This is a genomic window from Chloroflexota bacterium (assembly GCA_038040195.1).
In the GTDB taxonomy this organism is placed as follows: Bacteria; Chloroflexota; Limnocylindria; order QHBO01; family QHBO01; genus DASTEQ01.
The window spans coordinates 57,672-114,252 of sequence record JBBPIR010000002.1; the positions used below are offsets into that span (position 1 = coordinate 57,672).

Sequence of the window (56,581 nt, forward strand, 5' to 3'; positions counted from 1 at the left end):
GAGGAGTTCGCGGCCTTCTGCCTGCGTCGCTGCCACGACATGCGGGTCGTCAACACCGTGTGCCCGGTGACTCTGACCCGCCAGGACGACTCGGTGCGCCTGGCGGCAGACGTGGACGCCATGATCGTGGTAGGCGGCAAGAACAGCTCGAACACGCGCGAGCTGGCCGTCAAATGCGCGCAGGTCCTGCCCGACACCATCCATGTCGCCGATGCCGATGAGCTGGAGGCCGATTTCGCCGGCTGGCTGGCCGGTAAGGCCCGGATCGGGATCACGGGCGGCACCTCCACCCCGGAGGATGACCTCGAGGAGGTCCGCGACCGGATCTACACCCTGACCGCCGCGTAGACTCTGGACGTGGCCACCTGCCCGTCCTGCCACCGCGAGGTCGCGGACGGGTCTGCCTTCTGCCCGCATTGTGGCGCGGCCGTCGAGGCGGCCCCGACGGCCGGCGAGGAGCGCAAGCTTGTCACCCTGTTGTTCGCGGACGTCACCGGCTCGACCGAGCTGGCCGAGGCGCTGGATGCCGAGGTCGTCCGCGATCTGATGGGGGAGTACTTCGCAGTGGCGCGGGAGGAGATCGAAGCCCGCGGCGGTACAGTCGAGAAGTTCATCGGCGATGCCGTGATGGCCGTATTCGGCGTCCCGGTTGCCCACGAGGACGACCCTGCGCGTGCCCTACACGCCGCGCTCGCGATTCGCTCCCGCCTCGCGGCGCTGAACGAGGGGCGTCGCTCCGAAGGCGGAGCTCAGCTGCAGGTTCGGATCGGGGTGAACACCGGAGAGGTGGTGGCAACCACCAGCCCGCGCCCGGGAGAAGGGATGGTGACCGGCGACGCGGTGAACATCGCGGCTCGCATCCAACAGGAAGCGGACCCGGGCCAGATCGCGGTCGGGGAGCGCACGGCCGCCGCCGCTCCAGCTTTCACGTTCCGTGACCTCGGCGCGCAACGACTGCGTGGCAAGGCGTCCCCGGTCGCCGTGCGCGAGCTGGTCGGCGAGGCCGCCGGCGCGCACGCACGAGGGGTCCATGGCCTGCGTTCACCGCTCGTCGGTCGCGATGCGGAACTTGACCTCCTCGTGTCGCTCTACGAGCGGGTCGCCGCCGAACGCCGGCCGCACCTGGTGACGCTGTACGGCGAGCCCGGTGTCGGGAAGAGCCGGCTGACGGTCGAGTTTCTGGCCGCGCTGGTGAAGCGCCCGCAGCCGCCCCGGGTCGTCCGCGGCCGCTGCCTCTCGTATGGATCGGGCGTCACGTTCTGGCCGCTGGCCGAGATCCTCAAGTCGCAAGCGGGCATTCTCGATAGCGACCCGCCGGACGACGTCGTGGGCAAGCTCACCGAATTCGGCAAGCGCGTCCTCACCGCCCTGGTCGCGCAGGATCCGCCGCGCGCGGCGGCCCTCCTCGGCTACACGGTGGGGATCGCGGTGCCCGGGTTCGAGTTCGAGCGCCTCGAGCCGGAGCAGCTGCGCGTGGAGATCCACGGCGCCTGGCGGTCGTTCTTCTCAGCCCTGGCCGCTGACGGGCCGCTGGTGGTGGTCATCGACGACATCCACTGGGCCGACGGGGCCCTACTCGACCTGGTCGAGGACGTCAGCGAGAGAGTCGAGGGAAGCGTGTATTTCCTCTGCCCGTCGCGGCCCGAGCTGACCGACCGGCGGCCGGGCTGGGGCGGCGGCCGACGCAGCTTCTCCAGCGTATTCCTGGACCCGCTGCCGCCAGCGGCCACCGCAGAGCTGGTGGATCACCTTCTCGAAGTCGCGGAGCTCCCCGCCGCATTGCGCGCACGCATCGTGGAACGCGCAGATGGCAACCCATTCTTCGTGGAGGAGATCCTCCGTCAGCTCATCGACGAGGGGCGAATCGTGCAGAGCGCGGACGGCTGGCAGGCCGACCCCGACCTCTCGACCGTCGAGATCCCGGATACTGTTCAGGCCGTCCTGGCGGCGCGGATCGACCTGCTGGGAAGCGACCAGAAGCGGACCCTGCAGGCCGCCGCGGTGGTCGGACGCATCTTCTGGCCGGCCCCGGTGGCCCGCTTCCTGAACGGATCGGCCGGCGCCCTCGATCAGCACCTCCGGGAGCTCGAGGCACGGGATCTGATCCTGTCGCGCCTGGCCTCGACCATGGCCGGCCAGCCCGAGTACATCTTCAAGCACGCCCTCGTGCGCGACGTGGCGTACGAGAGCATCCCCCGGCGGGACCGCGCCGGGGCTCACCTTAGGGTGGCCGAATGGATTGAGGAGGCGATCGGTGGGCGCCGCATCGAGGTCGTCGAGCTTCTGGCACACCACTACACCGAGGCTGAGCGTGCCACCACGTGGGCGAAGGTGGAGCCAGACCGACGCGAGGAGATCCGAGCGAGGGCGGTGGATTTACTGCTCGAGGCGGCCGAGGAAGCCGCTCGCCACCTGGCGACGGAGCGCGCTCGCGAACGCGTGCGCGTGGCACTTGAACTGGCGCAGGGACCGATCGAGCGTGCCCGGGGCCTGGAGATCTTGGTGGGCATGCAACTGTGGGCCAACGAGGGGGACAACGCCTGGCGCTCCGCCCGCGAGGCGATCGACCTCCGCATGAGCGCCGGTCCGGTCAGCACCGAGGACCGCCGAGCGGTTGCCCGCCTGGCCGGGGTCCTGCTCGCGATGCCTACCCGCTGGCCGGGGTTGATGCGCCACCTTCCAAGCCGCGAAGCGGCTGCTCCCTACCTCGAGCTGGGGCTGACCATGCTGGAAGAAGGCGACAGCGAGGAGCGACTGCGGCTCCTGATAGCTCGCGGGGCCTGGAGCTGGGGCTTCGGCGAGGCGGAGACCGACCCAGAACGCATACAGGAAGATCGAGCCACCGCCGAGGAGGCGGTGGCCATGGCCCGCCGGCTGGGAAGGGCGGACCTCCTGTCCGCCGCCCTCGACGGGCTGGGTGCGACGGGGTCCATGCTAGGCGGCTACCGACTCACGCTGGAGCCACAGGAAGAGCGACTCCGGCTGGTTCCCCAGCTGGACGACATGGTCGAGGTGGTCGACATCTATGGAACGACCGCATGGGCCCTCGCTCACATCGGCGACTTCCGGCGAGCCGCCGAGTTGGCAGCCATCGGCTGGGCGCGCGCCACCGAGATGGGTCTCGCCCACTCCGTGTCTGGCGCCTTCTACGCGGTGGCTAACTTTCGGCTGGGCCGCTGGGAGGAGTTCTGGCGAACGTACACGGCGATCGAGGCCGAGTTTGGTGGGTTGGCCGACCCCGCGACGATGCTCCGCTATCACTCCTACCGCCTGTACGGCGTTGCGGCGTACCTGAGCGAGGTCGTCGGCGATTCAGCATCTGCCGACCGAAACATCGCCCTGCTCGAGCAGTCCCAGGCCGTCCAGGGAAACGTGGGGATCTCGGGGCCACGGCTCTGGATCGTGCAGACCCTGATCAGGCGGCGCGAATTCGATGAGGCCCGCGCTCGCCTGGCCGTTCGTGACCCGGTCCGCGACATCCAGAACCGGGATCTGACCCTCGAGGGGTGGGCCGACCTGATCGCCGCCCAGGGGACGTGGGATGAGGCGCCCGCCATCGTGGCCGAGGCCCGCGAGTGGGCCGACAGGACCGGTTTGCGATTCCTCCCCGCTGTCGCAGACCGGCTGGAGGGGCAGGCGGCTCTGGCGGCTGGCGAACACGATCGGGCCGCCGACTATCTCGGGCGAGCCCGGGACACCTTCACCACGCTGGAAGTCCCCTGGGAGTGCGCGCGGACCGAGCTGTGGCTCGCACAGGCATACTTCGCCGCCGGCCGGCTGAGCGAATCGGCCACCGCCGCTCAGGCGGCGCTGGCGACGTTCCGTGAGCTGAAAGCGCCAACGGAGATCAGCGAGGCCAAGTCCCTGGTCAGCGCGGCTGCGCCAGCCAACCGCTAGGTCAGCGAGCCGATCACCTCACCTAGGGCGCGTTCGAGCCGGTCGTAGCCCAGGTGCTTGCGTCCGATCGCGAAGTTGTGCTCGGCATCGGCTGCCTGTCCGGCGGGGTCGGCGAGGATGGAACGGACCGTCCGGACCGTGTCGTCGGTGACGGCGCCGTTGACCTCCACGAACCGGAACCCGAGCGGCCGGATGTCTGCGTCAAAGACGGGGTATCGGTTGACCAGGACCGGCTTCCCGTAGAAGACCGCCTCCAGCAACGCGTTGCCGAAGCCCTCGTACAGGCTGGGGTAGCTGATGAGGTCCGCCGCCAGGTACGCGTCGGTAAGGGAGTGCGCAGGACCCAGCGGCCGGCCCTCGTGATCAGGTGCAAAGCGGTCGGCCGCGTAGCGCAGGTTGACCTTGGCCCGCTCCGCTCGCCGCTCGAGCGAGATCAGGTAATCGAGGCCCTCGTCACCCGCGGGGCTGGTGATGAGCAGGACGGCGTGCGGATCGCCCAACCGACCCACCAGGTCGATGGCCAGCTCGATACCCTTGCGCGGCACGACCCGGGTGGGTTGCACGATCAGGTATCCCTCCTCGCTCATGCCCAGCTCCGTCCGGAGCTGGCGGCGGATGTCCGGACGCGGCGGCGGGCGCGGCGTGCTGAAGTCGAACACGTTGGGGACGACGGTCGACGACAGGCCGCGCCGCGCCTGGAGGCCGGCCGCGGCCAGTGAGCTGATGCTCACGTGCCGAACCGTGGGCAGGTCGGGCGGAAAGGATGCCTCCAGGAGGTCAGGCACGACGCATCGGTTGAACCGCTCGCGCTCCCACCAGTAGTCGTGGTGGTGCCCGATGGCGGGCAGACCGGTCTGCTCGACCAGGGTGTGCAGAGCGACCCCCAGCGGCAGCTGCATCGGGATCGCCCACCCGTTTTCGATCACGAGCAGATCGAGCCGCTCGGTTTCGACCCACGCGGCGAGGACCGGCAGCAGCTGGCCGGCCAGGCGCTGGATCTCGGTGCGGACCGCCTGCGGGTCGCTGTCCGGATCAAAGGCAGCCGAGGTCACGCGCGCCGCGGGCGGGTGCCGGAAATGCATGGCCGGGACCAGCCGAGCGCTGTAGCGGAGCGCATCCACCTCCCCCGCGCACAGCCGGACCTCGTGGCCCATCCGCTCCAGGACCGCTTCCCACTTGGCGGTCTCGAACGTCACGCCGTCGACGCCGGCCAGCCGGGTGGCGACGATACCGATGCGCACGGTGGGTGATCCTAGCCGACCGGTGACGGGCCGATACACTCAGCGGCATGTCATCGCTGCCGATCGTGGCCATCGTCGGGCGCCCGAACGTCGGGAAGAGCACGCTCTTCAACCGGATGGTGGGCGAGCGGTCGGCCATCGTGGAGGACACCGCGGGCACGACCCGCGATCGGGTGTACGGCGAAACAGACTGGAATGGCCGCCGCTTCATGATGGTCGACACCGGAGGATTGGAGCTGGAGCCGGGGACCAGCATCGAGGAGCGCGTTCAGGATCAGGCGCGCGTGGCCATCGATGAAGCGGACCTGGTCCTGTTCGTGGTTGACGCCGCGGCCGGCCTGGCGCCATTGGATTACGAGGTGGCGGATCGGCTTCGCAAGGCACATCGACCCACCATCCTGGTCATCAACAAGGCCGACAACGTGCGGCGCGAGGCCGAGGGCGCCGAGTTCTACGCCCTGGGCTTCGACCCGGCCATCACCATCAGCGCGGCACATGGCCGGAACACCGGCGACCTGGCCGATCTCATCGTCGAGCATCTCCCGCCCGCGTCGGAGGCGCCCGAGGCCGAGGCGGCGCCATCGGTCATGCGTGATGAGGATGACCTCCCGACCGACGCCGAGCTGGAGGAGCTGGCCGCGGCCGATATCGGTCCACCTCGGGTGGCCATCGTGGGACGACCCAACACCGGCAAGTCGACGCTCGTCAACCGGGTGCTGGGCAAGGAGCGGATGATCGTCAGCGAAACTCCCGGCACCACCCGTGATGCGGTCGACGCCGAGGTGACGGTGGATGGCGAGCCGATGGTGTTGATCGACACGGCCGGCATCCGCCGCCGGGGCTCCATTCAGCGCGGCACCGAGCACTACAGCGTGCTCCGCAGCCTGAAGGCCATCGACCGAGCCGACGTGGCCGTGGTCCTGACCGATGCGGTCGAGGGCTTCACCGCACAGGACGCCCACGTGGTGGGCCACGTGCTGGAGGCCGGCAAGGGCCTGGTGCTGGTCATCAATAAATGGGACGCCATCGAGAAGGACGACAAGACCGCCGATGACTGGCTGCACACCCTGCGCCGGGATGCGCCGTACCTCCAATGGGCCGATATCGTGTTCGCCTCGGGACTGACCGGCCAGCGGGTGGATCGCATCCTGCGCCAGGCCCGGCGCGTGGCGGAGGAGCGCTACCGGCGCGTGCCAACCGCCGAGGTCAACCGAGTGGTGGGTGAGGCGGTGGCAGCGCACACGCCTCCGGTGGCCCGCGGCCGCCAGGCGAAGATCCTGTACGCGACCCAGGTGGCGGTGGCGCCCCCCACCTTCGTGATCTTCGTCAACGACCCGGAGCTGTTCCACTTCTCGTACCGGCGCTACCTCGAGAACCAGCTGCGCGACGCGTTCGGCTTTGCCGGAACCCCGATCCGCCTCCGCTTCCGCGCCCGCGCCGCCGGGGAGCGACCCCGCGCCCGCAGAACCCGAGCCGCCGCTCGCTAGGCCGGCGCTATCCTCGCCGCGCATGGCGGAGCGGATCGCGGTCATCGGGGCCGGGGCGTGGGGGACGACCCTGGCCCGCTTGCTGGCCGCCGCCGATCACTCCGTCACCCTGTGGGCCCACCGGCCGGAGGCCGCTGAGGAGATGGCGCGCGATCGGGAGAACCGCCGCTACCTCCCGGAGCACCCATTCCCGCCGGGCCTGCTCGTCACCGGTGACGCCGGCGAGCTGAAAACCCCGCATCGGCTCTACGTGCTCGCCGTCCCGTCGGCGCACGCGCGAGAGACCCTGCGCCGCGTTGCAGGCGAGCTCGCGCCTAGGACGCCGTTCCTGTCGGTAGTGAAGGGGATCGAGGCCGGGACCCAGGCCCGGATGAGCGAGGTCCTCGGGGAGGAGGCGCCCGGGCGGGGCGTGTCGGTGCTGTCGGGCCCGAACCTGGCCGGGGAAGTCGCGTCCGGCCTGCCCGCCGGGACGGTTGTCGCATCTTCTGATCCCGCGCTGGCGGCCGAGGTTGCCGCCCTGCTCGGGTCGGACCAGTTTCGCGTCTACACCAACCCCGACGTCGTGGGCGTGGAGCTGGGCGGGGCGCTGAAGAACGTCATTGCCCTGGCGGCGGGTATGGCCGATGGCCTGCGGATGGGGGACAGCGGCAAGGCGGCCATCGTCACCCGCGGGCTGGCCGAGATCACGCGGCTGGGCGTCGCCGCCGGCGCCGACCCACGCACCTTCGCCGGGCTGGCCGGGGTGGGCGACCTGATCGCCACCTGCATGAGCCAGCTGTCGCGCAACCGGCGGGCAGGCGAGCTGCTGGCCACGAACATGGCCTGGGCCGACATCGCGGCCGAGCTGGGCGGCGTGGCCGAGGGCGAGACCACGGTCACCGGCGCCCTGGCCTTGGCGGCCCGGCACGGGGTCGAGATGCCAATAGCCGAGCAGGTGGATGCGGTCATCCACCGCGGCCGCCCTCCGCTCGAGGCAATGGCAATGTTGATGGCCCGCGCCCAGAAGGACGAGCTGACTGGGCGAGAGGCGTAGCGCACAGAGGCGCCTTGCGGCCCATGCCCATCTTCTGGGACCATGCCGTCTCCATCACGTCGGGGCGTAGCGCAGCCTGGTAGCGCACCTGAATGGGGTTCAGGAGGTCGCTGGTTCGAATCCAGTCGCCCCGACCATCAATCTGAGCACGAAAATGCTCCTCTCGGCGACGCCGGAGGAGCCGCTCGACTTACATCGGATGCAATAGGTAACCGAGAGCGAAGGCGATGAGCCCCGCGGCGCCGACGATGCCAATGCCGCGGGAGAGGATCCTGCCCATTGTGGTACGAGTGGTCATTGCCGGTCTCTCCCTGGAACTCCCTGCTCCCCTGGAGTTCGGCGCGGTGGCTTCCACGTAGACCCTCCGGGGCTGATGCCCGCCACCCTAAACCGGAAGTACTGGACCTGCCCAGTACCTCTGGAGCGCTCTCGGTATGGTGCGGTGAGGTCCGGTCTGAACGTGGGGGTTGTGGTTGTTGCACTGTCGCACCGGAATCGCGACGACATAGAGCCAATTCAACACAGCGATACCTCGAACCCGTCCCTCAGTCGAACGCGTTTTGGGGATCTCGGGTAGACGATTTGCACCCTCAAACTGGTACCCTGAGGACGGTGGACCTGATCCACGGCCACGGCTGGCATCGGAGGTAGGGCATGGGATTCCTGATTGCGGTTCTGGTCAACGCCGTGGCCCTCTGGGCGGCCGTGCAGGTGCTCGACGGACTGGACTTCTCGGGCGATCCGATCCAGTGGCTGATCCTGGCCCTGATCTTCGGCCTGGTGAACGCGATCGTGAAACCGGTCCTCAAGATCCTCACCTTCCCGATCACTATCGTCACGCTGGGCCTGTTCCTGCTGGTCCTGAACGCGGCGATGCTGTACCTGACCAGCTGGCTGGCCGCCCAGATCGGTCTGACCTTCACGATTGCCGGGATCCTGGACGCCATCCTGGGCGCCATCGTGATCGCCATCGTCGGGATGGTCCTCAGCTACGCGCTGGGAGCGATGGGCGTCGACTGACCCGTTCGGGACCCCGGCTCTCCGCGTCGCGAGTGGCCGAGCCGCCGTGCCCGCCCCACCTCGCGTCGCGTTCCTGTTCGCCTTCTGGGTGGGGGTGCTGACCGCACTGACCGGTCCGCTGGCCCTCGTCAACCCGCTGTTCATCGGCTGGCTGCAGGACCGCCACGACGTGGCAGACAAGCTGCAGCGGTCCCAGGACGAGCTGGACCGCATCAACGGCGAGATCGTGTGGGACATCATTTCGGGAGGTGAGTTCGCCGTCGCGTTCGCGAACGGAAGGGCGGTCCTGGATGCGTCGGAGCGTTCGCACATGGACGACGTCAGCCGCCTGGTCCGGATCCTGGTCATCCTGGAACTGGTGGCAGTCGCGTTCGCGGCATGGGGCGGCCGGCTGCTCATGACCGAGGCTCGTCGCCTTGGGCGCATGCTGATCTACGGGGCGGGCGGCGTGGGGGCGGCGACCCTGGCGATCGGCGCATTCGCGGTTCTGGCTTGGGACAGCGCCTTCACGCTCTTCCACGAGCTGCTCTTCCCGCCGGGGACCTGGACCTTTCCCGCCGACTCCTCCCTGATCCAGCTCTACCCGCCCGAGTTCTGGTTCGACGCGGCCATGGCGGCTGGTGCGTTGATCCTGATCACCGCCGCCACCCTGTCCTACGCGGGCTGGCGCCGGATCCGCGAGGACGACCCCCGACCAACGTGCTGAGCGTCGAGGAGGCCCGCGAGCGGCTGTTGGGCATGGCGCCCGAGCCACGAGTTGAGACGGTTCAGCTGGCAGACGCACTCGGCCGCGCGCTCGATGTCGCGGTGATCGAGGCACTCATCGACGTCCCGCCGTTCGCGAACGCGGCCATGGACGGCTTCGCGGTGCGCGCCGCCGACCTGCCGGGTCGGCTGCCCGTGACTGGGGAGGTCGCGGCCGGAGCCCGAGAATGGCCATCCGTCCAGCCCGGGGCCGCCATTCGCATCTCGACGGGCGCACCACTTCCGCCGGGTGCGGACACGGTTGTCCCGCTCGAGCGGGCCTCGGAGGCCGACGGGGTCATCGAGGTCACCGAACCGATCCCGGCAGGCTCCGACGTTCGTGCCGCCGGCCACGACACGCGCGCCGGCGAGGCGGTTCATCTGCCGAATCCGCTCACTCCGGCGGGAATCGGGGTCCTCGCTTCGCTGGGCGTGGCCGAGGTCCTGGTTCGCGCCCGACCCCGGGTTGCCATAGTCTCGAGCGGCGAGGAACTCGTCGCGCCGGGGACGTCGCTCGAGCCCGGCCAGATCTACGACGCCAATGCGCCGTCCTTGGCCGCCGCCATCGCCGAAGCCGGGGGTGAGCCGATCCTGAGGGGCCATGTCGGTGACGACCCGGACACAGTGGCCCGAGCCCTGACCGATGCGTCTGCGGACGCAGATGTGGTCCTCACCTCGGGCGGGGTCAGCGTGGGCCGCCACGACCATGTTCGCGGCGCGATCGAGCGCCTGGGCCGTCTCGACTTCTGGCGCATCGCCATGCAACCCGGCAAGCCGCTCGCGGTGGGAGTCGTGACCGGCCGGCCCGTGATCGGGCTTCCGGGGAACCCGGTCAGCGCGCTCGTGGTCACGGAGCTCCTGGTGCGGCCCCTCATCCGGGCCGTCCTTGGCCTGACCGGGGATGGTCGTTTCCACGTCGAGGCAGTGCTGGACGAGGACCTCCGCAAGGACCCGGAGCGCACGGCCTACCTGCGCGTAAGGTTGCGCCAGACCGATGCCGGCTGGGCTGCCCGCCCAGCCGGTGGTCAGCTGTCGTCGCAGCTGCGGGCTTTGGCCGCCGCAAACGGCCTGTTGGTGGTTCCCGCGGGCGAGACCGCTGGACGAGCCGGCCAATCGTACGAGACGATCCTGCTGGGAGAACCCGACCCCGCGGAGGACCGATGAAGCCATCCCATCTGGACCCGGACGGCGCGCCACAAATGGTCGACGTGGGCGACAAGCCCGTCACCGCTCGCCGGGCGGTCGCGGAGGCAACCGTGCGGATGCGGCCCGAAGTCCTGGCCACGCTGCTCGACGCCGGAGGGCCAAAGGGGGACGCGTTGGTGGTGGCTCGTCTGGCGGGCATTGCGGCCGCCAAGCGGACTCCCGAGCTCATCCCGCTGGCCCACCCGATCCCGCTCGACGTGGTGGAGATCGAGCCGATCGCGGACCGAGACGCGGGCACCCTGACCTTCCGGGCCGAGGTCCGGGCCACGGCACGCACCGGGGTGGAGATGGAAGCGTTGACCGCGGCCGCCGTGGCCGCGCTGGCCGTGTACGACATGGCCAAGGCTCTCCAGCGCGACATCGTCATCGAGCACGTCCGTCTGCTCGAGAAGTCGGGCGGTCGCAGCGGGGACTACCGCGCCGCTGAAGCCCCAGCGCCCGCGCCGGAGCCGCCTCTGGCCGTCGCTGCCCCGCCCGAGGCGGTGGTCGTCGTTGTGAGCACCCGGGCAGCAGCCGGGACGCGCCCCGACACGGTTGGACCCCAGCTCGTGGGGCGGTTGGCGGCGGAGGGCTGGACGGTGTCGCCCGAACCGATCGTGATTGCAGACGACGAGTCAAACCTGGGCCGTCTGCTGGGGGAGCTGGCGGATAGGGGCTATCGGCTCATCCTGACCACCGGCGGGACGGGTCTCACCCCCACCGACCGCACCCCTGAGGCGACAAACCGCGCCGCGGACCGGCTCGTGCCGGGCCTGGCCGAGCTCATGCGGAGCGCCGGGCTGGCCTCCACCCCGCAGGCCGCCCTCTCGCGCGGGGTTGTGGCTGTGCGCGCCGCGACCCTGATCGTCAACCTGCCGGGATCGCCGGCCGGAGCCATGGAATCGCTGGAGGCGGTGCTGCCGGTTTTACGCCACGCCAGCGATCAGCTGAGAGGCGGCGACCACCACTGAGCGCCCGCTAGGATGGGCGGCGCATGCCGCCCAATCCGCCGGAGCTCCCGTATTACCCGCTGATCGTCGTTCCGCTGCTGGCGGCCATCTTCCTGTTCTGGCGGCGCGCCCGGCTCCACATGGCCGTTCTGCGGGCCGGGAAGCCGCTCGGACGCATGGACAAGCCCAGGGAACGCATCTGGGGCGTCCTGCGCTACGTCATTGCGCAGGAACGCCTGCTGCGCGACCCGGTCCCGGGCCTCATGCACGCCTTCGTGTTCTGGGGCTTCCTGGTCCTGCTGGTCACCACCGGCAACTACCTCCTCAACGGTCTGGTCGAGGCCATCGTGACCGCCATCCCGCTCGTCGGCGGCCTGCTGTGGGCGCTCGCCATCTTTGGCGCGAATGCGTTCATCGGGCTGGTGCTGGTCGGGATCGGCTATTCGGCATTCCGGCGCATCGTCATCCGCCCCGCGCGGTTGGCGCTCAGCAAGGACGCCTTCGTGATCCTGGGCCTCATCGGCCTGGTCGTGCTCACCGAAGCCTTCGCCGACGCCTTCGGCTATGTGCTGGAGCCGAACAACCCGACCCGCATCGTGGCCGTGATCGCCGGGCCGCTGAGCCTCCCGCTGGAGCTGTTCGGCACCAACGTCGCGGCGGTCGGCTTCGGCGTCTTCGCGTGGGCCCACGTGCTGTCCGTCATGGCCTTCGGAACCTACCTGCCGTACAGCAAGCACCTCCACATCATCAGCAGCGAGCCGAACGTCTACCTGCGCAACCTCGAGCCACTCGGCGCGCTGCGCAAGATGGACCTCGAGGCCGAGCCGCCGGCCAACGGGGGCGCCACCTTCGGGGCCGCGGCCCTGCGCGACCTGACCTGGCGCCACCTGCTCGACCCGCTGGCCTGCACCGAGTGCGGGCGCTGCATGGAGTTCTGTCCGGCTTCGATGAGCGGCAAGACGCTGTCACCCAAACACCTTATGGAGGGCCTGCGCGACCAGATCGTGGCTGCCGAGACCGCGCTCGGTGCCGCGGCCGGTGCTCAGCGTGCGGCTAAAGGCGGCGCCAACGGGGGACCGGAGGCATCGGACCACTCGCTGTCCCTGGCCCGCCAGCGCGCGCTCGACGCAATGAGCCTGCCCCTGGTCGACAACGCCATCCCGGAGGAGGCGGTTTGGCAGTGCACGACGTGCGGGTGGTGCGTCGAGGGGTGCCCGGTGCTCATCGAGCACGTCGACACCATCGTCGAGATCCGCCGCAACCTGGTTTTGGAAGAGAGCCGCTTCCCGCGCGAGCTCCAGGCCGCGTTCCGGAACATGGAGACCGCCGGCAACCCGTGGGGCCAGCCGCGGTCGGCGCGGCTGGACTGGGCCAAGGGCCTCGACGTATCGGTCCTGGGACAGCCGAACGGACAGACCGATGGAGAGGCCGTAGCCGAGTCCGAATCTGCACCCGAGGGAATCCTGTACTGGGTCGGCTGCGCCGGAGCGTTCGACGAACGGAACCGCAAGGTGGTGCGCGCCATGGCCGCTCTGCTGCGGCAGGCCGGCATCCCGTTCTCGGTGCTCGGATCAGGGGAGACGTGCAGCGGTGATCCCGCCCGTCGGGCGGGCAACGAGTACCTGTTCCAGATCCTGGCCGAGGAGAACGTGGCGACCCTCACCAACGCCCACAACGAGCATGGGATTCGGACCGTGGTCGCGTCCTGCCCGCATTGTTTCAACACCATTCGCAACGAATACCCGCAGTTCGGGCTGAGCGGGATCGAGGTCATCCACCACACCCAGCTCCTCGAAACCCTGCTCGCCGACGGGCGGCTCAAGCCGGTGTTCGGTGTCAGCCACCGGGCCATCGCCTACCACGATGCCTGCTATCTGGGTCGCTACAACGACGTGTACGAGCCGGGCCGGCGGGTGGTCGAGGGCGTGCCGGGCAACGAGGTGGTCGAGATGGACCTCCATCATCGGCGCGGAATGTGCTGCGGTGCGGGCGGGGCCCGGATGTGGATGGAGGAGCACGAGGGTCGGCGCATCAACCACGTCCGCACCGAGCAGGCGCTCGGCACCGGGGCCGCGGCCATCGCCACCGCGTGCCCGTTCTGCCTGGTCATGCTCCGCGACGGGACCAACGACCTCGGGCGCGAGGACGTGCCGGTCCGAGACGTGGCCGAGCTGCTGGCGGATGCCACCGGGGTCTGGATCCGTGACGCGGCTGCCACGGCCGAAGCCGCCCGCCTGACCTGACAGGCAAGGTATTCTCGCGCCGACCGCACGAGAAACGAACCGCATGGCACTGACCCAGACGAGCCGCATCAACCGCCAGCGCCTCGCCCAGCTGGCCGCGCGCGAGCAGGCGTCCTACCGCGAGCGGACCGCGAAGAGCCGGGCCCTACTGGAGCGGGCCAAGCAGTCGCTCCCGATGGGGGTGGCCAGCTCGTTCCAGGTCTACGACCCGTACCCGACGTTCATGAGCGAGGCCCGCGGGTCACGCATCTGGGACGCGGATGGCAACGAGTACATCGACTTCGACATGGCCTTTGGGGTCCTCGCCGCCGGCCACAGCCACCCCGAGGTCGTGGAGGCCGTCCGCGAGCGTGTCGGCCGGGGCACGATCTTCACCTTCCCGTCCGAGGAGGGGGCGGTGGCCGCCGAGGAGATCCGCCGCCGCTTCGGGATGGACCTGGTCCGCTTCGGCAACTCGGGGACCGAGGTCACGATGGATGCCCTCCGCATCGCCCGCGGGTTCACTGGCCGCGACAAGATCGTGAAGTTCGAGGGCGGATATCACGGCCATCACGATGACGTCCTGATCAGCATCCTGCCCCCGGCCGAGCTCATGGGCCCGGTCGACGCCCCGAACTCGGTGCCCGCCTCGGCCGGCATCCCCCGGTCACGCCTCGAGGACACCGTGGTCGCGCCGTTCAACAATGCCGACGCGCTGGAGGCCATCCTCGAGCGCCACCGCGGTGAGATCGCGGCCATCATCGTCGAGCCCATCCAGTACAACATCGGGGTCGTCCCGCCGCTTCCCGGGTTCCTGGAGCGCGTCCGCGAGCTGGCCACCACCCACGGGGCGGTCCTCATCTTCGACGAAGTGAAGACCGGAGTCGTGATCGCCTACGGCGGCGGCACCCAACGCTTCGGGGTCCAGCCCGACATGGTGTGCCTGGCCAAGAGCATCGGCGGCGGGCTCCCGGTGGCGGCCATCGCCGGTCGCGATGCCGTCATGCGCGTGGTGGAGAGCGGTGCCACCACGACCAGTCTTGGTGCTGCCGACCACGTGGCCCACCAGGGCACCTACAACGGCAACCCGGTGTCCATGGCGGCCACCGTGGCGACCTTGACCCGAGTCCTGATCCCGGACGTGTATCCGGAGCTGGAGCGGCTGGGCGACCGGCTTCGGTCCGAGTGCCAGGCGGTCCTCGAGGAGCACCACCTGCCCGGTTACGCGATCAACGTCGGCGCCAAGGGCGCGGTCCTGTTCAGCTCCAAGCGGGTGACGAACTACCGCGACTTCATCGGCCTCGACGAGGAGCTGTGGACCGCGTTCTACTTCTTCCTGGCCAATCGCGGCATCCTCCTGCCTCCGGGGCCGGATGAGCAGTGGACCCTGTCGGTGGCGCACACGGATGCGGACATCGACCGGCACGTGGAGGTGTTCCGGGAGTTCGCCCGCGAGCTGAGCGGCTGAGCGTTAGACTCGCGCCACTTTGGCCCCACTGACATCCACCGAGAGTCAGGCCTCGGCGACCGGGTATCGGCTCAGCCGTGAGCACGATGAGCTACGGGCGCTCGTTCGGCGGCTGGCCGAGGAGCGGATTGCGCCCCGGGCAGCGGAGATCGACGAGAAGGCGGAGTTCCCGTGGGACCTCAAGCAGCTGCTGGCCGAGCATGACCTGCTGGGGACGTGCTTCTCCGAGCGTCACGGGGGAACCGCCCTGGACGGGATCGGGCAGGCGATCGTGGTCGAGGAGGTGGCCCGCGCCGACGCGACCACCAGCCTGATCCCGATCATCCAGAAGCTCGGCGCGCTGCCGATCATGCTGGCCGGGAGTGAGGAACAGAAGGACCGATACTTCCCGCGCTTGGCGTCCGGGGAGTGGCTTCCGGCCTTCGCCCTGACCGAGGACAGCGCGGGCAGCGACGTGGCCTCTCTCCGGATGCGCGCCCGCCGTGACGGGGACGACTACCTCCTGACCGGCACCAAGCGCTTCATCACCCATGGCTCGGTGGCCAACCTGCTCTCCGTGTTCGCCCTGACCGATGCGGAGGCCGGCGGCCGAAAAGGGATGAGCGCGTTCATCGTGGAGACCGATACGCCCGGCTTCTCGGTGGCCCGCCTGGAGCACAAGATGGGCATCCGTGGCTCGCCCACCGCCGAATTGACCTTCGACGAGGTCAGGGTTCCGGCCGCCAACCGGCTGGGCGAGGAAGGCGACGGCTTCAAGATCGCGATGTCGACCCTGGACCGATCCCGCCTGGCGATCGCCTCCCAGGCGGTGGGGATCGCCCAGGGCGCCACCGATGCGGCCCTGGCCTACGCCGCCGAGCGGCGTCAGTTCGGGGAGCGGATCGTCGACTTCCAGGCCATCCAGTTCATGCTGGCCGACATGGCGTCGCAGACCGAGGCCGCCCGTCAGCTGACGTACGCCGCCTGCGCCCGCGTCGACGACGAGGACCCGAACCTCGCCTACTGGACCAGCGCCGCCAAGCTCATAGCGGGCGACACGGCCATGCGGGCCACCACCGATGCGGTCCAGATCTTCGGCGGGTACGGGTACATCACCGAGTACCCGGTGGAGCGGATGATGCGGGACGCCAAGATCACCCAGCTCTACGAGGGGACACAGCAGATCCAGCGCCTGGTCATCGCTCGCCGTCTGCTGGCGCGGGCCGGCATCGAATCGCGCAGCCGGTAGGCGAGGGACGTTTCGCGCGTGAAGATCGTGGTCTGCGTCAAGCAGGTGCCGGCCACCACCGCCGAGAAGCGCTACACCTCGGAACTCAGGTTGGACCGCGCGGCGACCGAGGCGGTCATCAACCCCCTGGACGAGTACGCCATCGAGCAGGCCCTGCGCCTGAAGGAGGGCGGGGTTGTGGACGAGGTCGTGTACCTATCCATGGGCCCCGATTCGGCGTCCGAGGCGCTCCGCCGGTCTCTGGCCATGGGGGGCGACGGGGGAGTGCTGGTCACCGACCCTGCGCTGGCCGGCGCCGACGAGTGGGTGACCGCCCGGGTCCTGGCCGCCGCTCTGGACAAGCTGGCTCCCGAGGTGTCGCTGATGGGCATGGCCTCCGACGACGCGCGCGGCTCGTTGGTCCCCGGTGCGGTGGCCGCCATCCGCGGCGTGCCGCTGCTGGCCTACGGCTCCGAGCTGCGCCTGACCGATGGCGCCGCGCAGATCCGCCGTCTGAACCCGACCGGTTTCGACCTCCTGGAGGCCCCGTTGCCGGTCGTGGCCAGCGTCACCGACCAGGTGGGGGAGCCGCGGTACGCCAGCCTGAAGGGGATCATGGCCGCCCGTCGCATGGAGCTCACGACCTGGGCGCTGGCGGATCTTGGGCTGGATCCCGCCGATCTGGCACCGCTGACCCGGGTGGTGGCCGCGGACCCGCCGCCGGCCAAGCCGCCCGCCCAGGTCATCTCCGGCGTGGCGCCCGATGAAGCGGCGTCGCGGGTTGCCGACTGGCTGGCCGAGCGGAAGCTGATCGCCTGATGGCCGACGTCGCGTTCCTGGCCGAGTTCGTCGACGGTCACCCCACGCGGTCTGCCCTCGAGCTGGCGGCCGGCGCGGCGGAGCTTGCCGCGGCCGCCGGGGGAGGGGCGGTGGGTTTGGCCTACGGACCCGGCGCTGCGGATGGCGCGGCGGGCCTGGGAGCGGCCGGGGCGGCCCGGGTCGTCGTGCTCGGCTCGGAGGCCGCACCGGCGGTCACGATCGCGGGCCCCCTCGTCGAAGCGGTCCGCGACGCGGGCCTGGTGGCCGTCCTCGCCCCTGCCACGCCCGACGGCCGTGACCTGTCCGGGGTCCTGGTCGGGTCCCTCGGACTGCCCGGTTTCGGGCCGGTTCGGGCAGTACGAATGGAGGGTGGCGCAGTCCGGTGCGAGATGTCCACGCTTCAGGGTGCAATGATCACTGCGTCCCAGCCGGCGCCATCCGCGCCGGCGACGTCCGTTGTGCTGGTCAGCTCCGGCACCTACGCCCCATCTGAGGGCGGCAGCGGGACGGCCGTGGTCAGCCAGGCCCCGGCCGCCGACAGCCCGCAGGCCAAGGTCCGCATTGTGGAGACTGCCGCGGAGGCTGCCGCCATCGCCGCTCTCGAGGAGGCGGAGATTATCGTCGCCGGCGGTCGAGGGGTGGGCAGCGAGGCCGGCTTCGAGGCCCTGAACCAGCTGGCGGCCGTATTGGGCGGTGTGGTTGGCGCCAGCCGAGCAGCGGCTGATGCGGGATGGGTACCGTATCAGCTGCAGATCGGTCAGACTGGAAAGGTCGTGAAACCCGCCCTCTACCTGGCCGTCGGCATCAGCGGCGCCATCCAGCACCGGGTGGGGATGCAGGCTGCGGAGCACATCGTGGCCATCAACCGCGATCCCGATGCGCCCATCGGCGAGTTCGCTGACCTGTTCGTCGTGGGCGACCTGTTCGAGATCGTGCCGCGCCTGACGGCAGAGATCGAACGGCGGAAGGGGGCATGAGCGTGGCGATGTTCCGTCGGCGCTTTTCCGAACACCTCGATGCGGGGCAGCTGACCTCGTATCGGAAGGCCATGGGTCCGCGCATCGAGCGCATCGAGGCCCTGTGCGACACGGTGAGCGAGATCGCCGACGACCTGCGGCGCAAGACTCGCGAGCCGGATGAGATCGACGAGCACCTGGCCAAGGCCGAGTCCGAGCTGGACGAGATCGCGCTGTCGGTCGCTGAGCAGCTGGCGCCTGAACCGTTGCAGGCCCTCCACGCCGAGTTCGACGCCAACCTGGAGCGCGCCCTGCGGGGCGTGGTGACCATCGAGCGCGGCTGCGGGCTGACCCGGATTCCTCACGCGACGATCTACGACGACGAGCCGCAGGCATACTGGAAGCAGGGCCACCTGAATGTCGTCCACGCCCAGATGCGGATGCGTGAGATCGCCGAGGTCCTGTTCGCCTGGAAGGCCGGCGCGCCGGCCGAGGCCTCGGTCACGGCCCGCATCCACCAGATCGGGGCCTGACGGCCGGTCGAAAGCGCCACATCTTGTGGTATGGTACCCATCGGTACCACCCGTGGTGTAGTTTGAGCCGGAGAGGAGCCACATGCGCTGTCCGCGCTGCAACGAGTCGGGAACGCGCGTCATCGACTCTCGTGACCTGGAGAACGGCAGCAGCATCCGCCGCCGTCGCGAATGCGAGACGTGCGCCTTTCGGTTCACGACCTACGAACGCCCCGAGGGGGCGCGGCTGATCGTCGTCAAGCGCGACGGGTCGCGGGAGGAGTTCGAGCGCGCCAAGGTGCTGGCTGGTCTCATGAAGGCCTGCGAGAAGCGACCGGTGACCCTGGCCCGCCTGGAAGCGGCGGCCGATGAGATCGAAGCCCGCCTCCGCGAGCGCGGGGACGGCGAGGTCAGCTCCAAGGACGTCGGCAAGCTGGCCACCGAGGCACTGCGCGGGATCGACCAGCTGGCCTACATCCGGTTCGCATCGGTCTATCACAGCTACGAGGACCTCGGGACGCTCAAGCGGGAGGTGGACCGCCTCATCCGTCAGCGGAGCGGGCCCAGCGAGTGATCCTGTCCGACCGGGACATCCGGGCGGAGCTGGCGGCCGGCCGGATCGTCATCGACCCGTTCGACCCCGACGCGGTCCAACCCTCAAGCGTAGACCTGCACCTGGACCGCTCGTTTCGCGTGTTCCGCAACACGCGCTACCCGTTCATCGACGTCCGCGAGGAGCAGCCGGACCTCACCGAACTGGTCACGATCGCCGGTGACGAACCGTTCATCCTGCATCCCGGCGAGTTCGTCTTGGGCTCGACCTTCGAGCGCGTCGCGCTGCCCGACGACCTGGTCGCCCGCCTTGAGGGCAAGTCCAGCCTGGGCCGGCTGGGACTCCTCATCCACTCCACCGCCGGCTACGTCGATCCCGGCTGGGACGGCCACCTGACGCTCGAGCTGTCGAACGTGGCCAACCTGCCGATTACCCTGCTGGACGGGATGAAGATCGGCCAGATCAGCTTCCAGCGCCTGAGCAGCCCGGTCGATCGGGCGTACGGCGACCCCGCCCTCGGCTCGCGCTACCGCGGCCAGACCGAACCCACCGCCAGCCGCTACTTCGCCGATTTCGAGCGCGGCCGCGCGCGACGCGCCGACCGCGACTGACGGGACCGAGGCGCGGCATGCCCGAGCCGCTGTACGCCATCACGCCCCCCGCCGAAGCTCGGCCCTTTTCCGGCGGGGTCCTGGTCCGGGTCGTACGGGCCGGCTGGTTCCGGCCCGACGCGGGCGGCTTCTTCGGGGTAGTGCCTCAACCCCTCTGGTCCCGCTTAGCCCAGACCGATGAGCGTGGCCGGATCGTGTGCCGGCTCAACCTCTTGCTGGTCGAGGCCGGTGGAAAGCGGATCCTGGTCGAGACCGGCACCGGGCTCCGGATGACCGCGCGCGACCGCGACATCAAGGGGGTTGAGGGCGGCGACCCGGTCGCAGCCCTGCAAGCGGTGGGCGAGGACCCGGACCGGATTGATTTCGTGGTCCTCAGCCACCTCCACTACGACCACGCCGGGGGCATGGTCGGGGCCGATGGGCGGCCTGCGTTTCGGAACGCCCGGTACGTCGTCCAGCGCGACGAGGCTCGGGCGGCGCACGGTGACGAGCTGCGCCTGGCCGGGATCATGGAGCGCGACCAGCTGGCCGTGGTCCAGGCCGCGGGGCAGCTGGCCGAGGTCCATGGCGACGTCGAGCTGGTGGAAGGGGTGACCGTTGCCCGCACCGGCGGCCACACGCGCGGGTCGCAGGCAGTTCTACTGGGCCGTGCCGAGGCCCAGGGGGAGCGGGGCATCTTCTTCGGCGACCTGATTCCCACTCGCTGGCAGCTCCCCGTGCGCTGGACGAGCGCCTACGACGACTATCCCATCGAGGCCGTGGAGGTCCGGCAAGCGCTCGTCAGCCGCGCCGCGGCGGACGGCTGGTGGTGCTACTTCACCCACGATCCGGGCGACCTGCCCATCCGGATTGAGGCCACGGAGAAGGGGTTCGCGGTCCGCGCCGAGTGATCGTGGGGCGCGTGGTCCTGTCGGCCTCACCCATGAGTACCCCTCCCGGTGACGGGGCAGGGTGTGGCATTCTGGCAACAGGTCATGCCGTGCTGACGCGCCCCGATTACCAATCCCCAGCGCCTCCGCTGCTCCGTGCAGCGGGGGTTCTGCTCGCGCTGCTCGTGGTCCTCACCGCGTGTGACGCGATAGGCGGAGTCGGTGGCACGCCCACCCCGCGCGGCACGTCGCGGCCGGCGGCCACCCCCCGGCCGACGCCCGAGCCCACGCCTCCGCCCGGGGCGGTGGTCCTCGACGTCCAGGACCGACAGTTCAGTACGGCCATCATTGAGGCCGTGGCCGGAGTGCCGACGGTGGTGTACTTCACCAACCACGACGAGGCGAACCACAACCTGACCGTCTACCGCAACGCGTCGCTGGACCTGGAGCTGTTCCGGGGCGAGATCTTCACCGGGCCCGACGCGACGGTCATCTACGAGATCCCGGCCCTCGCCGCCGGCGAGTACTACTTCTCGTGCTTCGTCACCCCCTCCATGCACGGGCGGTTCATCGTTCGCTGACCCTCGGGGCCCTTCGAGTATCATCCCGCCCCGTGCGCGCCCGTCTCGGTATTGGACTCGTCCTGCTGCTCGTTGCTTGCGGCGGCGCCGCCAGCCCCACAGGCTCGGTCGAGTGCCGCGAATCGGTGAACGGGGTGCTCACTGTGACGGCCGATTCGCTGGCCTTCGACACGGGCTGCCTGGCCCTGCCGGCCGGTGAGGCGGTCACCATCCGCCTCGTCAACGCCGAGGGCGCCGAGCCCCACGTCGTGGCCATCTACACCGACTCGTCCAGGTCGAGGCAGTTGTTCAGCGGCGATATCGTCGACGGCGGCGAGTCGATCGACTACCAGATCGATGCGCTCGAGGCGGGGACGTACTACTTCGACTGCACCATCCACCCGGCCATGAATGGCAGCGTGGTGGTCCAATAGCCCGCGTCAGACCGATGCTTCCATTTCGGCCATCAGGTCCAGCAGGTCGGGGCCGGTGATCGGGGCCTCCAGCCGATCCACGCCGTCGACGGCGACCACTGGCACCCGTCCCGCGTAGCGCGGCAGCAGGTCCGCATCGGCCTCGACGTCGACTACCCGGTACCCATCGGGTCCGATCAGCTCGTCGAGGAGGATGCCCGCATCGGCGCACAGGTGGCAGTTGGGCCGGACGTACAGGACCAGGACCGATGCCGGGGTCGCCACGCCGGCATCATAGGCGTACCCTCGTGGGTGGCCCCCGTAGCTCAGTGGACAGAGCGCAGCCGTCCTAAGGCTGGCGTCGGCGGTTCGAGTCCGTCCGGGGGCGCTCAAGTAAAGGGGACTCGAAGAACGGACGGACAGGAGCGGCCCACACGATCTGCTGTGGGTCCACCTTCCCGTCCACTACCGGCACCTTCTCGGATCACAACCCGGACACCCAACCCCAACCTATGGTTGGGAGTGTCCGGGTCCCCTAGGGGCTTCTCAGGAGGCTCTACGAAGAACTGGTCCGGGTCCTCCCCGTCATCATCGACGAGGCAGGACCGGCGGCGCACTATGAGCCGGCCATGCCACACCGGAGGCCGACGATGGAAATGCGAACGAAGGATGACCCGCTGGCCGTGTTCGAGCGGCTCGTCCAGGCGCAGAACGCGCACGACCTGGAGGCGATGCTCGCGTGCTTCGATCCAGGCTACCGAAGCGAGCAGCCGGCGCACCCTGCCCGGACGTTCACGGGCACGGACCAGGTGCGGAAGAACTGGGCGGCGCTGCTGACCGCCATCCGTGACTTCCGCGCGGACGTGCTCCGCACCGCCGTGAAGGGCGACACGCTGTGGGCGGAAGCGCATTGGTCCGGGACAAAGGCGGACGGGTCGCCTCTCCACGAGATGATCGTCACGATCTTCGGCTTGCGCGACGGCCGCATTGTTTGGGGACGCCTGTACGGCGAGGAGGTGGAGCGAGAAGGCTCCGACATCGACGAGACGGTCCGCCGGATCTCGGGCACGGGTGGCGACGTTCCGAGCCGCGACTGACTCGCCACGTTCGCCGCCCGGCGCTTGGCGCGCACTCCGGCTCGGATCATGGCTCCTGTCTTGCCGCCGCCCCGACCCATGTACAGGCGACCTGCCGCTTTCGTGCAGGGCACTGGTCGCCACAACCTCGGTTCCGATGGCCAGCAGGAGCTAGATGACCGGCGGCACGTCGGGTAGGATGCGCGATCGGGTGGGCGTTCCGCAGCCGAAGGCGGCGACCCGGAGAGGAAGACCTGATGCGAGACTGGGCACCAGCGCTGGTCGCCGAAGCGATCGGGACGTTCCTCTTCTTCTTCATCGCCGCCGGCGCCGCGCTGGTCGTGACCGGTGACCCGGCCGCCGCGCTATTGGTGGTGGCATTGGCCCATGGCGTCGTCCTGGCCGTCCTGGTCTCCTCGCTGGGAGCCGTTTCAGGCGCTCACTTCAACCCCGCCGTGACACTGGGCCTGTGGGTGGCCGGCAAGATCGAGGCCGCGAAGGGGCTGGCCTACGTGGTCGCGCAGCTGCTGGGCGGTGCGGCGGCTGGGTTCGCGCTGGCCTGGTGCTTCACCGATGTCGGACCGGCTGTGCCGGCCCTGGGCCAGGGCGTGGACGTGGTGACGGGCATCGCACTGGAGGCGGTCATGACCGTGGTCCTGCTGCTGGCCGTGTTCGGCACCGCGGTCGATTCCCGCGGCCCAAAGATCGGGGGTCTGGCGATCGGCCTCGCGGTCGCGGCCGACATCCTGTTCGGCGGCACGCTGACCGGTGCGGCCATGAACCCCGCCCGCTGGTTCGGCCCGGCCGTCGCGGCCGGCGCCTTCGACAACTGGTACGTGTGGTGGATCGGGCCGTTCCTGGGCGCCCTCGCAGTGGCGCTCCTGTATCGGTACCTGCTCGCCCCGCCCGATCCGGCCTAGAGGAAGAACTCGCCGAACAACCCTGCCAGCCGGGTGAACGCGTCGAAGAACACGAGGACCCCGACCCCCACCACCGCCAACCCGGCCACGACCCGGATCGGTCGCTCATGGGAGCGTAGCCAGCGCAGCGCGGGGAGGATGCGCGGCAGGAAGGCGGCAGCCACCAGGAACGGTACCGCCAGCCCAGCGGCGTAGGCAACCAGCAGAACCGCCGCCGCCCCGACGTCCTGGGTGGACGCGCCCATGGCCAGGATCGCGCCGAGCACCGGTCCGATGCAGGGGGTCCAGCCAACGGCCACCAGCGACCCCAGGCCCACGGCCCGGGCCGCGCGTCCCGCGGGCAGCTCGACGCTGGGGGCAAATCCCGGGAGGCGATCCAGGACGGGGCCCAACGCCCCGGTCATGAGGACGCCGAGGACGATGATCACGACTCCGACCAGCTGCCGGACCAGCGGGTCGCGGAAGAGAGTCGCCCCCAGCAGGCCTGCCGAAACGCCGAGCAGGACAAACACCGCGCTGAAGCCGAGCGTGAACAGCACGGCCTGGGAAAGGACCGAGCCTGAGCCGATTGCCCGGCTCCGGGCCACCGCGGCACCGGTGGCGCTTGGCGCTGGTGCGCTCACCGCAGCCTCGGCCAGGAAGGCAATGTAGACCGGCACCAGGGCCAGCACGCACGGGGTCAGGAACGAGACGACCCCTGCGGCGAACGCCAACGCCAGGCTGAGTTCCATGGCGCTACGCCGGCTCGATGACGATGGGCTGGGCGATGATCCACAGCGACAGGACGGTGTAGCCAATCATCAGCACCACGAGCGGCAACCCGGCCAGGATCGGGCGCCATGCCTGGTCCCGCAGGGCGAGGCGGTGGGCCAGCACCACGGCCGCGATGTGGCCGCCCACGATGGCGCCGACCGACAGGTACCAGATGAACGCGGTCGGAATGAAGTCGAGCACGGGCGCCAAGGCCAGCGGGTCGACGAGCAGGAGCGGGAGCCAGCCCAGGCCCTGGATCACCAGCGTCAGGTAGTGTGCCACCAGGTAGCCGGCGGCGATGGGCAGCAGTGTCGGGGCGTAGGTGCCGGCCACGCGGCCGAGCGAAACGCGAGCCTCGCCGCCCCCCGCGGCCTCCCCGATCAGCCGGGTGAGCCAGGCGGCCACGGCGAATGCCAGCATGAAGAGCCCGAAGATGCCGGCCAGCATTGCGATCGGGGCGAGGTAGCTGGCGGTGAGCGGACTGAACGCTTCGGCCAGCGGGGGAAAGAGGATGGTCAGGACTCCTCCGCCCAGGGATGTCTCCTGGAGCCCGTCGAAGGTGACCCCCGCCAGGGCGAGGAGAATGAAGGCCGCGTCGCCCCAGCCGGCGCGCGCCGTCTCGGTCAGGCCGGTGACCCACCAGCGAATCTCTACCCGCTGATCGCCGCCCTCGCGCGCGGCCACGCACTCGGCGCAGTCGACGCAATGGGCAGGGTTGCAGGTCTCGCTGCAGTCGGCGCACAGCTGGGTCCGTCGGGTGCGGCGGCCGAGGGGCCCGACGCGCCCGAACCAGCCATTCAGGATCTCGAACAGCTCAAACGAACGCAGCCACGCCACGTTGCCGAACACCACCATGCCGGCCAGGGTCAGGACGGTGTAGGCAGACAGCACCATGGCCAGTGGGACTGGGTTCAGCCGGTCTGGCCACACCAGTTCCAGGATCAGGAAAATGAACAGAATGATGACCGCCGGACCCCGGCCGAGGCGCGGCAGCGACAGGCCCAGGTCCAGGCGCCGCCCGCCGCTCGCCCGTTGGACGAGGCCATCCAGCACGTCGTAGGTGGTGCGGAACGGGCTCAACGCGGGCCACGGGTTGCCCAGGATGGCGGCGACCATGGGCACGCCGACCCAGATCCCGATCCAGAACAGGACGGCCGGCAGGTACGTAATGCCGCCGATCAGCCAGCCAGCGGCGATGGCGCCGTACCACCACACCAGGCCAATGACACGAAGGCCAATGCCGCCGACACGGGCCACGCGGTCCGACAACGGACGCACCGGGTAGCGTGGAGGATCCGCCGGCGGCCTCACCACCGCCACCGACACGATGAAGGAGGCGGCCACCGCGACGGCAGCGCCCGCCAGGTACAGCCACAGCGGGACCGGGAGCGGGAACGACGAGCCGAGGGCGTGGGCGGCGACGGCGGTCGGCGTGAGCGCGGCGCCCAGGGCGGCCCACGCGGCCAGGTGCCGCCGGCTCCGCCTAAGGCTCATTGACCGTGAGGATCCCGATCTCGATCTCGCCCTCGCCCGAGCGGGCGTGGAGCTCGATGATGAACTGACCGGCCACATCTGCGCTGAACTCGAGGACGGTGGTATCACCTGGCGTCAGGCTGGTGGCCGGCACCTGCTCGTCGTACCCATGCAGGTGGAACACCCCGTCCGTCTCGCTGTGCAGCTCCAGGGTCACCTCTTGGCGGCGGCACACCGCCAGCGCCGAGGGGTCCATGGCCTCGTCGGTCACGGTTGCTTCCAGGGTCACCGATGCGGCGGCGCAGGCAGCATCGCTCGGGGTGCAGCCGGCCAGGATCAGCAGGCCGGCGGCGATCAGGGAGAGCAGTCGGGGCAGTCTCGACATCGGGTCCGACCTCCTCACTCCGGTGCGGGCGGCCAATGCGAGCGAAGGAAGCTCACCAGCTCCCAGCGCTCGCCTTCCAACAGGGTAGTGCCAAATGCCGGCATCTGGGTACCGGCCACGCCGGCTGCCAGCGTCCAGGCCAGCTCCCCGTCGAGCCGCCGCGGGACAATGCGCGCCAGGTCGTCCGGCCGGCGAATCAGGCCGCCGACCGCCGGGCCGTCACCGGCCCCATCCGCGCCGTGGCAGCTGGCGCAGTTGGCGCGGTACAGCGACTCACCGGCGGCGGCGGCCGCTTGGTCGCCCGCCAATGGGTTGACGGCCGCCCGCCAGAGGTCCGGCGGCCGGTTGGCGAAGGCGACAGCGTCGCGCGCCACGAGCGACGTTCCGATCGCGACCGCGGCCAGCAGGGCGGCGAGTCGCAGGCGCCGGCCCGGGCGCCACGGGAGTCGACCGCTGCGCATCCGGCTCCGTTCAACAGCCATCAAGGCGGCGGCGCCCGCCAGCAGACCGATCGGCAGCGCCCACCCGCCGGCTCCCGACGGCAGACCGCTGGTCGGCGCGGCGATCGCGCCCAGGATCAGGCTTCCGGTGGTCGACGGCGGGAGTGCCGCCGGGCGCAGGACCTGTCGCACGGCGAGCGGGAAGCGCACGTGGTCCTCCTCGAGCCGGCCGCGGCGGACGAGGACTTCCAGCTCCCAGGTCCCCACCACCGGCGTATACGCGCCCTGGAGCTCCCAGATCCACGGCTGGCTGCCCCTCTCGGCGAGCGCCACATCGGTTGGGAGATCGGACCCGGCCGGTGGGATGAAGCTGATGGCGACCTGGGCCACGTCGTCGCGGCCCGCGCCGGTGGTTGGGTCGCTGACCGCGAACGAGTAGAACTGCACCCCCGGCTCGGGCAGATCCACGATGCCGTGCACGCTCGACCCGCCGCCCTCGCCGTACAGGTGGGCGACGCCCAGCCGCGGATCGACGGTCGACGGCGGGCGGTCCGTGGCCGGGGGCAGGCTGACCATGGTCACGCCCACTGCGACTGCGAAGGCCGCCACCGCCAGCTCCAAACCGACGATTCCGGCCATCGAACGGCCGCCCCGGTTGCGAGCCAGGAAGAAGTTGGCCGCTCCGAGACCGAGCGCCAGCGATACCAGCAGGGCCTTGGCGAGCAGCAGGTTTCCGTACCCGGAGGCGGCCAGCTCCCGGGAATCGCCGACCACCAATGGTGAGTTGGCGAGCCCGGTCAGGACCACCACCGGCGCCGCGACCAGCGCCACGCGGGCGTGCGCCTGGAGCGCGCGCCGTCCGGCCTCACCGCGCTCGCCGGTCGGGCCGCGTGCCCGCCAGCCCAAAAGCCCCAGTGCCGGCAGTGCTCCCAGCCACGCCGCAACGGCCAGCAGATGGACCGCATCGACCAGGCCAAACAGCGGGCCACCCAGCGACGCGGCATGTCCGGTGAGGCTCAGTCCAAGGATGGTGGCCGTCGCCCCCGCCCCACACAGTGCCAGGGCCGCCGTTCCGTTGCCGGTCGGGGCCGAAGCAGACCCAGCGGGTGCGGTTCGGAAGGCTCGGGCCCCGGCTACCAGGAACACGAACAGCAGGCCGATCATCGCGACCCGTATCGCGATGGCGAACGGCGTCCAGCCGAACGGCTCGGCGAAGTCGAGAAACACAGTCGGACGCCCGTCGGGCTGTCCGGGCGGCCCGAAGGCGGCGCTCGCGGCCAGCGTGAGATGGATGGCGAACGACACCAGGCCAACCGCAGCCAGCGAGGCGAGGAGTCCCCATGGGACCGGCGCGGTCATGGCGCCGATCCAGCGCCGGTGCAGGAGCCAGACCAGGATCGTGCCGACCAGCAGCAGGACGACCACGGTCGCCACCCAGCGGGCGGCAATGGCATATGGATCGGGGGGCGTGACGGGCTCTGCGGGCAGAGTTGTGGCGGGCGGTGGTCGTGTGCCCGTCGGATCCACCAGGAACGCAAACAGGCTGGCGGTGGGATGCCCGTCCACGGCCGACACGACCGCGAAATCGACCGTGTATGTGTCGGGCTCCAGGGCGGGCAGCGAGGCCGTCACGACCTGGCGGCTGGAATCCAGGCGCGGGGTCCCGAGGCCGGCGATGGGCTGCTGCTCGGAGTTGAGGACCCGCAGGCTGAGCGAGGCCGGATCGACCGCCTCGCTGAAGAACAGCACCAGGTTGGGCGGCGACGTCGGGATCACGCTGCTGGGCGCCGGATCGGCGTCGACCAACATCGCGTGCGCGACGATCTGATTCGGCGCCAGGCTGCCGCCGGCGACCGCGAGCAGCCCGAGCGCCAATGCCCATCGCATCAGGCCGAGCCGGCGGGATCGGTCAGTCTTCGGCAAAGAAGGGGTCGTCGCCATACACGTCCAGCCAGGATCGGCGCATCTGGCGAATCGTGGCGGTCAGCACCGATTCGGGCGTATCGGGCGGGAGCAGGGACGCGACCCGGCTGCGCACCTGCTCGCTGCTCTCGACTCCCAGCAGGCCCAAGTAGTCCGCCACCCGCTGGGCGGGCGTGCGGCCCAGGCCCCGGGTCCGCGCCAGCACCTCCGCCTCGTGCATCAGGGCCTCGGCGTATTCGCGCTCGGGTCGCTCCAGCTCCGCGAGCAGCGCCGGCACGGCGTCGATGCGCGGGTCGGAGTAGGCCCACCGGATGAAGGAGTCGAGGGGGCCGGGCGGCCGCTCGTCGTGCCCGTGGTGGAAGCCGCGCAGGTACTGCTCGCGCTCCGCTTCGGTTCGGGTCAGCGCGATCTGGGCGATCTGCCGCATCTCGGGCGTCCAGCGCCGGAGCGACTCGACGAACTGCCGGAGGCTGAGCGACCCGGCGGGCTGGTGCCGAAACCGGTGTTCATGAGCCTGCTCCACGGGCGCCTATACTACCGGCCGTGCCCCGCCGACCGACGACGCCGGCCTGGTCCGGGCTGGTCCTTGCGGCCCTCACCTTCCTCGTCCTCGCGTCATCCGCGAACCTGAGCGCCTCGGCCGGCGGCCGGCCGCTGCGCTACCTGGGGGGTGTGATGGGGACCCTCGATCCGGCGTACATCGCGGACGCTGCGGACGTCCAGCTGCTCCTTCAGCTGTATGCCGGTCTGACCCGGATCGACGAGCAGGGCTCGGTGTACGGCTCGCTGGCCGAAGGCTGGACGGTGAGTGACGACGGGCAGACGTACACCTTCCGACTGCGCGACGACCTCCGCTTCAGCGACGGGACCCCGCTCATCTCCGCCGACGTGCGCCGCTCGTGGTTGCGGGTCCTCGACCCGGCCACCGGTGCCCTGGCGCCCGACGTCCTGACCGTCATTGACGGGGCGGCCGAATGGCGGTCCGGCGTCGGTTCGGCCGATGAGGTCGGGATCGAGGCGCCCGACGAGCGGACGCTGATCGTCCACCTCCGGCACGCCGCCAGCCATTTCCCGGCTCTGGTCGCCACTCCCACCGCGGCCGTGGTGCCGGCAGCGGCCGACAACTCGCCGGATTGGCAGTCGGTCGACGACTTCGTCGGGTCGGGACCGTACCGGGTCGACCGCCTGGACGGCACCACCCTGGTCCTCACCGCAAACCCGGAGTACGTCGCCGGCCCGCCTCCCATCGGTCAGGTCGATTGGCTGGCCCAGGTGGACACGAGTGCTCCCGAGGCGTTTGTCGCGGAAGAGGTCGACCTGGTCAACGTGTTCGCGGGCGACGCCTCGTGGATCGCATACGACGCGTCCCTTGGGCCTTACCTCCACCGGGCCGCCGCCCTCAGCGTTCAGTATTTCGGCTTCGATACCACTCGGCCGCCCTTCGACGACTCCCGCGTGCGGCGAGCCTTCCTGCTCGCCCTGGACCGACCGCGCCTGGTCGAGCTCGCCGCAGGGTCGGCCGCCACCGCCGCCACCAGTCTCGTGCCACCGGCCCTGTGGCCGGACGGCGTCCCGGAGGACGAGGCAGCCGACCCGGACGAGGCTCGGCGCCTGCTGCGGGAGGCGGGGTACGCATCGGGGGCCGATCTGGGCCAGATCACGGTCAACGCAACTTCCCTGAACGTGGCGCCCGCGGTCGCGGTCTGGCGCGAGGCGCTGGGGGTGGACATCGCGATCGAGTCCATGGACTTCACTGATTTCCTCCGGATCCTGCCCGAACGACCACCCCAGGTGTTCACCATCAGCTGGATCACGGACTACCCGTCCCCGTACGCCCTGTATGGCCTCCTCCTGCTGCCGGACGCGGCCTCCAACTACGGGGGCTGGACCGATGCGGAGTTCGTCCGGCTCATGGAGGACGCGGCCCGTGCCACCGACCCCGGGGAGCAGCGATCGGCGTACCTGGGGGTGGAGGCTGAGGTCGACGCCCAGGCGCCGGTCATCCCGTGGTCGTGGGACGTCTCGCACTGGCTGGTTCGCGACGGGCTCAACGGAGTCGGCAACCTGACCGTGGGCCTGCTGGACCTGGGGAGGGTGTCGTGGGCCGACTGAGCCGCGTCACGGCCCCGGTGCTCCTGGGCGGGCTCCTCAGCGGGCTGCTCGCCGTGCTCGTCGTGGCGCCGGCACCCAGCCGCGCCGGCGGCGGCTTCGGTGACCTGCAGGCCGATGCCACATTCGGGGTGGACATGACCTTCTCGGCGAGCTGGACCGGGGCGCCACCCGATCGGGTGGAGCTCCTGCTCGGCTTTGGCGGCGAGGAACGCCTGGTCGTCCCGGTCGAACTCGTTTCCGGGCGGCTCGACTATCGCCGCGACCTGGCCGATGGCTACGTCCCGCCCAACACCTCGGTCGCTTACCGATGGCGGGCGGTCATCGGCAGCCAGGTCACGCTCAGTCCCGAACGGTCGCTCCTGTACGACGACGACCGCCCTGGGCTCGACTGGCACCAGGCGCAAGTCGGCTCGGCGATGGTGCATTGGTACGATGCCAACGAGACCATCGCGCGCCGCTTCGGTGAGCTCGCCGGCGGGGCCGCCGATGCCGCCGCGGATCTGCTCGGGCACCCACTCGCTGACCCGATCGATATCTTCGTCTACGACGCGCGCGAGGACTTCCAGGGAGCCGTTGGGCCCGGCGCGCGAGAGTGGGTCGGGGCTGCCACCTACCCGCACCTGCGCACCGTGTACATGTGGCTGGGCGCCGGGTCCACCGCCTACCTCGAGACCACGCTCGGCCACGAGGTCACCCACGTCGTGTTCCGCGACGCCACCGCCAACCCGTTCCATGGGCCGGCCACCTGGCTCGACGAGGGGGTGGCCACCTGGTCCGAGGTGGGCAACGCCGACACAGAACGCGATCTGGTGAGCCTGGAGGCGCGCAGTCCCGATGGCCTGATGGCCTTCGCTGCGCTGACCGACCAGTTTCCCATCGACCGCCGCGGCGCCAACCTGGCCTACGCGGAGGGCACGACCATGGTCGACCTGATCATCCACGACTTCGGCACCGATGCCATGGCCGCCATCGCCGAGGCGTATCGGTCCGGCGCGACCGACGAGGATGCCATCCTGGCCGGGACGGGCGTCAGCTTGGAAACACTGCGTGGCGAGTTCTTCGCCGCGTTCGGCGTGTCGGAGCCGGAGCCGGTCGAGCCACTCCCGCTTGGTCGGTCGGACGTCCCCATCCCGCCCCAGGCGGGGGTGGAACCGGCCCCGTCCGCCGAGCCCCAGCCCACCTCGGGCGAGTCGCAGGACGCGGCGTGGTGGCTCATCATCGGGTTCGTGGCGCTTGGAGCGGTGTTTGTCGCAACGGTTGTCGTGCGGTCGCGCCGCACCCGGCCCCCGGCGGGGGGAGGCGAACGTTGATGGCGCCGGGCAGCGAGACGCGGCGCCGGCGGGTCCGATCGGGGTGGGTGCTGAGCATGGCGCTGGCCCTGGGCGTGCTGGGGTTCGTGGCTGCCGCACAGTGGAACAGCGAGGTCCAGCGCGCGTCGTACACGACCTCCGCCCAGCAGGCACTCGGCGCGCAGGCCCTTACGCTCGAGCAGGAGCAGGAGGTGCTGCAAGCCCAACTGGCAGGGGTCGAGGCGGATCTGACCGAGATCCAGCATCAGAGCGAGGGGTCCCAGACAGCCCTGGCGGAAGTCAATCGGGCGGTCGGAGAGGCCCGGCTGGCCGCCGGCCTGACCGCGGTCAGCGGGCCGGGCATGGTGATCGAGATCGCCGACTCGCGCCGCACCGTGCCGGCGGGGGAGAATCCGGCCAACTACATCGTCCTGGCCGATGACCTGCGCGATCTGGTCGTCGCCCTGTGGCACGCGGGCGCGGAGGCCATCACGATCAACGGGGAGCGCCTGGTCGCCACCAGCTCAATCTACGGCGTCGGGTCAGCCGTGCTGGTCAACACCGGGTTCCTATCGCCCCCGTTCCGCATCGAGGCCATTGGTCCGGGCGACCTCGAGGAGCGCTTCCGCGTCGACGCCGCGTACCTGGGGCGGGTGGCGCAGCGAATCGAGGCCTTCGACCTGGAGTTCGCCACGCTCTCGGCCGACGAGCTCCAGCTACCCGCGTTCATCGGCTCCACCAGCCTGCGCTGGGCGGTACCGGTCGAGGAGGCGCCCTGATGCGCACCTGGGTGGCCCAGGTCAGCCTGGCGTTGATTGCGATGTTGATCGGGATCACGCTGGTGGCGCAGTTCCGCTCGCAGGCGCGCCCCACCGCGCTTTCGAGCCTGCCGGTCGCCGAACTGTCGACCCGGATCCAGACCCTGTCCGACGCGAACCGCCGGCTCCGGACCGCCTTGGCGGAACAACGCGACCTGCTGGAGGAGTATCAGGCGGCCGGCGCCCAGGGCTTCAGCGCACTCGACGTGAGTCGCGAGGAGGTGCGGCGGATTCGCGCCTTTACCGGGCTGTCCGGGGTCGAGGGCCAGGGGATCCGGGTGCGGGTGAGCGGGTCGCTGGACGCGATCGCGGTTAACGACCTGCTCAACGAGCTGCGGAACGCCGGCGCCGAGGCGCTGAGCCTGGACGACGTTCGAGTCACCGCCTCGTCGGTCGTGGTCCAGGGAGCCCGAACGCTCGAGATCGACAATGTGGCTATCGGTCGGACCTTCACGCTGCTCGCGATCGGCGATGCCGACGGGTTGGTGGCAGCCCTCCAACGGCCAGGCGGCATCGTGACCCAGCTCGAGCAGTTCGTAAGAGCCACCATCACGGTCAGCCCATCGGAAGCGCTCCATCTGCCGGCGACCGCCCGGGACCTGGCTCCGCGGGCGGCCGTCCCGGTCGAATGAGGGCGCCCGACCAATGAACGACCTGATCGAACGCGCCATTGACGCGGCCACCGGCTCGGGAGCCGCATATGCCGACGTCCGGATCGTCGAGCATCAGGCGGAGTCGCTGACGGTCAAGAACGGTTCGCTGGCCGCCGCGAGCAGCGAACGGTCTGCGGGCTTTGCCGTTCGCGTGCTGGTCGAGGGTGCGTGGGGATTCGCCTCCAGCCAGGACCTCAGCCTGGACGAATCCCAGCGCGTGGCACGTCAAGCGGTGGCCATTGCCCGGGCCAGCCGGCTGGCGGGCGGGCCGGCGGTGGTGCTTGACGACACGGCGCCCGCAGCCGGCCACTGGGGCACGCCCTACCTCGAAGACCCCTTCGCCGTGTCGTTCGAGGACAAGCTGCGCATCCTGTTCGAGGCGGACGCGGCGATGGCCCAGGCCCGCGGGATCACCCTGCGTGAGGCGACCATGGAGGCCGCCCGCGACCGGAAGCTGTTCGGGTCCAGCGAAGGAGCTCGCCTGGAGCAGGACCTCGTGTCGTGCGGCGCCGGCATCGTGGCGACCGCCGTCAACGATCAGGAGGCTCAGGAGCGCAGCTATCCGAAGTCACTCGGCGGTCAGGTGGTGGGTGGCGGATTCGAGGCCATCCGGGACATGGATCTGTCCGGACACGGGCAGCGGATCGCCGAGGAAGCGGTGGCCCTGCTGGACGCCCCCCAATGCCCCTCTGGCGAGATGACCGTCATCCTCGAAGCCTCCCAGGTCGCGATCCAGGTCCACGAGTCGTGCGGTCACCCCACCGAGCTGGATCGGGCCCTCGGCATGGAGGCGTCCTTCGCCGGCACCAGCTTCCTGACCGTGGACCGCCTGGACCGGTTTCGGTACGGGTCGGACATCGTGAACATTGATGCCGACGCCACCGCACCCGGCGGGCTCGGGACGTTCGGATGGGACGACGAGGGCGTGTCGGCTCAAAACGTCCCCCTTGTCAGCGGCGGCCAGTTCGTCGGCTACCTCACCTCACGCGAAACGGCCCCGGTCATCAACCGGCGCTCAATGGGCAGCAGCCGGGCAGCCAGCTGGCGCAATCTGCCGCTGATCCGGATGACGAACGTGAGCCTGCGCCCCGGCGAGGCCGGAAGCCTGGACGACCTCATCGCCGATACGGACGAGGGCATCCTGCTCGGGACCAACCGATCGTGGTCCATCGACGAGCGGAGGCTGAACTTCCAGTTCGGGACCCAGGTCGGTTGGCTCATTCGGAAGGGCAAGTTGGCGGGGATGGTCCGCAACCCGACCTACACCGGGATCACACCGCGGTTCTGGGGATCGTGCGATGCGATCTGCGGTCCCGGCGCATGGACGCAGTGGGGCGAGCCGTACTGCGGCAAGGGGGAGCCGATGCAGACTGCCAGCGTGGGCCATGGGGCAGCGCCCGCGCGCTTCCGCAACGTGCAGGTCGGGGTCGGCCAGTGGTAGGCCGCGACGTGGCGGCGGCCGCGCTGGCTCGACTCGGACCCGGCTATGAGGGTGAAGCCTCGGTCATCCAGCGCCACGCGGCATTGACCCGATTCGCGGGGTCGCGGATTCACCAGAATTTGGCCGAGGAGGACGCCACGCTCCGGGTCCGGATTCGCCACGACGGGCGGACCGGCGTGGCGGTCACCAACCGGCTGAGCCCAGCCGGCCTGGAAGAGGTCGTGGCTCGGGCCGCCTTGATCGCTGCCCACGCGGCGCCGGAGGCCGACCCGCCTCCCCTGGCCGAGCCGCCGGGCGAATCGGTCGACTCAGACCTGGGCTGGATCGAGGCCACTGCGGCCGCGGACCCCGGGGACCGTGCCGCGGGTGCGCGCACCGTGATCGATGCCGGAGTCGCCCGCGGGCTGACTGCCAGCGGGGCGTTCTCGACCGAGGCCCAGCACCGCACGGTGGTCAACACCGGCGGGCTGGTGGCGTCGCATCGGGTCACCCAGGCCAGGCTGGTGACCGTCATGCACGGACTGGCCGGAGAGACCGGCTATGCCCAGTCCATCTCCACCGACCTGGCCACCATCGATGCGGCGGCGGTCGGCGAGGAAGCGGCAGAGCGGACGGCCCGGGCGGCCGACCCCACCGACCTCGCGCCCGGGGAGTACCAGGTCGTGCTGGGCGAGTATGCCGTGGCGGAGATCCTGGAGTACCTGGCCTTCATGGCGTTTTCGGGACTCGCGATCGAGGAAGGTCGCGCCTGCATCGAGCTGGGACAACCTGCCTTCGGCTCCAACGTGACCATCTGGGATGACGGGCAGGACCCGGCCGGGGTCCCGACCGCGATCGACTTCGAAGGCGTCACCAAGCAGCGGGTCGACCTCGTCTCGCAGGGCGTGGCCCGCCAGACGGCGCACGACGGCGCGACCGCCCACCGCGCGGGGGTCCCGCGCACCGGACATGGGCTGCCGGCGCCCAATACCTTCGGTCCGTTGTGCTGGAACTTGTTCATGGCTGCGGGCGACGCGCCGCGCTCGTCGCTCACCCAGGGCGTCGAACGGGGCTTGCTCGTCACCCGCTTCCACTACGTGAACATCGTCCATCCCAAGAAGGGCATCCTGACCGGGATGACCCGAGACGGGACGTTTCTGATCGAGAAGGGAGCGGTCACCGGCCCGGTACGGAACCTGCGGTTCACGCAATCGATCCCGGATGCCTTCTCGCGCATCTCGGCCATCGCAGCCGAAACTCGCCTGGTGGGAGCCGACTACACCGGGATCGTCAGCCGCGTGCCCGCGGTGCGGATCGACGGCTGGAACTTCACCGGCGCGACCGCCAACGAGGCCAACGTCTGATGGCCGTCCCGGTGGAGCTTCAGCTCGGCGATCGGATCACGCTCCGCAAGGCCCATCCCTGCGGCGGGCACGCCTGGACGGTGGTCCGGTTGGGCGCTGACATCGGCCTGACGTGCGACCAATGTGGCCACCGCGTGCTTCTCGACCGGCTGGTGGTCGAGCGCCGCTACACCGGCCACCTGGCGCGGGGACCACGGGAGCCGGACGCGTGACCCACATCGAGCTGGCGGAAAAGGAGCCCGGTCTTCCACCCGGTACCGGCAGCATCTTCCGCAATCGCAACTTCGTGCTGCTGTGGTCGGCCCAGGTCCTGAGCCAGCTGGCCGGCAACATGGTCCTGGCGGCCCTCATGGCGGTCGTGGTGGGCGCCACCCAGTCGAACACTGCCAACGCGCTCTTGATCCTGACCTTCCTGGGCCCGGCGGTGGTGTTCAGCGCACTGGCCGGTGTCCTGGTCGAACGCAGCGACGCGCGGCTGATCATGATCGCCTCCAACCTGGCACGGGCAGTGGGATCCGCGCTATTCCTCTTCGTCGGCAGTCACGTGCTGGCCATCCTGGTCCTGAACTTTGCGATCTCGACCGTCAGCGCCTTCTTCGCTCCGGCTGAGCTGACGGCCATCCCGAGGCTCCTCGAGCGCCGCCATCTGATGGCCGCCAACTCGATTTTCATCCTGACCGTGAACGCCACCTTTGGCCTCGGTTTCGGGGTCATCGGGCCGCTCATCCTCACCACCCTGGGGCCGGATGCGGTGTACGTCGTGGTCGCCGTCATGTTGGCCCTGGCCTCGCTGGCCATCCTCCCGCTCCCCAGCGTCAAGGCCGAGAAGGCGCCGACACCCCTCCACGCCGGGCGCGCGCTGACCCACGTCGTGGACGAAATCCGTGAGGGGATTGCCTTCGTGGGGCGCACGCCACAGATCGCCTGGTCGCTCCGCTACCTCGGCATCGGGGCCTCGATCATCGGGATCCTGGGCGCGCTGGGACCGGGATTCGCGACCACCATCCTGGGTCTGACTGCGGAGGACATCTTCTTCATCATGGGGCCGGCTGGACTCGGCGCCGTGATGGGCATCCTGTTCATCAACTCATTCGGGCAGGACCTCCCTCGTCGGCTGCTCATCGACGTCGGCCTGGTGCTGACCGCCGCCATGATGCTGGCCATCGCCCTGGTTCGTCCCATCGTCGACGTCCTGAGCCCCGCCCTGCAGCCAATCGAGGCGAACCTGCCGACCCTGATGGCGTCCGCGCTGTCGCTCGTGGCGCTTGTCATCGCCATCGCGTTTGGTGCCGGGATCGCGTACGCGCTGATTGCCATTCCGGCCCAGACCGCACTCCAGGAGGAACTCCCGGTCGAAGTGCGCGGACGCATCTTCGGCATCCTCAACACCCTGCTGTCGGTGGCGTCGTTCTTCCCGGTATTGGCCGCCCCGATTCTCGCCGACCTGGTGAATATCCTGCTGCCCGGACTCGGGATTCCCGCCGTCCTCCTGAGCCTGTCGATCGTCGTTGCCTGGGTGGCGTTCATCTCGTGGCGTCAGAACGCCGCCCTCGGCCTTCACCAGCGCCAACCGCGCGACGGCCCATCCTGAGCCGCCCTCTTCTCACGCTGCGGCGGCGGGCGTACCATTCGATCAGGACCTTCGTGCATGACTGACCCACAGGACCCGACCAGAGCGTTCGACGTGGACGGTGGAGCGTCCAGGTCGGTTGGCCCCGGGTCGAGTTCGCCGCCGTTCGACCCGACGACCGTCGATTTCGGCCACTACGCGGGTCGCAAGCTCGAGGAGCTGGCCGAGTCGGATCCGTCGTACCTGTACTGGCTGGCACGTCATCCATCCGGCGCCCGATACCGCGCCGAGATCGCCCGGGTCCTGGGCGCTCGGCTGCAGCCGCAGGACTACTGATCCGGCGAAGGCGCGCCGTACGATCCCGCCCGTAACGGCCTCGTGACCGACCGCCGCGACGGGGTAGCAGCGAGGCGGGAGTAATCGGCTCACCAAAGACCTCTGGTACGATCCCGGTCGGCTCAAGGAGCGCGATGCCGTGCAGGCAAGTGGTCATTCTGAGCACGAAAACCGCGGGCGGCTAGCTCAGCTGGTTAGAGCACTTGCTTGACATGCAAGAGGTCACTGGTTCGAGTCCAGTGTCGCCCACCACCCACCAGTTTGACCTCAAATTGACCGCAAGACTGCTTGGCGGTGACTACCGCCGACGGAAGCCGGATAGGACCAAAGCGTTGTTGACTGTCAACGCTCCGCGACGATATAAGTGACTAAACTCTCGCGAAGCTAGCCGTGCCCGCCTCGACGGGACGATCGCAGCGAAAGGAATGGACGGCAAGTGAAGACACAGATTCATGGTCCCAGGTTGCTGCTTTCGGCTGGCGTCGCATTTACTCTCGCAGTTGGCATGCTCGCTGGCGCACGGACGGCATATGCCGGTGGCCCGGTGACGGTCCCGCTCTCAACGGCCGCAACTTTCGCGGTCCTGGCGGGTACCCCGAGCGTGGAAAACACCGGGCCGACCGTGGTCACTGGAAACCTGGGTATCCACCCCGCCGCCGCCGTAAACGGATTCACAGGACCGCCTAACGGAACCGTGATCGGGACGATCCACGCGGGCAACGCCGTCGCGCTGCAGGCCCAGACCGACCTGACCGCCGCGTATGTCGATGCCGCAGGACGACCCGATGACCCGGTCGCCTGCGACCTCGTTGGGCTGACTCTCGTCGCCGGCGTCTATGACCCCGGCGACTGCACGCTCGGACTTACAGGGATTCTCCAGCTCGACGGCCAGAACGACCCGAATTCGGTCTGGATCTTCCAGGCGCCGTCCGACCTCGTCACAGCGTCGGCGAGTTCCGTCGTCTTCATCAATGGCGGCTCGCCCTGCAACGTTTTCTGGCAGGTCAGCAGCTCGGCGACTCTCGGATCAGGCTCAACCTTTGTCGGCACCATCCTGGCCCTGACATCCATCACGATCGCGAACGGCGTAAACGTGAACGGTCGAGCGCTGGCTCGGAACGGCACCGTGACGATGATCAACGACGTAATCGGAAGCTCGACGTGCCCGGGCGCCGGCCCCCTGCCGAGCGCGGCACCCTCCGTGCCGAGCGCGGCATTCAGCCCGGAAAACGAAGCTGTTTCCCCTTGGTCGTTGTTCCTGGTCCTCGGCGGGGTCGCAGCCTTGTTCATCAGCTTGATGGTCACCGTCAGGCGATTGACAGCGAGACAAGGGATCTAGGTCAGCTTACCCTCGGCCGCCGGCAGCAGGCACAGTTCCCAGGCGAGTACGGCAGCGGGTCCGCACGAGGCTGATCCCATCTAGGCAGCCCGGGAGGCAGGCCACATACTGGCGAGTCCTATGCCCAAACGGCTGGCTGCCATCGCCCTGGCCCTGCTGCTGACCGCGTGTTCGCTGCGCGCGGCAGCTCCGCCGTCTCCCACGCCCGAGCCCTCGCCGACCGCGGTGCCCAGCCCCACTGCCTCCCCGAGCCCATCTCCCACCCCATCCCCGACGCCCGAGCCCACCGAGCCGCCCCCGGTCGTCGTTCGCGGGCAGCTGGCGCGGGTCATGGTGGATGGCGCACGGGTCCGGACCCAACCTGGAGGGGTCACCGAGGCGTCGGTCCTGGGTCGCCTGGCCGCTGGCGAGCTGGTCACCGTGGTCGATGGCCCGGTCGAGATCGGCCCAATTCGGTGGTGGCAGGTGCAGGTTGCCGGACTCACCGGTTGGATGTCCGACCGATCTGGTTTGACGGTGAGCCTCCTCGACGCCGCTGAACCGGCTGCTCGTGACTGGAACGTGTGGGCCGCCACCGCGACCACCGAGCTGCCGGCATCGGTGGCCGACATTCCGGCGCGGGTGTACGTCCCCAATGAGCAGGACTACACGATCTCGGTCATCGACCCGGCCACGATGAGCGTGATCGCCACCCTCCCCGCAGGCGTCCTGCCCGAGCACGTGGGCCCTGACTGGGACCTCACCCGGCTCTACGTCAGCAACTACTTCTCCACCGAGCTGACCGTGCTCGATCCCCGGAGCGGAACCCTGTTGAGCCCGATTACGGCCCCGCTGGCGTACAACCTGTATTTCACTCCGGACGGCTCCAAGGCAGTGGTCATGGCCGAGGAATACAGCCGAATGGACTTTTACGACCGGCGCACCTGGCAGCTGCTCAGCCAGGTACCGATCCCGTTCGCCGGCATCGACCACGCCGATTTTTCGGCCGGGGGCCGATACCTGCTGGCGAGCACCGAGTACGCGGGGGTGCTGGTCAAGGTCGACACGGTGAACATGGAGATCATCGGGTCCCTATGGGTGGGCGGCAGTCCGGTCGACGTCAAGCTGTCACCCGACGGCTCGGTGTTCTACGTGGCCAACCAGTTCCGGCACGGGGTCTCGATCATCGATCCGGTGGCCATGCGCGAGATCGGGTTCTTGCCCACCGGGCGTGGCGCTCATGGAATGGCCGTCAGCCGGGACACACGCTGGCTGTTCGTCACCAACCGCCTGGCCGGGACGATCGCGGTCATCGACTTTGCGACGCGCGCGATCATCGCCACCTGGTGGATCGGCGGATCGCCGGACATGCTCCAGGTCTCACCCGATGGCACTCAGCTGTGGACCGCCAACCGCTACGCCAACACCGTGGTGGTCGTGGATGCAACCAATGGCCAGGTCCTGCACGTCATCCAGGTTGGCCGCAAGCCCCACGGGCTCACGTACTTCCCGCAGCCAGGTCGGTTCAGCCTCGGCCACAACGGCGTCTACCGCTGAAGCGCCGATGTGACGGTCCAGGTCGGTACCTTCCTCCCATTCCGGCCGGCGCCTTCGCAGGCGAGGCTTGACGCATGCCGATCCTGCCGGCGGATCCACTGATCGTGCTCCTCACGTTGGCCGTTCTCCTGGTGGCCACGTGGATGTACTGGCGCCTCATCCGGCGCCGCGGCCGCACACGACGTATGGACCGCGAGTCGGACGAAGCGCAGCTCCGTGGCCTGGTCCGCGTCACATTGGTGGGCCGCTAACCGGCTCTCGCGCCTCGCGCCGGGAACCTTCCCGCCAGCGCCCCTCGGCGCTACCATTGCGGCGTGGATGTCGAGTCAGCCCTCGCCGCGACCCCGCTGCTGTCGAGCCTGGACCGCAAGACGATCCGGCGCCTGGCCGAGCAGGGGAAGCACCGCACCTACGCCGCCGGCGAGGCCATCGTCCGCGAGGGTGCGCCCGCTTCGGCGCTGTACATCATCCTGAGCGGAAAGGTCCACTTCGAGCTCGCCGAGGGCGAGGGTTCCCCGGTCGCCCATGCGGGGCCGGGCGACTTCTTTGGCGAGCTGGCGCTCATCGAGGAGCACCCGCGCAGCGCCACGGTCGTGGCCGATGAGCCCACCGAATGCATCCTGTTCGTGGCCTGGGAGTTCACGGCCCTGCTCAAGGAGTTCCCGGAGATGGCGATCCCACTCATGAACGCGCTCATCGCCCGCCTCCATCGTCGCGAGCGCCACCTGCGCTAGGGCTGGAGCTGCCTTCGCACCCAGCCCCGCTCGGGATCGCGCCGGTATTCGATCCGATCATGCAGCCGGTCCGGCCGGCTCTCCCAGAACTCCACCAGCTCAGGCTCCAGCCGGTACCCGCCCCAGAAGGATGGCAAGGGTATGGGCCCGTCCGGGCCGAAGCGGGCGGTCATCGCTTCCACCTGGGCGTCGAGGCCGGCGCGATCATCGATCGGCTGGCTCTGCTTCGAGGCCCATGCCGCAATCTGGTGGCCGCGTGGCCGTGATGCCCAGTAACTTGCCACCTCTGCGTCGTCGAGCGCCACCACCCGACCGCTGACCCGCACCTGACGGTTGGTCTGCTCCCACCAAAACGCGGCTGCCGACCGGGGGTTGACCGCCAGGTCGCGGCCCTTGGCGCTGTCGCGATTTGTGTAGAAGCGCAGGCCATCGGGCTCGATGCCGCGCAGCAGAACCAGCCGGACGCTGGGGCGGCCGGCGCCGTCCGCCGTGGCGAGGGCGAATGCATTCGGGAGCCGATGCCCGGCGGCCTCGGCCTGCGCCACCCAGACGGCGAGCTCGACCAGCGGATCTGGGTCGAGGCCTTCGACGTCGATGGGCATCGGTCAGGCGAGGACTTCGGGCAGGGCCGCGGCCAGCCGCTCGAACTGGTCGAGATCGTTGTGGAGCGCGGCACTGACCCGGATCAGGCGTCGCCAGGGGCCGCCATCGGGGCGCTGGGGCCAGGGTGTGACCAGGACCTGAAAGCCGCGCGCCAGGAGGGCATCGTGCAGTGGGTCGCCGTACAGGTCGACGCCCTGCACACGGCCACCCGCTTGCTCCTCCGGCAGCGGGACCGAGGCCATGCACCCGAGCATCGCGTCGGGGGCGGGGGATGGGATGGCCAGGGCGACGCACAGCAGGTCGCGCGCACGGCGTGCCAGATCCCGATTCCGGAGCCGGACCGCGGGCCAACCGCCGCCAAGCAGCCCGCCGATGAGATCCAGGGCGGTGGGCACCGCCAGCCAGGCGCTCGGGTCGCGGGTGCCGGTCCAGTCCGCCTCCAGCCGGAACCGCGAACGGTCGGTCCGGTCCGAGTTCGCACCGTGGCTGACGACCAGCGGATGGAACCCGGCCTGGCGGTCCCGCCGCACGTGGAGGAAGGCCGCGCCCTTCGGCGCACAGGTCCATTTGTGGAGGTTGCCCGCGTAATACGCCGCACCCAGGTCGTCGAGGTCCACGTCCAGCATGCCCGGGGCGTGCGCGCCATCGATGAGCGTGTCCACTCCCCGCGCGGCCAGCTCGGCGACGAGCTCCTCGATGGGCAGCACGACCGCCGTGGCCGAGGTGACGTGATCCAGCACCGCCAGCCGGGTGCGGGGCGTCACGGCGGCCAGAACCCGCTCCACGACGTCCGCGGATCCGGGAATCGGAAATGGGATGGCCACCGTCACCACGCGCGCCCCGAGCGGCGCGGTCACCGCGTCCATCGCGTTGCGGCACGCGTTGTACTCGTGGTCGGTGGTCAACAGCTCGTCGCCCGCTGCGATGGGCAGCCAACGCAGCACCGCGTTCACGCCGGTGGTCGCGTTGTCGACGAAGGCCAGGTCGTCCGGATCCGCGCCCAGGAATGCGCCCAGGTAGACCCGCGCATCGTCCAGGAGCCCCTCGAGGTCGCGTGAGAAGAAGGCCACCGGCTCGGCCTCCATGCGCCGCTGGATCGCGGTCTGGGCGTCGAGCACGAGAATGGGCGTGGCACCGAACGACCCGTGATTGAGAAAGGCGACATCCGGATCGAGCGACCACAGGTGTCGGAACTCGGACGCCATGCGACGGCTATCGTAGACCGATGATGGGCCTGTCTCGGCCGGCGGCCGTGGTCTGCGACCTGGACGGCACGCTGGTCGACACCGTGCCGACCCGGATCGCGGCGTGGCTCCGGACGTTCGAGGAATTTGGCCTGCCCGCCGACCGCGGCCACGTCGCCTCGCTCATCGGCTCCGACGGGAAGTGGCTCGCCGAGCAGGTTGCTACCGGCGCCTTCCGCGCACTGTCCCCGGCCGACGCGGAGGCCATCGACCGGCGCGCGGGCGAGATCTACGGGGAGCTGAACACGGCGCCCCGGCCGCTGCCGGGTGTCGCGGAATTCCTCGCGGCGCTGAACCTGGCCGGGGTCAAGTGGGCCATCGCAACGTCTTCGCGACTGGCCCAGGTGGGGGTATCGGTGGCGGCCCTGGGCCTGGCCCGGCCGCCGGTCATCGTCGACGGCCAGGCGGTGAGCCGCGCGAAGCCGGAGCCCGACCTCCTGTTGGCAGCGGCCGCCGCGCTCGGGACGGCGCCCGACGGCTGCTGGTGCGTGGGCGACTCGCGCTGGGATGTGCAGGCGGCCATCGCCGCGCAGATGCTGCCCGTCGGCGTGACAACCGGGTCCGCGACCGCGGAGGAGCTCCGCGCCGACGGCGCGCTGGCGGTCGTGGACCGCCTGGACCGCTTGGTGAGTGCCCTGTAGCCATGCCCCTTGACGCCTATCGGTCCAAGCGAGACTTCAAGGAAACCCCTGAACCGGCGGGCGACGCCCTGGCCGACACGAGCGGGCGCTTCGTCGTCCAGCGCCATCGAGCAACCCGACTTCACTACGACCTCCGCCTCGAAGTTGACGGCGTGCTCGCCAGTTGGGCGGTCCCGCGGGGCCCGACCCTGGACCCGGATCAGCGGCGGCTGGCCATGCGGACCGAGGACCACCCCATCGAGTACCTCGAGTTCGAGGCCGTCATCCCCAAGGGCCAGTACGGGGCAGGCGACATGATCGTCTGGGATTGGGGCACCTACGAACCGGAGGAGACCGATGCGCCGGCGGCCGCCGTGGCCGCCGGCGAGCTGAAGTTCCGGCTCCACGGGGAGCGGCTGCGAGGACGGTTCACCCTGGTCCGGACGGCGGGGCGAACCGACGACCAGGGGCGTGCGGAGGGCGGCGACCCGTGGCTGCTCATTCACAAGTCTGATCAGCAGGCCGAGCCGGGCTACGACGCGGAGTCGCTCCCGCGCAGCGTGAAGTCCGGGCGCACCAACGACGAGCTGTCCGCGGGCCTGCCGCCCCGATTCGAGGCGCCGGCGCCGTCGCCCGAACCGCCCATCGACCTGTCCGCCGCGCGCAAGGCGCCGCTGCCCGAGTTCGTGCCACCCATGCTGGCCACCGCCGGGGAGCACCCGTTCGAGGATCCAAGCTGGCTCCACGAGGTCAAGTGGGACGGCTACCGGGTCCAGGCCGTGGTGCGGGACGGGAAAGTCCGCCTATGGACCCGCAACCGCGCCGATGCGGCCGGCTACTTCCCGGAGCTGGCGGCCCCGCCGACCTGGATCGACGCCGGCGAGGCGGTCGTCGACGGCGAGGTGGTGGCCCTCGACGAGGGCGGGCGTCCAAGCTTCTCGGCCCTCCAGGAGCGGACCGGCCTGATCGGTCTCGAGGCCCGCACCGGGCGCCGTCGTCCGCGCGAAACGAAACCGGGCGCGGCGCCGCGCCGGACCCAGGCGGCCCCCATCGTCTACCAGGTCTTCGACCTGCTGCACCTCGACGGCCGATCCCTGCTGGACGTGCCACTCGAGTCACGTAAGCGGCTCCTGCGCCGGCTCCTCCGGCCTCACTCGCTCGTAAACTACGCCCCGCACCTGGCCGGCGAGGGGTCAGCCTTCCTGGACGCCGCGCTGGCCGGCGGACTGGAGGGGGTGGTGGCCAAGAAACGGATGAGCCGGTACCGCCCCGGCGAACGCTCGCCGGACTGGGTGAAGGTCAAGGTCCGGGCGGAGCAGGACGTGGTGGTGGTCGGCTGGCTGCCGCGGAAGGGGAGTGCCACCGATCTGGGTTCGCTGATTGTCGCCGTTCAAAGCGCAGGAGGCTTGGTGCACGCCGGCCAGGTGGGGAGCGGCCTCGGCGGTCGGATCCGCCGCGAGCTCCTGGTAGCCCTGTCCGACCTCGCTCGTCCGGACCCGCCGGTCGAGGGTGCGCCAGCCGTCGCCGGCGCCCGCTGGGTGGAGCCGCGCATCGTGGTCCGAGTCGAGTTCGCCGAATGGACGCCCGACGGCCTGCTCCGCCAGCCGACCTTCCTGGGCGTGGCGGCCGATCGGGGGGTGGAGTCCACCGTCCGCGAGGACCCGCCCCGACGGGCGGTTCGAGCGGCGGAAGCGGCTCCCGCATCGGCTGGCGTTCCCAGGCTTCAAACGGCCGTCACGGACGCCGAACTGGCGGCCCTCGACGCCCTCCCTGGGGAGGGAACCTGGGAGATCGGCGGCCACGCTGTGCGGCTCACGAACCTGGAGAAGGTCCTCTTCCCGGCCCGCGACCCGGACCCGGCGCCGGTCACCAAGCGGGACCTGGTGCGCTACTACACGACGGTGGCCGGAGCGCTGGTGCCCCACCTGCGCCGGCATGGGCTCACCCTGCAGCGATTCCCGGACGGCGTGGCGCGAGCGGGGTTCTGGCAGAAGGACCTGCCCTCGCACACCCCGGCCTGGATCACCCGCCGTGAGCTGGTCGACTCCGAAGGGACCAAGCAGTACGTGGTCGTCGACCGGGTCGCCACCCTGGCCTGGCTGGCCCAGGAGGCGGCGGTGGAGCTGCACCCGTGGACAGCGACCATCGAGGCCCCCGATCGGCCCCGGCACGCGCTCATCGACATCGACCCTGGCGATACCACGACCTGGGACGAGGTCCTGGTCCTGGCGCGCCTGTTCCGCGCGGCTCTGGGGCACCTGGGCCTCATCGGCCTCCCGAAGACGACCGGCAAACGCGGCCTCCAGGTCTGGATCCCAATCGCCGACCGATACACCTTCGACCAAACCCGCGACTGGGTGGAGCAGCTGTCGCGCGCCATCGGGCAGACGGTGCCCGATCTCGTGAGCTGGGCCTGGTCCAAGCGCGATCGTCGGGGCCGGGCCCGACTGGACTACACCCAGAATGCCCCGATCCGGACCCTGGTGGCGCCGTACAGCGTGCGGCCCGCCCCCGGCGCCCCGGTTTCGGCGCCCATCGAATGGGACGAGCTCGAGGATCCGGAGCTCGCGCCCGACCGCTGGACCGTGCGCACCCTGCCCCCACGGCTGACCGAACGGGGGGACCTCTTCGCCCAGGCGTTGACTCTGGGTCAGGACCTGCCGGCCCTCGCCTAACGCGAAGGCGCCACGGCCAAAAGCCGTGACGCCTCTCCCCGGATGTTCGACCTGGCGCCCGTTACCGGGCGCTCATCGGTCTACAGGGGCCAACCGCCCCCGGTTGTTGCTGAGCGCATATCGCGTCTCCCGTCTGGGGCGGCTCACCCCAATCGAGTGAGAACCGCGCGAGGAGACAGTCGCGCCGGAAGTCCGCCGCCACAATGACCCGTGGGTACCGGAAGCCCATCCGGGCAGGAGTACCTTCGGCGAGGGCGATTGGCTCGACACGTCGGTCAACTACAAGTTGCCAGGCCGGTGTAGACTGCCGCCGATGCCGCGAACCCGGATCTCGGTGGATTCGACGGAACACGACGCCGCGCTGGAATTGGCGCGGCGTGTTGGTGAGCGGATTCGGGTTGCCCGACGACGCGCCGGCCTGACCCAGAGCCAGCTCTCCGGCGAGCGCTACACGAAGGCGTACATCAGCGCCCTGGAGACCGGGATCACGCGGCCCTCGATGGTGGCCCTCAATTACATCGCCGCGCAGCTCGGGTTGCCGGCCAGCCATTTCCTGGGCGAGGCCCACCCGACCTGGAGCCGGCTCGAGGTCGACATGCGTCTGGCGGCCGGCGACTGGGCCGGTGCGGCCGAGGGCTACCGGTCACTCATGGAGACCGGCCTCGGCGATGTCGCTCGCGCGGAAGCATTGCGTGGGTTGGCGGAAGCTGAGGCGCGCCAGGATCGCGGGCGGGAGGCGATCGCCGCAGCGTCCGAGTCGACGCGCGTCTTCGCCAGCCTGGGCCGCACCGTGGATGCCGCCCTGTCGCGCTATTGGCTGGCCTACGGCACCTACCTGACCGACAACGAGGCCGATGCGCGCAGCCAGCTCCAGGGCCTGCTGGCCCAGGTCCGCTCCGGGCTGCAGGTGGAGCCCGATTTCGAGATGCGCCTGCTGACCGCGCTGGCTGCCGTGGAGTCACGCGTGGGTGAGCACGACCGCTCGCTCGCCTACCTGGAGGAAGCACGCGGTATGGCCGACGATCTCGACGATCGTCGCCGGGCGAACTTCCTGTTCAACCTCGCCATCAGCTATCGGGAGACCGGGGACATCGAGGCCGCCATTCGAGTCGGGCAGCAGGGCCTGGCCCTGTACCGAGCGGCTGGCGCCCCGTTCGAATCGGCCACCATCGAGAACGACCTGGCCATGGCCTACCTGGCCCTGGGCAACCTGGAGCGAGCGAGCGAGCTGGCCGCCGAAGCACGCGAGCAGTTCGAGACCGTTGGAGATGATCGGTTCCTGGCAGCCGTCCTGGATACCGAGGCCCAGATCGCGCTGGCCGGGGGGTTGCACGATCGCGCCTTGGCGCTCACGGCACGTTCTCATCAACTGGCCCGGGACACCGGGAACCGGCTGGTGGAAACGTTGTCCCTGATCACCGCGGCCCGCGTCCTGCGCGCCCGCGGCGACCGAAAAGGGGCCGAGCGGCGCTATGCGGCGGCGGCCGAGTTGGCGCGCGCCGGCTCGGGTCAGGGGCGACTCCGCGACCTGCTGGGGGAGTGGGCCGACCTGCGCGCCGAGGGAGGCGACTACCAGGGCGCGTACGAGCTCACCGCCGAAGCGGTGAAAGTCAATTAGGAGTTGACAGGAGCGGTTCGATGGCGTTAGGTTGAGCGCCAACGGACCGGTGTGGGCACCCGCCTTCGGCGGACCGGTTCGGACATTTGGGGGGATTGAGGGATCGGGGAATGGGCACAGCTCCCCGGTCCCTTTCTTCATGCCCGCCGAACCGCCGCTGGCGCTACTGCGGAACGGCGGGCTCGACCACCTCGAAGCGGCCCTGGGCGTACACCGGGCCGGCCGGGTCGAGGTAGATCCGCAGCGTGAACCTCCCATACCCGAACAGCGCGATGAGGTCCGCAGTCGTCGTCTGGTAGCCAAAGCTGGCCGGCGCCGGCAGCAGCCGTTCCGGGGTCGGTGGCTGGAGGACGACCTCCAGCCCGGCCCGATATTGGATCACCGCGACGTACACCTGGGGCACGCCCGGGTGAGTCGGGGGGTTGACGGAGTACGCGAACGGGTCGCCTTGCTTGAACTGGTCGCTCGGCTGGGTGACCAGATACGTGTCGGGGTCCAGGTCGAAGCCGAAGGTGATCGGCAGCGGGGCCGATTGCGACGTGGGCGTCGGCTCGGATGGGAGCCCGGCCACCACCGACGCCAGTCCGATCAGGATCAGCAGCAGGCCGATGCCGGTGACGACCGTCCAGCCATGCCGGGTCCACGATCGGCGTGGCTCCCTGGAAGACGACCGCGGCGGTCGTGGAGCCCGCGAGCCAGTGACCGTCTGGGGGACGGCCTGGGTGCGCGGTCGCCGGCTCATGGGCCGACACTCTACGCGGACTGACAGGTAGCATCTCGCCGTGCCCGATCCCGACCTGGACCTGCCCATCCACGTTGACTGGGTGGACGCCGGGCTGCTGGGTGACGGCCTGCGCGGCCGTCTGGGACTGACCATCCTGCCGGGCAAGCGGGGCAAATCGGTCCGATACCCGGGGCTCGTCTACCGGCGTGACACGCGGACCGATCTCGCGCGCCTGCGCGAGCTGGGCGTCGGATTCCTGGCCCTGCTGGTGGACGACTATGAGCTCGCCCGATGGGGCGACCCGGGCCTGGTTGAGCAGGCCACCGCGGCCGGGATCAGGGTTCGTCGCCTGCCGATCCCGGACGGGGAGGCCCCGCCATCGCTGACGAGCGTGGATGAACTGCTGGCGGAGATCGCGGTGGCCCGGGAGACGTCGGACGCGGTGGTGGCCTGCATGGGGGGCGTGGGGCGGTCGGCGACGGTCGCCGCCTGTGCCCTGGCTGCCGCCGGGCTGTCCCCCGATCGGGCTATTGCCCACCTGCGGGAGGTTCGACACCCTACCGCGGTCGAAACACCGCACCAGGCGGCCTTTGTGGCCGCCTACGCTGCGCATAGGGAGAACGGATGACCGATCGCTGGGTCTGTGCCCGCTGCTTCACCTCGGCGGAGGAGTCCGCCACCGTGTGCCCCAACTGCGGGCTGGCGCGGGGAGGGTCTCCCGAAAACGCCGCCGGCGAGGCCCCGCCCAGCGCTACTGCCGCGCCCAGCGCTACTGCCGCGCCCAGCGCTGACGTTTCCCCCGCGCCGCCACCGGTCCCAAGCCCAGGGTGGGGAGCGGAGGAACGCTGGGTCTGTCGGCGCTGCTTCTCCTCGAACGATGGGACCGCCACGGCGTGCGCAAACTGTGGGCAGATGCGCGACGCAGGCGCGTCTCCCGACGCCGCGGACGGGTGGACCGGCGGGGCGCCCGCACAGCCGGCCGGGGGGCAGGGCCGCCAGTTTCCCTGGCGACTCGTCATCTACGGCGTCATCGCCCTGGTTGTCATCGGGGGGTCGGTCTTGTTCGCGGCTCGCCGGGGCGACAGCGGCGAGATCGTTGACGCCGGGAACCTGAGCGTCTTCGACCTCCAGGAGGGTGACTGCTTCGACGCGGGCCTCAATTCCAGTCAGGTCACCGAGATCTCGGAGGTGCATGCCCTTCCGTGCGCGGAGCCGCATGTGTACGAGATGTTCTCGGTCGCGGACTACCCTGCCGGCGAGTCTCCCTCCGCGGCCGACGAGGACTACACAGCGTGGGAGAGGGACAACTGTCTCGGCCAGTTCGAGGCGTACGTTGGCCTCGACTACGACTCCTCGATGTACTACATCAGCGCCCTGATTCCGACCGACTCCTCTTGGGCGCAAGGGGACCGCACGTTGATGTGCTTCCTCCATACCGATGGGGAATCGGCGCTCACCGGTTCGGCACACGGCGCGGCGCAGTAAGTTCAGCTGGGCAGAGGAAGGTTCAGCCCGAAGCCAGCTCCGCGAAGCGTGCCAGGGCGTTGGCCAGGCGCATCTGATCGGGCGTTCGGGCCCGGACACGGAGCAGGCTGGGCGAAGCGACCAGCACCGCGACGCAGCGCGCCCGCGAAGTTGCCACGTTGAGCCGATGCCCGCTGTACAGGAAGCCCATCCCGCGCGGCGCGTCCTCGGCGGATGACGAGGCCATGCTGTAGATCGAGATCGGCGCCTCCTGGCCCTGGAACTTGTCCACCGTGCCCACCCGCGCCTGGGGCAGGAGACGCGCGATGGCGCCAACCTGGGCGTTGTAGGCGGCCACGATAACGATCTGCGACCAGTCCACCGGCCGCTCGTGGCCGTGCTGGTCGATCCATGTTGCGCCCCCGTCGACCAGAGCCTCAGCCAGGTCGGCCACGACCCGTGCTTCCTCCACCGAGGCGTTGTCGTTCGCCTCGTGCACGACCGCCACCAGCCGCGGGCCGGTGCCCGAGGTGGGATCCGGTCCGCGCAGGTCTTGACCGATGAGTTGTGGCTCGGGCTCGAGCCGCCCTTCGTAGAAGACCTCCGAGGTGTACGCGCACAGGTCCGGGTGAAGCCGCCAGGTCGTTTCCAGGAACAGGCCCAGATCGTCGGGCATGGTGGCCGACGTGCCGAGGAGGTGTGCCAATGCCGATCGATCCGCGCCTGGCGGATGCGCGCCCTGAAGCGGCTGATCGAGTTGCTGCGGGTCGCCCAGCAGGACCAGGGACGACCCGCCGGACGCGGCCGCCAACGTGTTGGCCAGCGACATCTGTCCCGCCTCGTCTACGAACAGCACGTCGACGGCTCCAACCATGTCGTCGCGGGCCCACAGCCACGCCGTTCCGGCGGCCACGGCCGCGGTGCGGGCATGGAGTGCGGTGCGCACCTCGGCGTTGTCCGTTGTGACGCGCACCGACCGATGGTCGAAGCCGTCCTCGTCATCGGTCACCTTCTGGATGATCCCGATCTCGACCCCGGCTTTGTCGGCGGCCTCGGTGAGCTGGGCGAGAAAATTCCCGATCACCCTGTGGCTGTTGGCGGTGATGCCGACGCGCCGCCCTTGGCGGACGAGGTCGAGCGCCATATGCGCTCCGCTGTACGTCTTGCCCGATCCGGGCGGCCCCTGGATTGCGAGGGTTGAGCGGTCCACGGCCAGCGCCAACCGACGAGCGGCCTTGAGGTCTGTCTCCCCCGGCTGGCGAAGCGAGCCGCCCGTTGGCTGGCCGACCCGGGGCGGACGGCGAAGGAGCAGGTCGCAGGCAGCCCGATGGGGTCCGTCGGCACCCAGGCCGTGGTCGGCGACCCATTCCCCGAGCCGCATTAGCGCGTTCTCCATCACGCCGGCGCCGTAGCGGTCGAAAGGAACCAGAGCGGTGGGATGCGGATCCGATCGACTCTTGGCCCGCTTGAGGTCAATGGTGCGCCCGGCCTCATCGATGGCCACCACTTTGCCCGCGTCACGCCCCGTGGCCGGGTCGACAACGCCGTGGCCCTCCCTCACGTCGTACTCCTGGTCCGGGAACCAATATCGGTGCACCAGCGACTTCTTGACCGTGTCCACGATGCCGACGTACTCGAGCCCGGCAAGCGGCTCGCTGGCCTCGATGCGCTCGGCATCGGTCATCCCCATGAGGTGGTAGTAGAGCCACCACACGCTCTTGTCCTCGCGACGGTGCCAGGACAGCAGCTGGGCCAGGAGCCAGCGCGCCTGCTGGTCCGGGTCGCGCCCAATTTCGGGGACCCCGGCCGTCAGCCGGCCGGCCAGGGCGGCGACCTGTTCCTGGCGCGCACTGAGCTCCTGTCCGGGGTCCGGCTCGCGGGGACCGGGACGGGGGACCGCATGCCCGGCCAGAGACTCGAGTTCGAGGCGGCGTTCCTCCAGCCACTCTCGCAGGCGGCGTGTGCTCACGACATCGTCGCGGTTGTAGCCCTCGATCCGCTGGAGGTGATCGGCCGCCGGGCGCTCACCTTCGTTCAGCTCCAGCCACTGCTCGAAAGCCACGATGCTCGACCCCGCGTCTCGCAGGTCGACGCTTCGGGTGAAGCCGTAGATGGGTTCGAGGTGCTTCAGGCCATAGCTCTCGACCGAGGCCCGCAGGCTCTGCCGGACGACCCGATGGAGGTCGACCAGGGCACCGCCGCGGAGTAGGCGGTCCACCTCGTCCTCCCGGGTGGCGTGGCGACCCATGAGCCGCTTCAGCGCGGTCGGCTCGTACGGGGCGAAGTGGTAGATGTGGGCATCGGGGTATTGCCACAACCGGGCCGCAAACAGGTCCATGACGGATTCGAAGGCGCCCTTCTCGCCGGTGGCGCTGAAGTCGCCGTTCGCGTCGGCCGACCATGTCGCCTGCCAAGTGCCGTCGAGGTCCATCACCCCGAAGAGGTACTCGAGCCCGTCTTCGGCCGCGTACGGGTCTCCTTCGATGTCGAAGAACAGGTCGCCCGGTGACGGCACGGGAAGCGACGCCAGGCCGAGCTCGGATGGGATCGGCTCACCGGTGGGCGGCTGGAACAGCTCGTACTGGAGCCGGCCCTGCAACCGTCCCTCCAGCTGAATGCGGGCTTGTTCGCGGACACGCTCGAGGGCTGCCGCGCTGGTGCCTTCCAGGTGCGGGCTGACGGGGACCGGGAGCGTACCCAGCGCTTCCAGGGTGTCGACTCCGCGGCCCTGGAGGCTGCGCCGCTGGCGAGCACTGATCCCGGCCACCAGGCTGAGATGGTCGTCCGCCCGGCGCCGAGCCTGGCAGTCCAGCCGCCAACGGCAGACGTCGCAATGCTCGACCGGATCAGGGTAGGTGGCGCTCGGCGGATACGCCGCCGGCGCGGCCGCCGGCCCCACCGAGTCCTCGAAGCGCTGCCGCGCGGCGCGGTAGTACGCCATGAAGTCAGCCACCCGCAGGGTTCGCTGCCCGCCAGCCGAGCCACCCAGGACGACGTGCAGCCACTCCGGCTCCACGCCCTGGATGGCGGCCAGCAGGTCGATGTAGGTGCAGATCTGCAGGACCGCGCCCGCCTTGACGTGGCGGGCCAGCTTGGTATCCGCGACCTCGTAGTGGTAGGCGCCCCAGTGGCTGGGTCGGCCTCTGCTCTCCACCCGGAGCAGGAAATCGGCATGGCCTCGCCAGCGGCCGTCGAAGAACGTGGCCTGGTAGATCACGTCCGCGCCCGCGGTCATTGCCGTCGTCGTTTCCTCTGCGGCCGCCCGCAGCTCGGCGCCGTGGTCCTGGCTGGACCCGTCGCGAGCGATCTCCACGACGCTCCGCCCGTCGGCCCGGAGGAGGTCCAGGTAGCGCCGTTCGTGCAGCTCGCCGCGACGCCGCAGGACGTCCAGCTCCGGGTCGTCCAGCACGGGGCGTGCGACCAGCCCGGCGAGGGCGGCCCGTTCCAGGGCGGTGAGGTGCTCGCACTCCAGAAAGCCGACAAGGTCGCTGGCCGAGTAGACCGGCGCTCCGTCGATCAGCTGCACGCGGCGACCCTGCTGCTCACTTCGCGGTACGTCGGAAGCTGGCCAGCCAAGCCTGGGCCCCGCCCTGGCCGAGCCGGGTCTCGAACTGGACCGCCACGATGGAATCGGTCTGCCAATCGTCGGCGAAGGTGGCTTGAAGCTCGGCTTGGGTCACGCGCCGCGGACCCCACCCGGTCGGCTCGGCCTCGGAGAAGCACATGATGTGCAGCCCGCTGTCCGGCGCGCTGAGCGCGCGCATGCTGGCTGCATAGCGGGGCCGGTCCTCGTCGGGCAGGGTGTGGAAGCAGCCGCAGTCGATCAGGGTGTCGAACGTCCGGCCCACCGCGCCCGGATCGAGCGCGTCCGCGGCCAGGAACACGACCGGCAGGCGCCGGGCGTGGGATTTCACCATCGCGCGCTCGATGGCCACATTCGACACGTCGATGCCCCAGACCTCGTGACCTCGCTCGGCCAGGTAGAGCGCGTTCTCGCCGGTCCCGCAACCGACGTCCAGGACGCTGACGCCCACGCGCCCGGCCGCGTCGAGGTCCATGAGCGCCCGCTGCGGGCGGCCGATGTCCCACGGCGGTTGCCCCCGATACGCGTCGTCCCAGGTCATGAGCCCAGTCTAGAACCGGCCACCCCGCCGCTGCGGACGCGTCGCGGACCTGCCATTCTTAGTCGTCACCGTCGCGCAAAGGAGTGCCTCCATGGATCTGATCGAACGCATCGACGCCCTCATCCAGGACCGTCATCTGCTGTCCCATCCGTTCTATACCCGCTGGCGCGAGGGAACGCTGCCAGTCGAGGCCATCCAGGAGTACACGCGCCAGTACTACGCGTTCGAATCCGCCTTCCCGCGCCTGCTGTCAGCCATCCACAGCCGGACTGAAGACCCCGTGGTGCGGCAGTCGATCCTCGACAACCTATGGGACGAGGAGCACGGCGAGGTCAATCACGCCGAGCTGTGGCTGCGCTTTGCCGAGGGCATGGGCGTCGAGCGCGACGAGGTGCGCGGCGCCGAGGCCAACGCCGGGACCCGGGCACTGATGGAGACCTACTGGGGCCTGGCCACTGATGGCTCGCCGGCCGCCGGCATCGCGGCCCTGTACGCCTACGAGGCCCAGGTCCCCGAGGTGGCGGCCGAGAAGATCAACGGCCTTCGTGAGCGGTACGGCATTGACGACGATCGGACGCTGGCCTTCTTCACGGTCCATTCGACCCTCGACCTCGTGCATTCCGGGGCCGAGCGCGACGCGATCCGCCGCACGACCGAAACCGAACCCGAATCCGATGCCGCGCTGGCGGCCACGTCCCGGGCCCTCGATGCGTGGTGGGGCTTCCTGGACGCGGTGAACGTCTGACCCGAGATCTCATGCGGAAGGCCGAGTTCGGCTTTCCGGGCACGGCGCTGCGACGGGAATTGGTCGATGCGATCCTGCGAGGGGAGAAGACGGCCACGGCCGGCCTGCTGGTGGATCTCGAACGCGAGGGCGAGGCACTCGCCACGCCCGGGGAGCGGCAGGTCGTGGTCGACGTTGACGACCGGGCGGTGGCGGTCATCGAGCTGACCGAGGTCACGGTGCGCCGGATGTCGGACGTCGACCTCCCATTCGCCAAAGACGAAGGAGAGGGATTCGAGACCGTTGCGGCGTGGCGAGACGCCCACGAGCGGTTCTTCGGGAGCTACCTGGATGAGATCCGGATCGGTCTGTCCGATCCGGAATGGCGGCTGACTGACGACACGCTCGTGGTGTGCGAGCGGTTCCGCGTTGTCGAGCGGCTCGCCGCGCCTTGAGATTTGGCCAATTCTCATTCAGCCCGTGGGCAGCTCCTGCAACCAGGACGCGATCCGGTCCAGCGCGTCCTCGCGCACCGCGTTGAGCCCGTGGCCCAGGCGCGGGTAGGTCACCAGCTGAGCGTGCGGCAGGCGCGGCACGACCTCGCGCAGGAGTGCGATCCTGGCGAACGGGTCCGACTCGCCGCTCAGAAGCAGGACCGGGCACACGATCCGGGGCCAGTGCGCGATCCGGGCGTCCACCGTCTCGGGGTGGCCGGGCCGATGGAGCGGATACGACAGGAGGACGAGGCCCGCCGGGGCCTGGTCGGCGGCGATCAGGCTCGCCACCCGGCCGCCGAACGAGTGGCCGCCGATGACCGTCGCCGGCCCGGGCTCCACGGCCGTGCGATACGCGGGAATGGCCCGTTCCGCCGTCGAGCGAGGGAGCTGGACCGGCGTC

The 56,581-nt window shown here is 70.0% G+C and carries 54 protein-coding genes and 3 tRNA genes (2 of these 57 only partly in view); 44 read left to right on the forward strand and 13 right to left on the reverse strand.

Annotation, left to right across the window (positions count from 1 at the left end):
• Together ispH and AABM41_04380 are read left to right on the forward strand one after the other, a co-directional pair.
• On the forward strand, nt 1-348 hold the 3' end of the coding sequence (ispH, locus tag AABM41_04375; protein ID MEK6191548.1) for a 4-hydroxy-3-methylbut-2-enyl diphosphate reductase. It extends 546 nt beyond the left edge of the window; the window shows 348 of its 894 coding nt (coding positions 547-894); its start codon lies beyond the left edge, outside the window; it ends in the stop codon at nt 346-348.
• Nucleotides 349-357: 9 nt separating this feature from the next.
• On the forward strand, nt 358-3,897 hold the full coding sequence (locus AABM41_04380; protein ID MEK6191549.1) for an adenylate/guanylate cyclase domain-containing protein: 3,540 nt from the start codon (nt 358-360) through the stop codon (nt 3,895-3,897).
• On the opposite strand, the gene AABM41_04385 is transcribed toward AABM41_04380, so the two are convergent.
• Nucleotides 3,894-5,138 carry a glycosyltransferase family 4 protein gene (locus AABM41_04385; GenBank protein MEK6191550.1) on the reverse strand — a complete coding sequence of 415 codons (1,245 nt, stop codon included), beginning with the start codon at nt 5,136-5,138 and terminating at the stop codon, nt 3,894-3,896. The genes AABM41_04380 and AABM41_04385 overlap by 4 nt on opposite strands.
• A gap of 47 nt (nt 5,139-5,185) precedes the next feature.
• Here AABM41_04385 and der point away from each other — a divergent pair, with 47 nt between their 5' ends.
• The 18 genes from der (at nt 5,186) to AABM41_04475 (ending at nt 21,768) form a co-directional block, all read left to right on the forward strand.
• Nucleotides 5,186-6,625 (forward strand): ribosome biogenesis GTPase Der, encoded by a 1,440-nt coding sequence (der, locus tag AABM41_04390; GenBank protein MEK6191551.1) that lies wholly within the window; start codon nt 5,186-5,188, stop codon nt 6,623-6,625.
• Between the two features lie 22 nt (nt 6,626-6,647).
• Complete coding sequence (locus AABM41_04395; GenBank protein ID MEK6191552.1) at nt 6,648-7,658, forward strand: NAD(P)H-dependent glycerol-3-phosphate dehydrogenase; 1,011 nt, start codon at nt 6,648-6,650, stop codon at nt 7,656-7,658.
• A 60-nt stretch (nt 7,659-7,718) separates the two neighbouring features.
• A tRNA-Pro gene (locus tag AABM41_04400) sits at nt 7,719-7,795 on the forward strand.
• A gap of 517 nt (nt 7,796-8,312) precedes the next feature.
• On the forward strand, nt 8,313-8,678 hold the full coding sequence (locus AABM41_04405) for a phage holin family protein (GenBank protein MEK6191553.1): 366 nt from the start codon (nt 8,313-8,315) through the stop codon (nt 8,676-8,678).
• A gap of 46 nt (nt 8,679-8,724) precedes the next feature.
• Nucleotides 8,725-9,384: a DUF1461 domain-containing protein gene (locus tag AABM41_04410; protein MEK6191554.1), complete on the forward strand. Its 660-nt coding sequence runs from the start codon at nt 8,725-8,727 to the stop codon at nt 9,382-9,384.
• Nucleotides 9,378-10,586: a gephyrin-like molybdotransferase Glp gene (gene glp / locus AABM41_04415; GenBank protein ID MEK6191555.1), complete on the forward strand. Its 1,209-nt coding sequence runs from the start codon at nt 9,378-9,380 to the stop codon at nt 10,584-10,586. Before AABM41_04410 ends, glp begins: the two co-directional genes overlap by 7 nt.
• The gene (moaCB, locus tag AABM41_04420; protein ID MEK6191556.1) at nt 10,583-11,578 is read left to right on the forward strand and encodes a bifunctional molybdenum cofactor biosynthesis protein MoaC/MoaB; all 996 of its coding nucleotides are present in this window, start codon (nt 10,583-10,585) and stop codon (nt 11,576-11,578) included. The genes glp and moaCB overlap by 4 nt, the downstream gene beginning before the upstream one ends.
• 23 nt (nt 11,579-11,601) lie before the next feature.
• Nucleotides 11,602-13,800 carry a (Fe-S)-binding protein gene (locus tag AABM41_04425; protein ID MEK6191557.1) on the forward strand — a complete coding sequence of 733 codons (2,199 nt, stop codon included), beginning with the start codon at nt 11,602-11,604 and terminating at the stop codon, nt 13,798-13,800.
• A gap of 43 nt (nt 13,801-13,843) precedes the next feature.
• Nucleotides 13,844-15,247: an aspartate aminotransferase family protein gene (locus AABM41_04430; GenBank protein MEK6191558.1), complete on the forward strand. Its 1,404-nt coding sequence runs from the start codon at nt 13,844-13,846 to the stop codon at nt 15,245-15,247.
• A 19-nt stretch (nt 15,248-15,266) separates the two neighbouring features.
• Nucleotides 15,267-16,475, forward strand: a complete 1,209-nt coding sequence (locus AABM41_04435) for an acyl-CoA dehydrogenase family protein (protein ID MEK6191559.1) — start codon at nt 15,267-15,269, stop codon at nt 16,473-16,475.
• A gap of 18 nt (nt 16,476-16,493) precedes the next feature.
• Nucleotides 16,494-17,273: an electron transfer flavoprotein subunit beta/FixA family protein gene (locus tag AABM41_04440; GenBank protein MEK6191560.1), complete on the forward strand. Its 780-nt coding sequence runs from the start codon at nt 16,494-16,496 to the stop codon at nt 17,271-17,273.
• The gene (locus AABM41_04445; protein MEK6191561.1) at nt 17,273-18,250 is read left to right on the forward strand and encodes an electron transfer flavoprotein subunit alpha/FixB family protein; all 978 of its coding nucleotides are present in this window, start codon (nt 17,273-17,275) and stop codon (nt 18,248-18,250) included. The genes AABM41_04440 and AABM41_04445 overlap by 1 nt, the downstream gene beginning before the upstream one ends.
• Nucleotides 18,247-18,762, forward strand: a complete 516-nt coding sequence (locus AABM41_04450; GenBank protein MEK6191562.1) for a hypothetical protein — start codon at nt 18,247-18,249, stop codon at nt 18,760-18,762. Before AABM41_04445 ends, AABM41_04450 begins: the two co-directional genes overlap by 4 nt.
• Before the next feature lie 82 nt (nt 18,763-18,844).
• Nucleotides 18,845-19,315, forward strand: coding sequence for a transcriptional regulator NrdR (gene nrdR / locus AABM41_04455; GenBank protein MEK6191563.1), 471 nt, complete (start codon nt 18,845-18,847; stop codon nt 19,313-19,315).
• The gene (gene dcd / locus AABM41_04460; protein ID MEK6191564.1) at nt 19,312-19,905 is read left to right on the forward strand and encodes a dCTP deaminase; all 594 of its coding nucleotides are present in this window, start codon (nt 19,312-19,314) and stop codon (nt 19,903-19,905) included. Before nrdR ends, dcd begins: the two co-directional genes overlap by 4 nt.
• Nucleotides 19,906-19,922: 17 nt before the next feature.
• Nucleotides 19,923-20,795, forward strand: coding sequence for an MBL fold metallo-hydrolase (locus AABM41_04465; GenBank protein MEK6191565.1), 873 nt, complete (start codon nt 19,923-19,925; stop codon nt 20,793-20,795).
• An 89-nt stretch (nt 20,796-20,884) separates the two neighbouring features.
• Nucleotides 20,885-21,355 carry a cupredoxin domain-containing protein gene (locus AABM41_04470; protein MEK6191566.1) on the forward strand — a complete coding sequence of 157 codons (471 nt, stop codon included), beginning with the start codon at nt 20,885-20,887 and terminating at the stop codon, nt 21,353-21,355.
• A gap of 32 nt (nt 21,356-21,387) precedes the next feature.
• On the forward strand, nt 21,388-21,768 hold the full coding sequence (locus tag AABM41_04475) for a cupredoxin domain-containing protein (GenBank protein MEK6191567.1): 381 nt from the start codon (nt 21,388-21,390) through the stop codon (nt 21,766-21,768).
• Between the two features lie 6 nt (nt 21,769-21,774).
• On the opposite strand, the gene AABM41_04480 is transcribed toward AABM41_04475, so the two are convergent.
• Nucleotides 21,775-22,032 carry a glutaredoxin family protein gene (locus AABM41_04480; GenBank protein MEK6191568.1) on the reverse strand — a complete coding sequence of 86 codons (258 nt, stop codon included), beginning with the start codon at nt 22,030-22,032 and terminating at the stop codon, nt 21,775-21,777.
• A 30-nt stretch (nt 22,033-22,062) separates the two neighbouring features.
• On the opposite strand from AABM41_04480, the gene AABM41_04485 reads away from it, so the two are divergent.
• From AABM41_04485 to AABM41_04495, 3 genes are all read left to right on the forward strand, one after another.
• A tRNA-Arg gene (locus AABM41_04485) sits at nt 22,063-22,135 on the forward strand.
• A gap of 262 nt (nt 22,136-22,397) precedes the next feature.
• Nucleotides 22,398-22,844, forward strand: coding sequence for a nuclear transport factor 2 family protein (locus AABM41_04490; GenBank protein ID MEK6191569.1), 447 nt, complete (start codon nt 22,398-22,400; stop codon nt 22,842-22,844).
• A gap of 236 nt (nt 22,845-23,080) precedes the next feature.
• Complete coding sequence (locus tag AABM41_04495; protein MEK6191570.1) at nt 23,081-23,743, forward strand: aquaporin; 663 nt, start codon at nt 23,081-23,083, stop codon at nt 23,741-23,743.
• Here AABM41_04495 and AABM41_04500 read toward each other — a convergent pair.
• From AABM41_04500 to AABM41_04520, 5 genes are read right to left on the reverse strand one after another with little or no spacing between them, the layout of a single operon-like run.
• Nucleotides 23,740-24,474: a cytochrome c biogenesis protein CcdA gene (locus AABM41_04500; protein MEK6191571.1), complete on the reverse strand. Its 735-nt coding sequence runs from the start codon at nt 24,472-24,474 to the stop codon at nt 23,740-23,742. The genes AABM41_04495 and AABM41_04500 overlap by 4 nt on opposite strands.
• A 4-nt stretch (nt 24,475-24,478) precedes the next feature.
• Nucleotides 24,479-25,990, reverse strand: a complete 1,512-nt coding sequence (locus AABM41_04505) for a hypothetical protein (protein MEK6191572.1) — start codon at nt 25,988-25,990, stop codon at nt 24,479-24,481.
• On the reverse strand, nt 25,980-26,354 hold the full coding sequence (locus AABM41_04510) for a hypothetical protein (protein MEK6191573.1): 375 nt from the start codon (nt 26,352-26,354) through the stop codon (nt 25,980-25,982). Before AABM41_04510 ends, AABM41_04505 begins: the two co-directional genes overlap by 11 nt.
• Before the next feature lie 14 nt (nt 26,355-26,368).
• Entirely contained in the window at nt 26,369-28,681 is a 2,313-nt protein-coding gene (locus tag AABM41_04515; GenBank protein ID MEK6191574.1) for a copper resistance protein CopC, read from the reverse strand.
• Between the two features lie 22 nt (nt 28,682-28,703).
• Nucleotides 28,704-29,240 carry a hypothetical protein gene (locus AABM41_04520; protein ID MEK6191575.1) on the reverse strand — a complete coding sequence of 179 codons (537 nt, stop codon included), beginning with the start codon at nt 29,238-29,240 and terminating at the stop codon, nt 28,704-28,706.
• Between the two features lie 20 nt (nt 29,241-29,260).
• Here AABM41_04520 and AABM41_04525 point away from each other — a divergent pair, with 20 nt between their 5' ends.
• The 14 genes from AABM41_04525 to AABM41_04590 all read left to right on the forward strand — a co-directional run bounded on the left by AABM41_04525 (nt 29,261) and on the right by AABM41_04590 (nt 41,888).
• Entirely contained in the window at nt 29,261-30,829 is a 1,569-nt protein-coding gene (locus tag AABM41_04525; GenBank protein MEK6191576.1) for a peptide ABC transporter substrate-binding protein, read from the forward strand.
• Nucleotides 30,817-32,139: a peptidase MA family metallohydrolase gene (locus AABM41_04530; GenBank protein MEK6191577.1), complete on the forward strand. Its 1,323-nt coding sequence runs from the start codon at nt 30,817-30,819 to the stop codon at nt 32,137-32,139. Before AABM41_04525 ends, AABM41_04530 begins: the two co-directional genes overlap by 13 nt.
• Nucleotides 32,139-32,897 (forward strand): DUF881 domain-containing protein, encoded by a 759-nt coding sequence (locus AABM41_04535; protein MEK6191578.1) that lies wholly within the window; start codon nt 32,139-32,141, stop codon nt 32,895-32,897. Before AABM41_04530 ends, AABM41_04535 begins: the two co-directional genes overlap by 1 nt.
• Nucleotides 32,897-33,568, forward strand: a complete 672-nt coding sequence (locus AABM41_04540; protein MEK6191579.1) for a DUF881 domain-containing protein — start codon at nt 32,897-32,899, stop codon at nt 33,566-33,568. Before AABM41_04535 ends, AABM41_04540 begins: the two co-directional genes overlap by 1 nt.
• A gap of 13 nt (nt 33,569-33,581) precedes the next feature.
• Nucleotides 33,582-35,030 (forward strand): TldD/PmbA family protein, encoded by a 1,449-nt coding sequence (locus AABM41_04545; GenBank protein MEK6191580.1) that lies wholly within the window; start codon nt 33,582-33,584, stop codon nt 35,028-35,030.
• Between the two features lie 8 nt (nt 35,031-35,038).
• Nucleotides 35,039-36,373 carry a metallopeptidase TldD-related protein gene (locus tag AABM41_04550; GenBank protein ID MEK6191581.1) on the forward strand — a complete coding sequence of 445 codons (1,335 nt, stop codon included), beginning with the start codon at nt 35,039-35,041 and terminating at the stop codon, nt 36,371-36,373.
• The gene (locus tag AABM41_04555; protein ID MEK6191582.1) at nt 36,373-36,585 is read left to right on the forward strand and encodes a DUF951 domain-containing protein; all 213 of its coding nucleotides are present in this window, start codon (nt 36,373-36,375) and stop codon (nt 36,583-36,585) included. The genes AABM41_04550 and AABM41_04555 overlap by 1 nt, the downstream gene beginning before the upstream one ends.
• Nucleotides 36,582-37,964, forward strand: a complete 1,383-nt coding sequence (locus tag AABM41_04560) for an MFS transporter (GenBank protein ID MEK6191583.1) — start codon at nt 36,582-36,584, stop codon at nt 37,962-37,964. The genes AABM41_04555 and AABM41_04560 overlap by 4 nt, the downstream gene beginning before the upstream one ends.
• A gap of 57 nt (nt 37,965-38,021) precedes the next feature.
• A complete protein-coding gene (locus AABM41_04565; GenBank protein ID MEK6191584.1) occupies nt 38,022-38,279 on the forward strand; it encodes a hypothetical protein in 258 nt (85 codons plus the stop codon).
• 175 nt (nt 38,280-38,454) lie between these two features.
• A tRNA-Val gene (locus AABM41_04570) sits at nt 38,455-38,531 on the forward strand.
• 253 nt (nt 38,532-38,784) lie between these two features.
• A complete protein-coding gene (locus AABM41_04575; protein MEK6191585.1) occupies nt 38,785-39,618 on the forward strand; it encodes an ice-binding family protein in 834 nt (277 codons plus the stop codon).
• A gap of 120 nt (nt 39,619-39,738) precedes the next feature.
• The gene (locus AABM41_04580) at nt 39,739-41,154 is read left to right on the forward strand and encodes a hypothetical protein (GenBank protein ID MEK6191586.1); all 1,416 of its coding nucleotides are present in this window, start codon (nt 39,739-39,741) and stop codon (nt 41,152-41,154) included.
• Nucleotides 41,155-41,228: 74 nt separating this feature from the next.
• Nucleotides 41,229-41,405: a hypothetical protein gene (locus AABM41_04585; protein MEK6191587.1), complete on the forward strand. Its 177-nt coding sequence runs from the start codon at nt 41,229-41,231 to the stop codon at nt 41,403-41,405.
• A gap of 63 nt (nt 41,406-41,468) precedes the next feature.
• Nucleotides 41,469-41,888 carry a cyclic nucleotide-binding domain-containing protein gene (locus AABM41_04590; GenBank protein MEK6191588.1) on the forward strand — a complete coding sequence of 140 codons (420 nt, stop codon included), beginning with the start codon at nt 41,469-41,471 and terminating at the stop codon, nt 41,886-41,888.
• Here AABM41_04590 and pdxH read toward each other — a convergent pair.
• On the reverse strand, nt 41,885-42,490 hold the full coding sequence (pdxH, locus tag AABM41_04595; GenBank protein ID MEK6191589.1) for a pyridoxamine 5'-phosphate oxidase: 606 nt from the start codon (nt 42,488-42,490) through the stop codon (nt 41,885-41,887). The two genes, AABM41_04590 and pdxH, sit on opposite strands and share 4 nt — an antisense overlap.
• Nucleotides 42,491-42,493: 3 nt before the next feature.
• On the reverse strand, nt 42,494-43,696 hold the full coding sequence (locus AABM41_04600) for an aminotransferase class V-fold PLP-dependent enzyme (protein ID MEK6191590.1): 1,203 nt from the start codon (nt 43,694-43,696) through the stop codon (nt 42,494-42,496).
• A 20-nt stretch (nt 43,697-43,716) separates the two neighbouring features.
• On the opposite strand from AABM41_04600, the gene AABM41_04605 reads away from it, so the two are divergent.
• From AABM41_04605 to AABM41_04615, 3 genes are all read left to right on the forward strand, one after another.
• Nucleotides 43,717-44,376, forward strand: coding sequence for an HAD family hydrolase (locus AABM41_04605; protein ID MEK6191591.1), 660 nt, complete (start codon nt 43,717-43,719; stop codon nt 44,374-44,376).
• Nucleotides 44,377-44,378: 2 nt separating this feature from the next.
• A complete protein-coding gene (ligD, locus tag AABM41_04610) occupies nt 44,379-47,030 on the forward strand; it encodes a DNA ligase D (protein ID MEK6191592.1) in 2,652 nt (883 codons plus the stop codon).
• A gap of 313 nt (nt 47,031-47,343) precedes the next feature.
• Complete coding sequence (locus tag AABM41_04615) at nt 47,344-48,648, forward strand: helix-turn-helix transcriptional regulator (protein MEK6191593.1); 1,305 nt, start codon at nt 47,344-47,346, stop codon at nt 48,646-48,648.
• Nucleotides 48,649-48,811: 163 nt separating this feature from the next.
• Here AABM41_04615 and AABM41_04620 read toward each other — a convergent pair whose 3' ends face one another.
• The gene (locus tag AABM41_04620) at nt 48,812-49,390 is read right to left on the reverse strand and encodes a hypothetical protein (protein ID MEK6191594.1); all 579 of its coding nucleotides are present in this window, start codon (nt 49,388-49,390) and stop codon (nt 48,812-48,814) included.
• Between the two features lie 40 nt (nt 49,391-49,430).
• Here AABM41_04620 and AABM41_04625 point away from each other — a divergent pair, with 40 nt between their 5' ends.
• Together AABM41_04625 and AABM41_04630 are read left to right on the forward strand one after the other, a co-directional pair.
• Nucleotides 49,431-50,000: a protein-tyrosine-phosphatase gene (locus AABM41_04625; protein ID MEK6191595.1), complete on the forward strand. Its 570-nt coding sequence runs from the start codon at nt 49,431-49,433 to the stop codon at nt 49,998-50,000.
• A gap of 284 nt (nt 50,001-50,284) precedes the next feature.
• Nucleotides 50,285-50,857: a septum formation family protein gene (locus AABM41_04630; protein MEK6191596.1), complete on the forward strand. Its 573-nt coding sequence runs from the start codon at nt 50,285-50,287 to the stop codon at nt 50,855-50,857.
• Between the two features lie 22 nt (nt 50,858-50,879).
• Here AABM41_04630 and AABM41_04635 read toward each other — a convergent pair whose 3' ends face one another.
• The gene (locus AABM41_04635) at nt 50,880-54,362 is read right to left on the reverse strand and encodes a TM0106 family RecB-like putative nuclease (protein MEK6191597.1); all 3,483 of its coding nucleotides are present in this window, start codon (nt 54,360-54,362) and stop codon (nt 50,880-50,882) included.
• 16 nt (nt 54,363-54,378) lie between these two features.
• Complete coding sequence (locus AABM41_04640) at nt 54,379-54,960, reverse strand: class I SAM-dependent methyltransferase (protein MEK6191598.1); 582 nt, start codon at nt 54,958-54,960, stop codon at nt 54,379-54,381.
• Nucleotides 54,961-55,051: 91 nt separating this feature from the next.
• Between AABM41_04640 and AABM41_04645 the strand changes: the two genes are divergently transcribed.
• Both AABM41_04645 and AABM41_04650 read left to right on the forward strand, forming a co-directional pair.
• On the forward strand, nt 55,052-55,705 hold the full coding sequence (locus tag AABM41_04645) for a CADD family putative folate metabolism protein (protein MEK6191599.1): 654 nt from the start codon (nt 55,052-55,054) through the stop codon (nt 55,703-55,705).
• 11 nt (nt 55,706-55,716) lie between these two features.
• Nucleotides 55,717-56,139 carry an ASCH domain-containing protein gene (locus tag AABM41_04650; protein MEK6191600.1) on the forward strand — a complete coding sequence of 141 codons (423 nt, stop codon included), beginning with the start codon at nt 55,717-55,719 and terminating at the stop codon, nt 56,137-56,139.
• 18 nt (nt 56,140-56,157) lie between these two features.
• On the opposite strand, the gene AABM41_04655 is transcribed toward AABM41_04650, so the two are convergent.
• Nucleotides 56,158-56,581 carry the 3' portion of an alpha/beta family hydrolase gene (locus AABM41_04655; GenBank protein ID MEK6191601.1) on the reverse strand. 104 nt of this gene lie beyond the right edge of the window, so only the last 424 of its 528 coding nucleotides appear in the window; the start codon falls outside the window, past its right edge; it ends in the stop codon at nt 56,158-56,160.

What these genes read in the sequence shown, in the direction of transcription:
- der (MEK6191551.1), top strand. Translation starts at nt 5,186, where the DNA reads ATGTCATCGCTGCCGATCGTGGCCATCGTCGGGCGCCCGAACGTCGGG.
- AABM41_04395 (MEK6191552.1), top strand. Translation starts at nt 6,648, where the DNA reads ATGGCGGAGCGGATCGCGGTCATCGGGGCCGGGGCGTGGGGGACGACC.
- AABM41_04405 (MEK6191553.1), top strand. Translation starts at nt 8,313, where the DNA reads ATGGGATTCCTGATTGCGGTTCTGGTCAACGCCGTGGCCCTCTGGGCG.
- moaCB (MEK6191556.1), top strand. Translation starts at nt 10,583, where the DNA reads ATGAAGCCATCCCATCTGGACCCGGACGGCGCGCCACAAATGGTCGAC.
- AABM41_04425 (MEK6191557.1), top strand. Translation starts at nt 11,602, where the DNA reads ATGCCGCCCAATCCGCCGGAGCTCCCGTATTACCCGCTGATCGTCGTT.
- AABM41_04430 (MEK6191558.1), top strand. Translation starts at nt 13,844, where the DNA reads ATGGCACTGACCCAGACGAGCCGCATCAACCGCCAGCGCCTCGCCCAG.
- AABM41_04445 (MEK6191561.1), top strand. Translation starts at nt 17,273, where the DNA reads ATGGCCGACGTCGCGTTCCTGGCCGAGTTCGTCGACGGTCACCCCACG.
- AABM41_04450 (MEK6191562.1), top strand. Translation starts at nt 18,247, where the DNA reads ATGAGCGTGGCGATGTTCCGTCGGCGCTTTTCCGAACACCTCGATGCG.
- nrdR (MEK6191563.1), top strand. Translation starts at nt 18,845, where the DNA reads ATGCGCTGTCCGCGCTGCAACGAGTCGGGAACGCGCGTCATCGACTCT.
- AABM41_04465 (MEK6191565.1), top strand. Translation starts at nt 19,923, where the DNA reads ATGCCCGAGCCGCTGTACGCCATCACGCCCCCCGCCGAAGCTCGGCCC.
- AABM41_04490 (MEK6191569.1), top strand. Translation starts at nt 22,398, where the DNA reads ATGGAAATGCGAACGAAGGATGACCCGCTGGCCGTGTTCGAGCGGCTC.
- AABM41_04495 (MEK6191570.1), top strand. Translation starts at nt 23,081, where the DNA reads ATGCGAGACTGGGCACCAGCGCTGGTCGCCGAAGCGATCGGGACGTTC.
- AABM41_04500 (MEK6191571.1), bottom strand. Translation starts at nt 24,474, where the DNA reads ATGGAACTCAGCCTGGCGTTGGCGTTCGCCGCAGGGGTCGTCTCGTTC.
- AABM41_04505 (MEK6191572.1), bottom strand. Translation starts at nt 25,990, where the DNA reads ATGAGCCTTAGGCGGAGCCGGCGGCACCTGGCCGCGTGGGCCGCCCTG.
- AABM41_04510 (MEK6191573.1), bottom strand. Translation starts at nt 26,354, where the DNA reads ATGTCGAGACTGCCCCGACTGCTCTCCCTGATCGCCGCCGGCCTGCTG.
- AABM41_04515 (MEK6191574.1), bottom strand. Translation starts at nt 28,681, where the DNA reads ATGCGATGGGCATTGGCGCTCGGGCTGCTCGCGGTCGCCGGCGGCAGC.
- AABM41_04535 (MEK6191578.1), top strand. Translation starts at nt 32,139, where the DNA reads ATGGCGCCGGGCAGCGAGACGCGGCGCCGGCGGGTCCGATCGGGGTGG.
- AABM41_04540 (MEK6191579.1), top strand. Translation starts at nt 32,897, where the DNA reads ATGCGCACCTGGGTGGCCCAGGTCAGCCTGGCGTTGATTGCGATGTTG.
- AABM41_04545 (MEK6191580.1), top strand. Translation starts at nt 33,582, where the DNA reads ATGAACGACCTGATCGAACGCGCCATTGACGCGGCCACCGGCTCGGGA.
- AABM41_04555 (MEK6191582.1), top strand. Translation starts at nt 36,373, where the DNA reads ATGGCCGTCCCGGTGGAGCTTCAGCTCGGCGATCGGATCACGCTCCGC.
- AABM41_04565 (MEK6191584.1), top strand. Translation starts at nt 38,022, where the DNA reads ATGACTGACCCACAGGACCCGACCAGAGCGTTCGACGTGGACGGTGGA.
- AABM41_04575 (MEK6191585.1), top strand. Translation starts at nt 38,785, where the DNA reads ATGCTCGCTGGCGCACGGACGGCATATGCCGGTGGCCCGGTGACGGTC.
- AABM41_04580 (MEK6191586.1), top strand. Translation starts at nt 39,739, where the DNA reads ATGCCCAAACGGCTGGCTGCCATCGCCCTGGCCCTGCTGCTGACCGCG.
- AABM41_04585 (MEK6191587.1), top strand. Translation starts at nt 41,229, where the DNA reads ATGCCGATCCTGCCGGCGGATCCACTGATCGTGCTCCTCACGTTGGCC.
- pdxH (MEK6191589.1), bottom strand. Translation starts at nt 42,490, where the DNA reads ATGCCCATCGACGTCGAAGGCCTCGACCCAGATCCGCTGGTCGAGCTC.
- AABM41_04600 (MEK6191590.1), bottom strand. Translation starts at nt 43,696, where the DNA reads ATGGCGTCCGAGTTCCGACACCTGTGGTCGCTCGATCCGGATGTCGCC.
- AABM41_04605 (MEK6191591.1), top strand. Translation starts at nt 43,717, where the DNA reads ATGATGGGCCTGTCTCGGCCGGCGGCCGTGGTCTGCGACCTGGACGGC.
- ligD (MEK6191592.1), top strand. Translation starts at nt 44,379, where the DNA reads ATGCCCCTTGACGCCTATCGGTCCAAGCGAGACTTCAAGGAAACCCCT.
- AABM41_04615 (MEK6191593.1), top strand. Translation starts at nt 47,344, where the DNA reads ATGCCGCGAACCCGGATCTCGGTGGATTCGACGGAACACGACGCCGCG.
- AABM41_04620 (MEK6191594.1), bottom strand. Translation starts at nt 49,390, where the DNA reads ATGAGCCGGCGACCGCGCACCCAGGCCGTCCCCCAGACGGTCACTGGC.
- AABM41_04630 (MEK6191596.1), top strand. Translation starts at nt 50,285, where the DNA reads ATGCGCGACGCAGGCGCGTCTCCCGACGCCGCGGACGGGTGGACCGGC.
- AABM41_04640 (MEK6191598.1), bottom strand. Translation starts at nt 54,960, where the DNA reads ATGACCTGGGACGACGCGTATCGGGGGCAACCGCCGTGGGACATCGGC.
- AABM41_04645 (MEK6191599.1), top strand. Translation starts at nt 55,052, where the DNA reads ATGGATCTGATCGAACGCATCGACGCCCTCATCCAGGACCGTCATCTG.
- AABM41_04650 (MEK6191600.1), top strand. Translation starts at nt 55,717, where the DNA reads ATGCGGAAGGCCGAGTTCGGCTTTCCGGGCACGGCGCTGCGACGGGAA.